This is a genomic window from Zobellia uliginosa (genome assembly GCF_900156625.1).
Classification (GTDB): domain Bacteria; phylum Bacteroidota; class Bacteroidia; order Flavobacteriales; family Flavobacteriaceae; genus Zobellia; species Zobellia uliginosa.
Genome location: NZ_FTOB01000007.1, coordinates 1 through 57,671 on the forward strand (window position 1 = coordinate 1; position 57,671 = coordinate 57,671).

Genomic DNA, 57,671 nt, shown 5'->3' on the forward strand with positions numbered 1-57,671 from the left:
GTTGTCCATGCGGATCCTCTTTGGCTTTCCTTTTTTATTGATAAGGTGGTTCAGTACCCAGACAACGCGATTGCTGGTCAAGGAAAAGTCGACTTCTATATGAAGTGCTTCTCGATTAAAATCATCGATGACGTTGAACGACCTGAAGCGTCTTTTGTTTTCCAGGACATCGGTCACAAAGTCCATACTCCAAGTGTGGTTAAGTCCATCAGGTACCTCTAAGGGCTCTTTCACCCTTGCGGGCAAACGTTTCTTCACCTTTCTTCTCAATGGCAGCCCAAGGGCCTTATAGATACGATGGACCCGTTTATGGTTCCATGGCTTCCCTTCATTGCGCAAACGATCGTAAGCCTTCCAAAAACCTTCCTCCGAATGATCTTCGGCCTTTTGCCGCAAGGCATCCTCTATTTCGGTGTCGTCCTTTGGAAAAGGTTTATAATAATAGACGCTCTTGCTCATATTTAGGACACGGCACGCCCTGCTGATACCGTAATGAACAAGTTCTTTGGCGATAATGCGCTTACGACAAGGCTTCAGAGCTTTTTTTCGATGATCTCCTTCGCCATTTGATGGTCCAAAGCTAAGTTGGCGTACATCTGCTTGAGCTTGCGGTTCTCTTCTTCCAGTTCCTTTATGCGCCTGAGCTCCTTGCCGCTCATTCCGGCGTACTTCGAACGCCACTTGTAGAAAGCGGCCGAGCTCACACCGTGTTCACGGGTTATATCCGCAACGGTCTTGCCATTATCGAACTCCTTTAAAATCTTCGCGATCTGCGTGGGTGAAAATCTACTCTTCCTCATAATACTGTTTAAAATTAAGATTATTATTCTACTTTTAAACAGTTCGGTTTTAAGGGAAGCTTACATAAATACCTTTGTAGACCTCGATTAAATAGCATCCGCTGAAAAATTTACAATTATGTTCAGGTTCATGCTTTAAAATTCTAGAATCTACATCAAGAAGCAATCTGGCAAAGATATATTTGCTATTAACTTTGACATAAAATATATCGCCCTCGACTAATTTTTTTTTTGCCATTTAATTATTGTTTTAACAAGGATTATGCAAATCCTTGAATTTATTATACTTCGTTTCTCCTATAGGATTCGCCTTATTTTTTAGGGGATTACCATTTGCTTTAGATTCTTCTATTAAATGTTTTTCCCAAACATGGGCTTCGTAAGGAGTTAATGGGCCTTTCTTTGGAATCTCAACTTTTTCCACTTTAAACTTTTCTGGGTTGCCCCATTCTTTTTTATAATTTCCTTTCGTACTTCCCTCGGCAATATGCTGGTCAAACCTAGTTCCAATTCCTTGCTGAGTTTGTCCTACATAGACAGTATTTCCGTTAACATCAGTTACTTTGTAAAACTCGATATTATTTTTAGTCGTACTCTGAAAAAGAGATGGTTTGTTTTGATTATGAACCAATACTCCAAATTGGCCTACAAAATAATTGTGATAGTCCTCAATTTCCAAATTATACGTTGGCAAATCAACTTCTTGACTTTTTGTGATAGTATTTATTTTTTCGATTGATCCTGAGGAATTTTGAACCGACATGCCCACGGCAAGTTCTTTAGTAGGAATCCATTTTTTTAAATCCTTCACCCAAAAAAGGTGTTTTGAGGTGGCGTTTATAGAAGATTTACTTTCGGTTTTAATCTCGAAATAACAATCGGTCCAGTTGTTATAGGTTCTAACTACACTTTTTTCTTCGAGTTTACCTTCTTTTAAATTAAATGATAAGACCTTGTCACCTGTTTTTATTTTTTCTATTTCAATATTTCCATTTGGTGTTTTGACCAAAGTTCCTGCTAGAAAACATGGCTTGGTCTTGCCTAATTGATCGTAAGGTACATCATCGGCAATCTTAGCAACATCGTCGCCAGCTTCAATGACATCATCAACTACTTCAACAGCATCATCCACAGCCCTTCCGGCACGCCAGGCCCTAAACCCTTTTTCAATAACCTTTCCTGCTCCCAAAAATAAGAAACCTAGGGCAACTTCTTTAAATAAAGCTTCTTCATCTCCGTCTTGGGAGTAATCGTACAATGCTTTGACGGTTAATAAACAACCGGCGACCTCCAAAGCGGCCACCGTTACAGCTATACCCGTAGCCAATGCTCCTGAAGCTGCTGCTACGGCCCCAATGGCGGCAATGGCCGCACCTCCGGTAACCACGATCAAGGCGACCGCGGCGACGACCAATACCGCCTTGCCCAAGGTTTCCCAAAAACTGGATTCCTCCTCCGCACAGGCGGCCGTGGCATCTTCCAGCGAGTAGAAGATTTCTATTTTGCCGCCAACACCGCAGGGCAATAGCGAGTCTTCCAACAGGGGGTTGAAGAGGCCTACGAAGATGCTATCTTCAAAACCGTCCCGCATGGTCGGGGCGGGTACGCAGGGGTGTTCCGTCGTACAGGACTGCAATTAAAACTATCGCCTTGGTGGCGGTACATGGCCAAAATTAGAGGGGTTAAGTTTTTATCGTGCCATAGCCCGCTTTCACGGCTAATTGTCTTGCGGTGTTCAAATCGGCTAGGGGAATAGTCGTTAAGGGATAACTGTCGCTATCTATATCGATTCAGACCAATTGAATACCGTGTTTGTTTATGTAACGGTTCAACACGGGAAGAAACTCTTCGATATCATCGCCCGTTAAGGGTTCAAGAGAGGTTAGGGTGGTTTTGATTTCGGTTGATTCGCTGTGGTTTTCGGTCAGGCGTTGGCATACCGCAATGAGTTCTTCGGGGTCCTCTTTCCAGTCCAGTTCTACCAATAGATTGCGACGGGCAAGGCCGTCGACCAGTGCCAGCCAGGGAAGTTCGGGGATAGGTCTGTCAATACCACGTTCTTGCAGCGTACCGTCAAATTGGTTCAGGTAGTCCAATGGTTGGTTCTCGGCCAGCTGTATCTCCACCGCCAATGAGGTGTCTTTGGTGATTAATTCCATTAAGTCAAACAAGGCCTTGATTTTTTCCATAGGGTCAGTCTTTCCAATGTACCATGTCGTAAGGGTAGTATTGCTGATTTTTTAGACTGCTATCGTCAAGTGCGAGTATTTTTGCTATGGCACCTGCCTCCCAGCTCCAATAGCCTGTATGTATATTGAATTTACTCTTATGGGTTTCAACTTCTATCAGTTCCTTATACCAAGTTTTTTCTAGGTAGTCTTTAAGCAGTTTCAAAGCCTGTTCTTTATCTTTTTCGGAACAATCAATGATTTTCTTTAAATCCCCGTACGGCTTTTCTAGGATAAAGGATCCTGATAATTTTCGGTCGGGAATACGGTTTTTGATTAAAAAATCCATTAAATAGTCACTCTCCCCATTTAGGTTTAAATAATGTTCGGCAATGTTTACCATTTTTTCAAATTCTTGATCGTTGATTTCAAACATAACCCCCATGCAAAGCAGCACGTTTAGATTGGCATAACTAACAAGAATGTTGTTTTCATTTGCAAAGGTCAAAATAGTAACAAATTCTTCCTCTATTTTTGATAAACTTTCACCAAGAGAGTATTGTGCTTTTAAGATTTCACACTTATAATCTATAATAGTTTTATAAGTGGATCTAAGAATCTCAGTATTTGGTTTTGGAAATGATTGAATACCTTTCTTTTCATCTTCTTTTAATTTTTTTATTTTGACATCTCTTTTATGAATAAACCTTTGATTATTGCTTATTATCTCTTGGTATCCATCTTTTGTATTTAATTTATCTCTTAATTTCATTTTAAAATTATTATGGCCATTTACCTATTACATTACCTGCACTGTCCAATTGTTTTATGGTTACGTTACCTGCCTCGTCGACTCTGCTTAATATTTTTTCAACTTCGCCATTTTCAATAGCATCCATGATTTCATCCGCTTTATCGGCATCTACTTGGTCGAGTATTCTGTTATTCCCAGTTTTTTCTCCTACTAGCCACCCGTCACTCATTTGTTTCCCATCTTTAGTTTTTCCTAAACCGGCAGTGTTGAACTTGGCCTCATCGATTACAAATTTAGGTGGTGGTGTGGCATTTTCATAGATACCATCAATGCCTTTGTTAATGGTTTCGTTTAACCCTGTTGGCGGGTCTGTCCCTCACTTACGCTCTTATTTTACGACTGCCGTCACAGTTACTTCCTATTGAAAACCTGAAAACATGAATTGTAAAACGAAAGTTTTGATTGGCTAGGTTTCTCGCATTACCATCCTCTGCTCATTGTTTAAAAATACAAAAGCTACCTAAATGTTTAGATAGCTCTTAGTATTGTTTCTTACGCTGTACGGCACTCGTAAAATACGAGCGCTAGCGGGGGCGAGAGTGAAGTAACATTTAATCAAGTATTTTGTATGAAAAATAATCCAGCCTCACTTCCAGATTGTAATTTTTTAATATTTCTATCTACATAGAAATAACCTATACCCGTTTGAAAAATATTAAGATTATTTTCAATATCCTCTTCTAATAGTTGCAAATAAAAAGAATATTTACGGGATGGTGTAATTATATCTTGCTCAAAATAAGGAATACTTTGTTGTTTCGAAATATCCATCCCCATACCATTCTCTTCAAAGAATACATGTTCTTTCTCTAAATACTCGTTATCATCAGGCAAAATTTCAAAATACTTTCTATCTAATGTAATCTCAGATAATGATAATTCGATATAGCTATCATTAAGGTCGTAAATTAAAGCTTTGCTATAACCTTCTGATAATTTTGCTAAATCTATTGTTCGATTAACAGTATATTTTGATGATATTGAGTCTTTAACACCTCCTAGAGCATGTCTTTGTATTGATATAAAAACAGATATTCTTTTATTTTGAGCCATACTTCCATTTCTGAAAAAATTTGGGAAAATAGTAAATAAATGTGTTTGAAAGGTATTGTCATCGGGGCTCTTTGGCCATAAATCTTTATTCATATTAGTTATTCCCCCTCCGACATAACCTATCGTATTATTGGATTTTTCTTTCGTAAAAATTAATTTTGACATAATATAAAATTAATAACAGCCCTTAGATTTTGCGAATTTTTCTACTTGCTTTCTCATATTTCTTAATTGTTGTTGTGTAATTACGCCTGTATCAACTAGTACTTCTTGCATTGCTTGATACATCACTCTTATATTACCTTTAGCTCGTTTAAAGTATTGATTTCTGCTCATTCCCAACGATGCCTTTATTCTAGCTTCTGCATCATGTACCGCTTTATGTAAAGGTTTATTCAAAGCCATAGCTGGATTACCTTTAGCTCCCGACCGTGTAGTAATATCTGTTAAAGGACTGTCTTTTAAAAATGCATTACGTAACATTTCGTGAGCATCTAAACCATCTTTTTTATGGGCATCTGACATGTACCCTGCCACTTCTCCAATACCTAATAAACCTAAAGGGGCAATCCAGCAATTGCTGTCTTTGATGTAGGCATAAAAGTTAGGTTCTCCCGACTCTAATCCAATTGGGTCTTGGCTTATATAAGTTCCCAAATCAGGCGAATAATACCTAAACCTATTATAATACAACCCAGTTTCAGCATCCTTATACTGCCCTAGGTATTGAAACGGACAATCTTCCAAAGAACCTGTAACAAGTTTACGTACTTTACCGTAAATATCATATTCAACCGCCCAAGTTCTTGCGCCTTGTGAATGCCACGCGCCAGCTGGCTAGTTCGCGAAAAATGTCTACAGGACATTTTCTTAACGCTCCTCCCTATTTCAACGGGGGTGCCCAGGTAATCCGTAATAATAGAAAATTGTTCGCCGTCAACTATTTTGGCAACGGGTTTTTCCCTGCGCGCCATCTCGCCCCTCACTAAAATAGCCCACAGGGCTATTTCTTAACGTTCGGTCGCATCAAATACCCAGGTAATTAAATTCTCAACGGGTTCTTCTTTATCCTTTGTAAGCATACCCCATTCATCTACCATCCATTCCGGGCGGTCATTTAAAGGGTACTTCCATTCATGAAGCGGTACGTTGCCGTCCCAAACAAAGCGGGCAATCTTGCTTTGCCAAAAAATACAAGAGCTATCTAAATGTTTAGATAGCTCTTAGTTTGTTGTTTCTTACTCCGTACGGCACTCGTTGCAAACGAGCGCTAGTGGGGGGGGGTAGTCCTAATTTTTAGGATAAAATCTATTTTTTACTTCCAAAATTTATCTAATTGAGAGTATTCCCCAAACCAAAACTTAAATGCTTCTTTATTAATTCCATCCTTACCTAACCAAAAATCGACTGGATATTTCCAATCGGAACTATGTGTTTTTGTAGGAGCTATGGCTAAATTTAGGTAATTATTTAAAAGCCCTTTATGTTCTTGTGTTTCTAAAATACTACAATAGCCTAGCGTTTCTAATAAAGCTTGTCTTTGCTCTGCATCTGACTTGAACCCTTTTATCTTACCGATTTTTGATTGAATCGTTTTTTTAACAGTATCTTTTTCATTTGCTTCTAATAGTATAGTAAGAATTTCTGAAAAAATTCTGAAATCGGATTCAGTCGGTTGAGTAACCTCTAATTTATTAGTTTCCAATAGATAATAATAATAAATTAATAAACTATGGCTTATTAAACCGCCTACTTCTAAGAAGCATTCTTCAATTAAATCCGTGTCATATTCGATATTATTAAAATTAGAACATACCTCACAAGGCGTTATTCCATCTAAAGTTTGTCCTTCTCTAAGTTTAAAGGAGTGTTTTGGAAAAGTTTGCATAATAGCAAATACAGGTAGACCACTTCTAAAATTTAATTTATTTGTGCTGAAACTAGATAGAAATAACGAAGTATATTTTTTTTTATCGCTCTCTTTATACTTGAAAAATATCTCATTGATAAGTTCATCATGAGTTAGATATTTTTTTGTTTCTAAATTCTTTATCATTTACAACTTCCTTTAAATTTTAATTCATCTAAAGTTGGTAGCTCGCTGACTTTTTTCCCTTTTAATATTTTATCAGCATCACTTAATCGTTGCCTTCCAATACGAGTTTTTTGTTTGGTATCGGACATACCATTAATTTTATTACCTCTTGCCTTATCGCTTCCCCTACCTAATAAATCATTTTCTGCAACTCCTCTTTGTTCCACTCCTCTTACAGCATCTTTAGGTGTACCTACTTTTGTCTTTCTTTGCATTGTATCTCCTTCTCCAAACCTTGCTCCATCAGTCCCTGTTGTATTAGAATGTCTTCTTGCCACATCCTCCATTGAGGCATTATCAGATGCTCTACCGTGATAATAAGAATTTCCATTTGAATCTACTAAAACATAATTCCAATCTAAACCAAAAGGGTCAATAATTGAATTGGTATCAGAAACGTAGGCGTATAAGTTATATTCTCTACTATTTAGTCCGATTGGATCTTTTGAAATATAAGTACCGGTATCAACAGTGTAATACCTAAACCTATTATAATACAACCCAGTTTCAACATCCTCAAACTGCCCTTGGTAACGGAACGGACAATCATCAACATCACCTTCAACAAGTTTACGAACTTTTCCGTAAATATCATATTCTACCGCCCAAGTTCTTGCACCCTGAGCGTTGTACATTTCTACGGGGGTACCCAAGTAATCCGTGATGATACTAAAGTGTTCACCATCTACAATCTTGGCCGCAGGTTTAAAAGTGCCTTCATCAAATACCCAGGTAATTAAATTCTCAACGGGTTCTTCTTTATCTTTTGTAAGCATGCCCCATTCATCGACCATCCATTCTGGGCGGTTTTTTAAAGGGTACTCCCATTCATGTAATGGTACGTTGCCGTCCCAAACAAAGCGCGTTATGCTGCTTCTGGACTTGGCCCGTGCCGGTATTACATTTTTAGCCGTACGCCTTCCTAGGGCGTCGTATTCAAATTCTACTCTTTCTCCATTGGTTTTGGTTACCGCTTGTAGCATACCATTGTCGAACCAATCGTATACTTCGGTTCCGCTAGGTGTCCGTTTCTCGGTCAGGTTACCTTCATCGTCATATTTAAAAGTTGTACGGCCATCTTGCAATAATTGTCCACCTGCACCATATTTACGGTCGCTTTTGCCTTGGCTTCTATAAAGGTTGCCCACTTCATCGGGCAACTTATAATCCATATCATTGTTCTCGTACTTAGCAGAGGCCAAATTACCGAACTGGTCATGGGTGTAAGAGACTTGTCCTTTGGTCAATTGGTCCACCATTATCTTAAGCCGGTCGTTCACGCTCCAGTTGTAGGTTCTGTGGCGCATTTCACTACGGCCGCGGGTAACTTTTTGGCGTACGGGACGCCCGGCCCCGTCATATTCCATCTCGGCCCTTACGCCGCCCGGAAGTAGGCGTTCTATTTCCATGCCTACACTGTTGTAGGCGAAGTTGGCGGACCAGGTTCCGGCCTTTTTGTGTGAGGCGGAACCATTCGCTTTGCTCTCCTCAACCTTGGAGTCGGAGACTTGGGCGTTCATTGTTTCAATTTGGCCCATTTTGTTTCGCAATAGGTCTATTTTTGCGCCTAGACTACTTGTAATTTGTATTCGGTTGCCTAATTTGTCATAGGTACTTTCAACAAGGTGCCCGTCTTGGTTTTCAGCAACAACTCTTCCGGCATTGTCGCGGATGAGTTGTACGGTACTATTTTGGTTAACGGCTTCAATAAGATTGCCGTTACGGTCGTAACTATAGGTCTCCCATGTACCATCGCTGTGTTCGGCACGGGTAATTCTGCCATTGTTGTCGTATTCATATTCGGTAAACTTGCCTCCTGGGCGGTTGACTCGGTAAACTTTACCGGCACGATCGCGTTGGTACATGCGGGTAAGGCCGTCAAAGCCTATTTCGGTAATGATCTGTCCATTGGGATTGCGTTTGAAACGGTATCGCTCTCCGTGCTCGTTATCTATATAACATAGTTGCTCTTCGGTATCATAATCAAAGAATACTTTTCGCCCGCGTTCTTCGCGCATTTTAAGGCTTCCCATTGGGGTGTATTCGAACTTTACTTTTCCGTTTTTTTGATGTAGTTCTACAACTTCATCGTAGGCGTTGTATTTTAGTTGGATCGCATTGTTGTCGGGTTCTACCACTTGACGTACACGGTCGAGGTCGTCATAGATAAAGTTCTGTTCGTGTCCGGCCGCATTTTTTGTTTGGTGGCATCGTCCCCAAGCGTCGTATTTCCAAGTGGCTACTGCTTTGTTGGGCAGTACCATTTTAGAAAGGTTAAAATCTTTATCGTAGGCGAGGGAAGAAATATTTCCGGCATTATCGCGTACTTCGTTTATCAATCCTTTTTCATTGTATCCGAAGGAAGTTACCCCGCCATCCATGTCAATTACGGCATGTAGGCGATCTTCTTTAAAAGTACGGATTACGGAGCCTCCGACAGGGTATTTGGTCAAGACCAGCCTATCTTTTTCGTCATAAACGAATGTGGTTGTCGAACCGTCTGGCTGATGGAGGCCTACTAAGTTGCCCCTTTCGTCATAGCTATACCCTGTGGCATTGCCTTCTTCGTCGATATCACGATAGGGTTCCATGTACTCGGTATATTCATGGAAGATATGCCCACCCATGGCATCGGTGACTTGGGTACATAGATTCAATTCATTAAAATAATAGATACTTTGTTCCCCGAGGGAATTGGTGATGATGTTGTATCCTTTGTGATATTCCAAAGTTCCTGAAAGAATATTGCCGTCACCTCGGGTCGCGATACATTTGGCCCCTGTTTGGTTTCCGTCGTATTCCCAATAAAAGGACTGTCCGTTTCGGTCGGTCTTTTTCAGCATCAGGTGATTTTCGTATTCCATCAGGGTGGGCTGGTCGAGGGCATCGCTGATTCGAATCAGATCGCCATCATTATTATATCCGTAAGAAACCAGTTTTCTGGTTTCTCCCCGATGTTCCGCCGTAATTTCGGTAACCCTATGTTTTGAGTCTAAGCGTAACGCAATGTTTCTGCCCACACTGTCAACGATATGGGTAAGGGCATTGGCCGAATTGTATTTCATTTGCACGGTAAACCCATCAGGATTGCGAATCTCCGTCGGTTTAAAAAGGGTAGGGGTACGTTTGCTGTAGGTATAGGTTAACTGCTCTTCGTGGTCTTCTACTTCGTAGGTGTATTTATCAATATAGGTAAGTGTTAATTTTTCGGATCGGTCATAATATTGTTCGCCGGGTATGTTCAATATCGGCATGGCGGCAAGTCTGCCGTCGGTGAGCCTTAGCCCCATATTCCCGTCTTGGGTATTGATGTGCATTCCCAGGTCATAATTACAGGAAAATCCATACCCCATGAGTCCTTCGTACTCTGAATCGGAGTACCAGTTCCGTTCCCATCTAATAGGTATGGGGCCGGAAAGAACAAAATCTTCACCTTCATAGACCATTCGGCCCGTAACCAGGTCAATGGGTTCAAAACCAAACTTACAAAGGCTCTTTTTCAAGCCCTTTGTCGCCTTGTTCATAGGCAACATATGGTTCAATTTTTTCAGACCGTTTTTCAGTCCGCGTTTGAATTTCCCCCCAGCTTTCTTCATAAGGCCTCCCATGCCATACGACATGATCAGCCCTGTTATAACGCCTGCCCAATCAGGGGCATAGGGGCCTCCCACAAAAACGGGTTGGCCCATAGGCAAAGGGATCGACATTGAGCTGGGAAGGTAAAAACTGGGAATTGGGCGTAATTTTTTACCAGGTGCCAAGGTCAAGGGGATTCCGATATCGTTACAGGTCATGACCATATACCCTGCGGGAGACATAAAATTATCTTCGGCATGTACCGTTGTGCTTCCGAAGAAGTTAACGGAGTCATGGCCGATCATGGGCGCCATCAAGAAGGGGCCTCCCATAGGAATGTGAAATAAGGTGGCCAAAACTCCAGAAGTTTGACTGTTGCCTTTTGGTACGTTGTTGATATTGACCGTTGATCCCATAAAAGGGATGTAATCCATAACATCCATCACCATACCGATATAGGGATGGGGAAGGGGTACGGGTACACCGAACAGGATTACGATATGAATATCGATTCCTAATACGGGGGTAAAATGTTTATTGGCCAATAACATATCGTCTCTTTTTTAGGATATAGAAATACTATTTTTCATGTTTTGGGCTTGACGCTCCATTTTTTGCTTCCAATCTTTTCCCTCTAAATCCACCATAAAACTATCAATGGTCCTTAGTGTCGTTCCTTGTGTGCTATTGTAATAATCCCAGGCAATTTGACCTATGCCGCTGGATTTCAGTTGCTCTTCGGGAAGCGTTCGGCCGTAATCGAAGGCTCTTTTCAATAGCTCTTTATAACGGGGCGGATTCTTTTTCTTGATCAAGGTATAGGCATTGATGTAAATGGCCAAAGCCTGCTGCCCTAGACCGAACGATATGGCCAGTTCGGCTTGCTCGCAGAAAAGTTCGGTCGCTTTTTCTATTTCATTTTGATGATGGGCACTTGAAGCCATATAAGCGTACAGTTGCAAAATGATAGCATTTGCCGTATCGTCACCGCTAGCTTTGCCCTGCTTTGCAATGGCGAGGCCACGTCGCAATAATTTGTCGACCGTATCATATTCCTTGAACTGGAACAGCATACCGGCGTAAACGCCGTGAGCGGTAGCAAAGGCGGTTTTGTTTCCAGTTTTTTGCGTTACTTCTAGACCCTTTTCGCCCCAAAGATGAAGCCGCTTACGATTGTTCTTGGCAGTACTGTTGCCCATTTCTATCATACACTCCCTAAACTGTACTTCCGGATCGTTGGGGTCGCCTGACATGGCTATCTTTTTCATGGCGCCGTCAAGGTCAAGGTCAATCCAAAGCGACTTGCACGTAGCTTTATGTTTTATTTGAACCGATTCAAAATAGTTTTTAGGATGATGGTCGAAAACCATCAAACGGGTTTTTGGGGGCATTCCGAGCCCAAGCATGGTTTCCATCCAATTTTTGTAATCTTCGGTGGCTTGCACCGTGTATGGAAATAGGGCCATAACCAAATGTTGTTCGGGGTTTGGGAGGGCTTTTTGGAAACTCGCTAAAAATTCGATGAGGAGGCTGTCGAAATCACCCTCTTTATTTTTGAGTTTTTGCTTAAAATAATCAGGGTCCCAGTCGAACTGAAGAAAATTGCCTTCTATTTGTTCCTTCAGGCGTTCATCGTTCTTGAAACTTTCCAGCCAATCCGATATAAGGTTTTTGCTGTGTACCTTGCTATCTACAAAAGGGGTAAGTAACACCACGGGAATATCTGGGATGATACCGTGAGGGGATGATTCTAACTTTAAGAAGCCTTCATACAATCGCGCTTGTTCCGGTTTTATCAACCAACGAACCCAATTGACCTCGTCATGGGGGCTAACGTCTTGCAGCCACTTCTGTTGAATTTGGGTCACTAAAAGTGCGACCGGATTGTGCTCGTTGTTCATCTAGATTAACCACAGTTTAAGTTCAAGAGCCCTCCTTTTATATTGGTCATTGTAGTACCATCGGCATTTAGAATGCCGTTGCTCTTAAGTTTTAATTCTGTTGCCCCCTCTACTTGTGTGCTTGGTGCGGTTACTTCAACTTTGGCCCCACTGTTTACCGTGACCTTGGCGCTGCCATCGCTATAAATTTCCTTTGAAGTAAGGTTTACGTTGTTGGTTCCGTCAAGGTTAACTACCTCCGAAGCGATAAGATTGATTTCTTTGGAATTCAGTGTTAATGCGTTTGGAGCGGAAATGGTAATGCCGCCCTCACCGTCCATAACAATGGAATTACCGCTAGGGTCTTGTATCGCAATGCTCCCATCGCTGTCGTTCATAATAATTTCGTTACCGCTTCGGGTTTTGATCGCTTTGATATTGTTATCGGGATCGGAATAAGCACTTTTGGCCTTAGCGTTAAAACCAGAACTTAACACAAAGGGTTTCTCGGGGTTGTCGGCCTCGAAGCCGACCAAGATTTCTTCGCCTTTTTCAGGAATGAAATAAAAGCCCTTTTCGCTACCGGAGTAGGGGGTGGCCATCTTGATCCAGGGGGTACTGGTGCCCATGGCCCTTTGCCAAGGAAACTGTGCCTTGATACGTCCGAGTCCTTCCGGATCGGCATTGTCGAGCACCCAGCCTCTTTGCGCGCCCGATCGGGGTGCGGCAAAACTGTTGGAGTAGGGCAGGTGTTCGGTGCCTTCGGGTACGCCCTCGAACTCGTTGCGGTAGTGTCCGCTATGGTCGAAGCGGTGTACGACTTTGGTGATGTCATAGGAACCGTAGGGATCCTTTTTGGTCTGGTCGGAAAAATTGAGCCCTTCCAAGGTGAGGGTATCGCCAACGGTAAGGTTTACGAGCTCCGAGGTGCCCGAGGCCAATATCATACTGGCGGCTTTCCCCAAGGTGTTCACCTTTGTGGCGGTATCTACACCGCTTTGCGCACTGTACTCGTGCTGGCCAATACTCCAATCATAAGCACTTTTTTTTGCGAAAACGTTTTCCGATTCCCCCTTTATCCGGTCTTGGTAAGGATGGGATGAATTGGGGAAGAAAGCCGCGGAGTCGGCTTCTAACGGGGTGTCGTTGACCCAATCCCAAGCCTTAAGCCCGAAGGACTGCTCCCTGAGCACGGTGGAAAGGTTAAAGCCCAGTACATCCTGTCCGTAAACGCCCTGCACCTGTTTGTCCCCGGTCCTGCCCACGCAGAAATCGGTACCGTTATGGTAGATCCAGACTCCGTAGCGGCTGCAGAGTCGCTGAAGGAAGGCCAGGTCGCTCTCGTTATATTGTACGGTATAGGGCAGGCTTACGTCGGTGCCCTTGCCGATGGAAAGTTTTACATGTTCGGTGGAGTGCCCGTTCACGGTATCCTTGGCCACCTGTGATAGGGGCGTACCCTCTTCGTAGCTCAGGCATTGGACGGAATTGGCCAGGAGGGCCGCCGGCCCATGGCCCGATAGTACGATGGTACCTGCGGCATCGATGCCTTTTTGAAGGTCAACCGAGGTGACCACGCCCTTGAATTCCATTTGGTTTTCGTTGATGCCAATGGTGATCTTCTTGCCTACATAGGCCAGGGCATTGTCCATCAAGGCGCCCGAGTAGCCTTCGGTGGCATTGGAAGGGAAGGCGATACGGAAGGAGCTGTGCCCTCCAATGGACTGTTCTACGGTAACGCTATAGCCCGATTTGGGCAAGAATTCCTCTCCTCCTACAAGGAGTTTACTGTTTACTATTTTGGACATATGTCAGTATTTTCGGGATTAAAGTAATAATTACCCTAAGTATGCGCAAACAAAAGAAGGTGTTTTCGTCAAGATGTCAGGGAGTTGTAAATTTTTTAATTGGGATAAGCGATGTCAGTTTATCGATTGCTACCAAGGATATCGGGCAAAACGGACATACCTTCAGAGACAGATGCTTCAATTTGCGATTACTTATATTTTGTAATCATTGGTGGGGACCAAAGTGATCGATTTATCGTTCAAAAACCTGAAATCTAAAAGGAACTGAAAATCGGAACGGGTATCATCCATATCATTGAACTCTTGGATATATGCGCGTAATTTTTTTTGCATATACAATTTCATCCTTAAGGTGGTTTGGTCTATGGGGAAATTCATAGAGAATTTATATTCTTGGTCTTGGTATATGATGGGTACGTAAACAGTAGATTTAAATCGGGTGAAATCTTTCTGTTTATGGAAGGTGTTTCTAAACTTGAAATCACTGGTGCCCCCTGTTCCTCTGTAGAAATTAGGGGAGTTGGGGTCCAATTCCGTGTCATAGACATCTACGGGCACACTTTGGGTATAACTGGTACCATCAACGACTATGGTATCCGTATCGATATCGACGTATTTCAGTGTTTGCAAATAGGTCTCGATTTTCTGTGCGTTCCTATTTTGTTTAAACTTAGGGAAGAGTTTGCCGGATATGGTCAACAAAACAAGGATTACAATATAAAATATCAGTTCTTCCATTCTATTTTAGTCAAAGTTCAAAAAGAGCCCTGAATTTTTGAAATTTCCCATAGAACTATCTACCATCCTCCAATCTTTAGCCGTTCTTTCTGTTGTTCCTTGGTAGCTTCGGGAGTAGGGATATTGCTTGGATATAAAGGCCTAGGGAACCCTTCCGCCTTTCGGCGTTCATAATCAATTTGCCTAAATTTATCAAAGGCGTCCCCGGGCGGAAGCGGTCTATTCTTGTCCATATACCAAGTAATCATAGCCAAGTCTTCGTAACAATTGGTTCCGCCGAGGGAAAAAACATCAAAAGACCTTATTTTATTTGGGCGTACCGCCTGTAAAATAAAAGCCCCGGTACCGTCTTCGTTACCTGTTGTATAATTGAATTCTACATCATCGAAGGTCATTGTTATGTTTTTTTGCCAAAAAGACCCCGTAAAGGTTATAAGACCATCCATTCTATTGAGAATATGTTCTTTTTTTGGCATGGTTATAAAATATATAATGAAAAAAATTAATGCCAAAATCAGAATAATGAAAACACTAGTTTCTATGTAATTCCATTCAATCTGTCCAAAACTGAACATTGATAATGCTAGTATAATTATTGAGCTTCCAATAAAAGGTATAGCATTCGCACCCGTTTTCCTTACAATATATTTTTCATTGAGAATTAGGAAATTTGTTCTATGGGAGGATGTCCATTCTTTTTTTATGGCTCTAGGATCGGTGTTTATTGCTTTTGGTAATCCTTTATAGTATTTTTTGCCGTTGTCCTTATAACCTTTATGGGTAACCTTCCTCTTAAAATCTACCATGTTTCCGGGTTTTGAAGTTTATCTAGGGCGCATAGATGATCAGCGGGCATAATGTTCTTCAAAATTTTTTCATCGTCCGCACTACTGATTTTTGATAGAAAATTGGTTTTTCTGTTCGATATGATGAAAGTTTCCATAGAGGTGCTTTAAAAGCTTTCTTTAGGAGGATCTTGGCAATTGTTGTTCAACCACAGTTTTGAAAAGGTTTGTGTCTATGGTTTTATTATTGCGGTACCACGGGTTTCCATTCGCCATGGCGTTCTACATTTTCCGCGGATTGCCATATGCGGTGTACTTGGTTTCCTTTTTCATCGGTTTCGATGATGTCTTTCCAATGTTTGTCCCGTTCTTTTTGCCATTTGTGTTTATACTCACGGGTAGGTATAAAGCTTCTGAAAACAGGAGGGGGGAAGCCTTCTTCCTTTCTGCGTTTATAATCCGCTTTACGGTACTCATCAAAAGCGTTGCCAGGTGGCAATGGTCTGTTTTTGTCCATATACCATATTAAAAAGGAAAGTTCCTCAAAATAACTACCCCCTAAATTTGTCATAAATCCAAATTGTTTTTTAGTAGGTCTTATGATAATCAACCTTCCCGGTCCCGGTGAACCACTGGCCCCGGAAGTATAACCTATTCGTAATTTTTCTACGGCCATGGTAAAAGGCTTGCCGTAGGCAAAAGCTGGAAAAGAGACCAGACCATCTCTACGATTTAAAATCAATTCCTTATCTGGAACTGTGAAATAATAAACAACAGAAGAAAAGAGTATTAAAGTATTAATGATCAAAAAATAGATGCCTGAAACCTTTTCTTCAAACTCAATAAAAAAAGAGCCGAAAAGCATGAATGTACTAAAAATCCCAAAAATCAAGGGGCCAATAAATTTTGGTTCTTCCCTTACTAAAACTTCATGATTTGCTACTCTATATTTTTTTTTTGAGTCTTTACCAACCGACTCTAAAGTCTTTGACATTGGGGGTTCATGAATTTCAAAAGGTAGATACCCGGCCCAAAAAGCATTTTTTTTTCTTTTTTTTATGTAGGAAGTGTGGGTAACTTTTTTATTAAAGTAGTCTTTTACTTTTACCATGTATCATGATTTAAAAGTTCGTTTAAAGGTAAATTTTTAAGATTTTCTTCTTGGTCCGAATTCTCTAGCATTATTTCCGTATTGGTCAACTTTATTCTCGCGCCCATATAGCGTTCCTTATTAGCTCTTGGGTACGGGAATTTGATATTATTTTCTTTATCCACGTATAATTGCGCAGCATAAACTACCTCGGTATCCTCATTAATTAGATGACGATATTTTGTAGGAATATTAAAACTTACCGAGACTCCAGCCGTAATACCATTTTCTATGATGTTGTTTTTATAATGGGTATTGGTGATTTCATGGCATGTTTTACTCTTTAGTCCGTTAGGAAATAGGAAAATACGGTGCTCGTACTGGTCCTTGTCGTTGAATAATTCATAAAAACGAAGAGTTACCTTAAATTCATATATAGTCACTTTATAAGTATTGATTCCACTCCCAGGAGTACCCGAATATACTGGTCTGTTTTTAATACGCTGTATATCCTCACCTGGTCTAAACATAATGGAGTGGCATACTATGGCATCGGATAATGTAGCTAGTGCATCTTTTGGATGCATTATCGTTTTCTTGTCTTCTCGATTATCGACCAATTCTTCTTTATTGTCGAACAAACGGCGGTTGAATGCCATTGGAGTTTCTTGGTCTATAGCTTTACGGGGTAGTCTATGGGCATCGCTTAACAAGAAATTTTTAAAGAAGTATTCTAAGGGAGTGTCCCTTAACCATTCAGATAATAAGACCAATCCTACGCCAATACCCAAAACTATCCAAACAATAGGACCCGATACAGCAGCAAAAGCGAAATAGGCACCATAACCGAACGCAACGCCAGCACCCATCAGGGCCAAGCCAGAATCATTATCCCGTTTATTTAGGAGAACTATTCCTTCATAAAAACATATTCCGGCCGATACGGCACCGCCTATGGTACCTGCAACCCTTATTGTATTTGATAACATTTTTGATTCTACTCCTGAAGCTTTTAATTGTAATTCTTTTAAGGTCAATACAGCTTCCGTTAATTCAGTCGAAACACCTCCTAAATTTATTAAAGATTTAGCATTAGGGGCTTCTATAAAACTTTCTAATGCCCCTTTCATATTCAAAACCTGCAAAAATGCAATAGTGCCATTGAAAGCCCTACTGTTCAATACTACGGCCGCTTTTTTGTTTAAATTATTTTTTTTGATTTCTGGTTTAGATAGTTTGTCCCCAGATTTTTCATAAGGGATTTCAAAAACATGTTTCCCATTTACTTTACCTATATATACGAGACCATTATATTTTTTTAGGATTTTTGTAATCTTTTTCTTTTTACCGGTATACTTGTTCTTGGCAACTTCTTCCCAATCAATACTCGCATGTTTGGTAAATAACTCTGGGTTAAGGTACATTTGGTTGCCTTTCATTTTAACCAATTTCTTACCTAACTTAAATTTCTTATTTATTTTTTTCTTTACAAATGTATGTTTGTCCTTTATAGTTTTGTAGGTTTTACCTTTTACGTTTCTTGTGTTAAAAACTTCATCGGAATGTACCTGTAACTTCGCTTTTAACACTCCTGAAATACCTAAACTATATTTTAAGGGATCATCTTCGATAGGTTTTTCTAAATCTATGGGTTTCGTTAATAACGCATACAAGACATCGTTACCTGCATAATTAGGGGCTTTACTATTAACCGATTCTTCATTGGTCAATGTAATGGTATATTGTTGCTCATCATCCAACAATTTGTACACCCACTCTTGTAGAGCATCTTCACTTTTGTAATCTTTTTTCAGGAGTAAATGTTTGTCCCAATTATAAGGATTGGGATAAAACGACATAATGGTATCAAAGATAGTGGCACATCCTTGCAATGTTCTCTCTGGGTGGTTGTGTAAATAATATTCAAAATGTTCCTTACAGGATTTACAACCTATATAAGTTGCATAATCATTACGGTAACCTTGTACTATTTCCCTAAATTTTTGGCGGTCTTCATAGCCTAAAACAGCTTCTACTTTAGCAAGGTCTAAGCCACCAGTCCAGCCTTTTATATCTTGACCTGGTTTTTTGAAATTTCTTCTTGCAGCTACTCTAGGATTAACTTTTAAATTACTTTCTTTTTTCTTAGACCATCCTATAACACCACCATCATATTTTTTTTTAGAATCTTTATTTGCATAGACTATTTGGTAGGAGGTTAAGGCCAAAGAAAATAAGGATCCATAATCCTCATGTGGTTCTGGAGGCGTATCATTACCACTTTTTAATCGTTGTAGCGCCATTTCTAAAGTTTCTCCGCTCTGTATGGCATCTATTAAGGCCCTGAACTCCAAAGTTTTTGATGCAAGCGAATTCGAAATATAAAAGAGGTTGTTTATCGGGTCTTCTAAAGTGATGATCATATTAGGTTTGATAAATTCCTTATCAGGCCTTTTTTTCAGTTGAACTTCTTTGTCCGAAATTTCTTTGCATACTATTGCATCTAACTTATTGGTTAGGCTAGTGGCTTTTGATTGGTCCTCTTCTTTAAAATAAGCTAGCGTATTTTCAGCAGACATATATTCCCCTGAAAGATTATCTCCCTCCTTAAAACCAGTGCAAACAACTTTTTTCATGTAGATTTTTCGATCACCAACACTGTTTTTTAATCTGTTATAAAAATCTAATGACCATTGAATAGGGGAGTAACCAACCCAAAGCACGGAATTGTATTCTGCCTCATGATAATCTCTTCCTGATATTTTGCCATCGACTTCTCTAAAATCTTTTTTCTCTTTCCATGAAATAGAACTTAAGCTGCCAGATTCACTAATTTTATATTCAATAGGAGTATCAGGATTGGCTTCATCTAAAATATATAAGTAACCAGCTTTAATACCCGTACGGACAGCAAAAAAGTTGTCTAAATGCGGTTCCGTTATTATTACCTCGTCAAGTTCTTGTGTAGCTCCTTTTTCATTGGTATATAATTCTCCATTTTTACCTTCAATTACGGGCTCCGTATCTTGCGGTTGGGCTTTTACCTTTATTAGTTTGTCGTTATCATATTCAAATACTCCAAACCTTAAAAAGTGTAATTTAATAATCGGTTCATCTTCAGGGGTCAATTGAAGTTTTTGGGAACTAAAATCAAACGTCCTACCACCACCTTCTACTTCTAAGGTAAGTACACGTTTTCTACTTTCTTTTTTTGTTTGGGTATTGCTCATGGAGTATCGGTTTTTTCTTTATTCCATTCTTCTGAAGTTTCCAATGGTTTTAACTCTGCGGAGCCATCTGCTTTTACCGTACCACTAAATTTTATGACGTTTTGCTCTCCGTCGATTGCTAATTCATCCTTTTCTTTTACGGATACATTTACTGTTTCTCCAGGATCCATGTTTTCTGTTTGTACAAAAATAGAAGCTTTCTCCCCATAGGCTATACTGTCTACCTTTTCGCTCCCGTTTTCATCCATCCAATAACTATCTACAACTTTAGGAGCTTTGTCATTGCTCAGCATGGCCCCGGGTATGGTCATGGCAATATTCTTGAATTCTTCCATGACACTACCGGCCGTATTGATCTGCATAGGTTGTAGAACGGTTACTTTGCCACCGGTGGCACACATACATTCAGAATCTTCGAACAAGAATTTTTTGGCCTTTCCCAATGTAGCTTTTTCCGTGGTTTTCGTCCATTTCTGCAAGGCGGGGACACAAGGTAAATAACCGCCACTGGTAGGTTTCAGTTTGCACTGGCCAAAGGTCTGTGGCACTTGCACATCCATATCCGTGGCCTTGAACTTCCCTTGGATCTTTACCTTTTGGTTTTCGGTGACCATCAGCTTGGCTGGGGTAAAGCCTTGGTCGCATTGCAATAATGCGCCGTCCAATACGTATATTTTGCTACTCATCTTTTTCTAGATTAAAGTTAATGGTAGTTGATTTTGTATAGATGTCCTTAATGCAGAAAGAATACGTTAAATGCCCTTCGGTTATTAGGCCTATTCTGGGTTTGACCTTGTAAAGGCCATCGTAGTCGAATTCCAAGGAATGCTTGCTGCCTTTCGTGCCAAGAAGGCTTCCGAGAAACACGTTCATTTTCTCCAATGGGAATAATTTGTCTTTGGTGTCCAGTTCCGCCGAAGTGGAAATCGTTATGTTTTGGAATAGAACATCTTCTTCGTCAATGGTCTTTTTCTCTATTACCGGAACATCAAGATTATGAATACCGTTCATAAGTACCTTTTTATGTTCCAAGGACTTTTCTGTATTGAATTCCTGATAGAAAAAATTGGAGAAGAAGAAATTATAGAAAACATCGTTTCTGTATATTTTTTGAATGTTCTCGGTTTGCATCTGCCAATCAAAATCACCGATAACAGTGTGTAGATCTGTAAAGGAATCTTGCAATATGCCCTTAAGCTTACGCCATTTTTTTTGGACTTCCTCTACATTGATGATACCGATGAACTTATAGTTTTTGCTGACCTCAAGAATTAGTTCATCATTGATCTTGGCAACGTTTAGCGCTAATTTTTGGGCCTTGGAAGGTTTGAATATAGGCCTGTTTTTGTCATCCAAAAAGAATCTGCGTTGGATACTACTTTTATATCTTAAGTTACCTTCTTCGGTAGTTCCAAGATATTGAAGTGTAAAAAATAGAACAACACACGAATGTTCGACCTTTTTGCCCTTGGCCACCACATTTTTGATTTCTGCCGTATAGGTACGAACAACGGGTTCGCCGTTAAGCTCAAGTAAATATTCTATATTTTTTTGACCGGTTTGTATCATACGAATACATGAGCAAGTGCATAATTATTGATTTATGCGAACAATTTTTGGTGTTTGAACTTCGGGTACGGCCTGTATTGCGTCTATTTCTGTTTCAGGAAATCTTTCTTTATCCTTTGTTCGGTGGAAATATTGTAAAGGAACCTTTTTTGGCTTTTTGCCACTATCGGAATAAACTTCTCTTGCCCGCATATCACCGAGCCATTCAGGTTGCATTCCTATACTCTTTAGATTATGGAAATATTGAGATGAAAAATGAAAATATTTATTACGTAAGGATAACAAAATTTGACGGTCTAACGCGTTTCCATAAAAATCTAAGGGTTTACCACCTTCAAAAACATACTCTCTTAATCGTATTTCTGCCATTGCAAGAACAGGGTCATCTGAAAATTTAAATTTCTTCTTAAGCTGTGTTAAGTTGTCTTCTTTGAAAACTTTTTTATCAAAAAGTTGTTTTCCCATAAAATGTAGGGGGATATAACTGTATTTGTTACTAATTTTTTCCCTATTTCCATATAGCATTTTGAAGGAGTCGTCATTGATACCGAGCATGGTGGTCAAATCTAAAATTTCTTCTTGGATCGTTAGTTGTTCTTTGGTGTACCACCCTTGTTCTATTAAGTATCTATAATCTTTTTGAAATCTTTTTTGACTGGAAGAAATAGAGGTCGCAAAGTTCAATAATATGTTTTTTTCAGGTTTATTGTGCTCGTAGCAACCACCGACATCAGAATGTACCCCGGGCAAGTATTTTTCAACTCCTTTACCTCTAGCTATAGCACTACTAATATCGGTCAGGCTAAATTTAAAACGATGTTCGTCCGCTGCTACCAAGTGAAAGGTATGCTGTGCATGTTTAACGGCGTCCAAACCTAGGTCTTTAACATCGTTACTTTGAATAAGGCCATGGGAGGCTACGGAGTCAAAAAGTCCGGCAAAACGTATTGTACGTTTTTTTACCCTTAGATTGTTTTTTTCAAGTAGTTCCCCTAAAAACCCACCATCCGCCTCATAGGTTTCCGTGGTATAGGTAATCATGGAAGTGGTTCCGGGACTTGCCACAACTTCTTTGAAGTCCCCTTTCTTCTTATGTATTTCATAAAGAAAATTACGGGCCGCCGCAGCACCACGGCTGAAGCCGAAAACATCAATGGTTAAATGATTGATGTTTTCCTTACGCTTATCTATTATTAATTCGGCACATTTTTCACAGGCTTTTTCGACCTTGTCCCTAATGCCCGTGTTATAAAACTTCCATAAAGCGCTCATGCCTGTGGCCATGCCCGGTATGTCATCTTCTTCGTAATCGGTAGTGCCAATACCTTCTATATAGACTTTTTCAAAGTAATTTTTTCCTTTGTCGGTATCCTCATAAAATTGCTCTAACCTGGCAACATTGCTCAGGTCATTTTCGTAACTACCGGTTCTCTTCTTATAAAGGCCTTTATTTTTAATAATATCCAATCCCGAGGATAAAAGGTCTAATTTAAGATACTTATCGGCTATCTCATTTTTATCTTCAGCCAGTTGTTTTCCGTTTTCCCTTGCTTCATATAGTTTTCTGGCCTCCGTGTTTTTACGGTTATTTCCGGTACCGTCAAAAAATACCCCAATGGTTATATTTATGGCATCATCCTCTATCATTTCCTCATAGTCGGAGTCGCCTACATGTACCGGTGCGGTTTGAACCTCTATGCCATGTAAGACGTTTTTAACTTCTTCCGCACCTACACTTTGTGATGATAATCCTATTTGACTCATTTTAGACTATTTTATTAGCGTTGTAGATATATATTTTTTCGGGCCTTGACAAGCTCTATGGTCCGGGCCTCGTTTTTCAGGTAAACCTTGATTTCGGAGTTGTATTTATCGACTTCCACCATAAACTGGGGATGAGCGCTGTTTTCTTGCTCGAAAATATGTTGGAAGGCCTCAAAGGTTTCCGTTTCGTCCAGTTCTATAATGGCTCCGTAAAGGGTGTCCCCTGCATACCAAGTCGGTTTTATATATTTGGGCACTCCCCAGCTCCTGTCTTCGGTCAATATGGGGTTCGGTTTTTTTATAAAGAACCCCTCACCATTGTAGAAATTAAAGACCAGATTTCTGAGTTTTTGGTTGTTTTTGAATTTAAAACTCGGGTGCCATGTGTAGCGCTTTCTCCATTTGTCCCATTGCCCAAAGGGAATATTGTTTACATCCAAGGCCGCTTTGGCGGTTTCATCCAATGTCGATAGCTGAAAATCTATGAAGTCGTCGGTATCTTTATAATCGGATGAGGGCATATAACTTTTGATGTCGATAGGTGGTATTTTCTCCGCTTGATAGCGTCCTATCTCCAGTTCTAAATCCCCTCCGGATATCCATACCACCACTACGCCCCCGGGAGCTACACCAACTATCAATTTGTTATAGGTTTTTTGCCTATTTAATCGGTCTTTAAAACCTGTCTTGAACAGGGAATCCAGTTTTTTAACCGGCAGGTCGAAGGTACCCGAATAGGACTGTCTTTCCGCCAAGCATAGCCAACTAATGCTAAAGGAGTCGGGTACGGGCTTAAAATCCTCACCGCTAACATGTGTGGTACTGGTCATTCCCCAAGTGCCCAAACTTAGGACACGGTCGTTTGGTATATATACGCCGCCCCCGGGATAGTGAAAACCACCATCGATAATATAGGCGGGATAATAACGTGCGGCCGTTATACCTGAGGTGTATTCATATTTGTTCATAAACAGATTGCTTTGGCAAGCTGCAAGGCATATGCAGCCTAGAATAAAAAAGCCTAAGGCGCTTTTTTTTATAAGATTTTTTTTTGTCATCTAATTGGGCGTTTTGCTACTCCCCATACTCAATAGAATCACCACTTGCAATGGTGATTTTGCCACCGGCATTGGTTTTTATCTCGCCGCTGGCGTCCGTAGTAATTTCTTGGGCCTCTTGTTTGTAGGTGCTGCTGATGACCTTAATGTCTTCGCCGATTTGGTGCTCTTCGGTATTGGCCATTAAGGTGTAGCCTTCGTTAATGCTTTCGGTTTTGTTGGCCCCTACGGTAATGTCTAGGTTGTCCTCAACGTTTATTTGCATGTTCTTGCTGTTCAAGGCCAAGTTTTCCGCAGCGGTAACGGTAATGTCATTATGGGCCGATATCGTAATATCGTTATTCGTTGTATTGATATTAATGATATTCTCGTTCTTATCCTTGATCGTAATACTCTCCCCGCCATCGGTATCGTTCAATTCTATGATGTGGCCGCTTCTTGTCTTGATAGCTTTGATGTTGTTGTCGGCATCGGCAAAGCCGCTATGGGCGCTGCTGTTAAAGCCGGCACTGAGTACAAAGGGTTTTTCGGGGTTGTCGGCCTCGAAACCGACCAAGACCTCTTCCTCCTTTTCGGGGATGAAGTAAAAGCCCTTGTCGCTACCGGAGTAGGGGGTGGCCATCTTGATCCAGGGGGTACTGGTGCCCATCGCCCTTTGCCAGGGGAACTGTACCTTGATACGGCCCAGTCCTTCCGGATCGGCATTGTCGAGTACCCAGCCTCTTTGCGCGCCCGATCGGGGTGCGGCAAAACTGTTGGAGTAGGGCAGGTGTTCGGTACCCTCGGGTACGCCCTCGAACTCGTTGCGGTAGTGTCCGCTATGGTCGAACCTATGTACGACCTTGGTGATATCATAGGAACCGTAGGGGTCCTTTTTGTTCTGGTCGGAAAAATTGAGCCCTTCCAAGGTGAGGGTATCACCGACGCGAAGGCCTAGGAGCTCCGAAGTGCCCGAAGCCAATATCATACTGGCGGCCTTTCCCATGGCGTTGACCTTTGTGGCGGTATCTACACCGCTTTGCGCACTGTACTCGTGTTGGCCAATACTCCAATCATAGGAACTTCTCTTGGCGAAAACGTTTTGCGATTCGCCCTTTATCCGGTCTTGGTAGGGGTGTGACGAACTTGGGGCGAAGGCCGATGCATCGGCTTCCAGGTCGGTGTCGTTGACCCAGTCCCTGGCCTTAAGTCCGAAGGACTGCTCCCTGAGCACGGTGGAAAGGTTAAAGCCCAGTACATCCTGTCCGTAAATGCCATGCACCTGTTTGTCCCCGGTCCTGCCCACGCAGAAATCGGTACCGTTATGGTAGATCCAGGCCCCGTAGCGGCTGCAGAGTCGCTGAAGGAAGGCCAGGTCGCTCTCGTTATATTGTACGGTATAGGGCAGGCTTACGTCGGTGCCCTTGCCGATGGAAAGTTTTACATGTTCGGTGGAGTGCCCGTTCACGGTATCGTTGGCCACCTGTGATAGGGGCGTACCCTCTTCGTAGCTCAGGCATTGGACGGAATTGGCCAGGAGGGCCGCCGGCCCATGGCCCGATAGTACGATGGTACCTGCGGCATCGATACCTTTTTGAAGGTCAACCGAGGTGACCACGCCCTTGAATTCCATTTGGTTTTCGTTGATGCCAATGGTGATCTTCTTGCCTACATAGGCCAGGGCATTGTCCATCAAGGCGCCCGAGTAGCCTTCGGTGGCATTGGAAGGGAAGGCGATACGGAAGGAGCTGTGCCCTCCAATGGACTGTTCTACGGTAACGCTATAGCCCGATTTGGGCAAGAATTCCTCTCCTCCTACAAGGAGTTTACTGTTTACTATTTTGGACATAAGGCAGTGTTTACGGAGGTTAAAGTAATAATAACATTAAGAGGTTACAAAATAACACTTGTTTTTTCGTTAAACTGCAAGTTGCTTTTTCTCACAAAAAAATTAAACTGGGGTATAAAAAACACGGAAGGGCAATACATTGGCCGAACGCGTTTTAATACCTATCAACAATTCTTTTTTCAGATGTTCCCAATCATCTTCACTGTAATTGGTTTCACTGTTTTGGGTAATATGGATATCGGTCGTAGGGGTGTAGCCCACCGAATTGTCACGGGAAACCATGACGCCTTTTTTGATGCTCACCTTTGTAATGCTATCCTTGAAAATGGCATAGCAATGTTGAACGATATCTTGTCGGGTTATGATTCGGCCCCTAGAGAGAATGTGTTCGCGGTAGGCGTAAATTTTTTCACTTGGGGACGGCTCGTCGTGCCCGCCCAAGGTACCCGTGATCAAGACCAATGATTCCGGCTTAAAGGCCGTTCCCGAATATTGGTGCAGCTTGCTGTAGGGGTTGATCTTATTGGCCTTGTCGCCCGAGGTGGTCCAATAATCGGCATAAATAATGGTATCCCTATTTTTGTTGATACTGTTTTTGTTAATGATCAAATAGGGAATTTTATTTTTCTTAAAACCGCGGAGTTCTATTTGTTGTTCTATACGGGAAACAATCTGTTTCAGGTCCTTTAAATTCGAATTGATAAAGTCGTCCCCCATGGCCGAGAAGGCCACGCTGTCTTCTTTCAAAAGGTCTAAGGTGTAGTTCAATAGTTCGGAGGCATCGCGCTCGTCAAAACGGCTGACCCCTCCAAAACGCAAGTAGGCCTGGGGTCTTACGTCGTCTTTTTTGTCCCTGTTGTGTACGTAATACTTATTGCCGGTATCGCCCTCAACATGGCTGACGTCTAAAAAGAAATCATTTTCCGATTCCATGGGGATAATATTGAAATACGACTGTAAACGCCTACTGGTGCTATGGGTCTTTTTATTCAGTATGGGGAAACAGTTGATATGGCAATGGAGGTTTTCCAACATTGGGGTGGAAACCACGGAAGAAAAGGAAATTTTGACCCATAGAAGCGGCTCTCGGAACATGGCGATATCTTTTTCCGATAAAAACTCCTTGAAAATTTCCGGATGAGGCTTTAAGTTGTCGGCAAGGGGCACTTGGCCTTCAATGGTATAAAAATGATCTTCGTAATACTGTCTTACATAATCTTCATAAAACTGGATCTTACTTTGTATGCCTTCATTGATATAGGCACTATAATCGTCCCTAACGGCCTCTTTTTGAGGGAATCCCTTGGTAGCTTCCAGGGCCATGCCGTTTACTGACCATTCGGCAATGCCCAAGTGGTGTACCAATAGTTCTTTGTTCGAAAAATTGAGGAGGTCAAAGTAGCATAAAAGGTCCTTTATTTCTTTAAGGTCTTTACCGGGCTGGATCCCTAGGTATATGGCGGATGATTCCGGGGCACCGGAGAAGTCGCCTTTTGTGAGCCATGGGGCGCTTCTTTGATTACCGTAGGATACGATCTTGTCGGGATAGGCAATATATTTCAGTTCACAATTGTTCAGGGTAAAATCGCCCGAAGGACAGAAGAAAAAATCGGTAAACCCTTCCCTGCCATTGGAATTGTTGAACAAGGGCATTCTTTTTCTGTTGAAGAATTGGGTTTTTCCGTTGATTTCTATTTGCGAATCCAAGGGTTGGGCGTGCATGACGGCATGGGCCGGTTTGGCCGTTACCGATATTTCCGGTGTTAAAAGATCTACCAAGCGCTCGGTAATCTGGGTTCGGCTGGTCTTTATGGTTTCCGATATGCGTTCGAACTCATGCGAACAAGCATCGAAAAGGATGCCGACGATGGGATCGAATGAATATTCAATTTCCATTTCATCAACACCCCAAGTGTCAGCGGCCCTGCGGATTAGACGATCTTTAATTTCCTCTTTGGATAGACTTTTCACACGTATATTTTTTTAATTTACCTATTGATCAATGTTTGTACGACAAGGGAGCCAAGTAATAATCCCCTGTAAATGAAAAGGGCTCATCGGTTTTTATAATGGTTCCCTTAATAGTGATATATAGATATTTTTTGAGTCTTACTTTGTTGGTGTTGGAAGATAGGCTTTCCATGAGCTCAACGTTCAAATCGATATTCGAAAGGCGTTTTTCGTAGGTCTCAATCTGATTCTTCAGCGATTTTTTGATGCGTTCCTTAAGGACATTGGCATTTATCAAAAGATCGAAATCGGTTTCCCATATTTCACTGCCAAAAGCTTCATCAAACGTATACTCCTCGAAATAGGTCGTAATGATCACGCTAATAAACTGGGAGATAGAGTCGCGCATACCGATTTTCTTGAGCTCTTTCTTCTCGAAAAAACGCTTAAAATCGAAAGGTGCCTGATAATAGGGTTTTGCCATTCTAGATTTGTTTATTCTGTTCGCAGTTTGCTTTTGACCTGTTATTCTTTCATTTTACTAACTACTAACTACTAACTACTAACTACTAACTACTCGCTCTACTCGCTCTTCCATATCATTCAACAACGGAAAAAACTACCTCCTTATTTTTCATTTCCACTTTTACGGTCTGTGGCGCCTTGACTTCCCCGGAGATGATCATTTTCGATAGGGGTCTTTTCAGTTTGTTCCGGATGACCGCTTTAAGTGGTCGAACCCCGTAAGTAGGGGAGAAGCCGTCTAATGATAGGTGCTCTTTTGTCTCCTTGTCTATTTCAAGGGTAATCCCCAAGCGTTCGGTAAGTACCAATAACTCCTTCATTAAATGAAGGTCGAAAATGGTAGGGGCGTTCTTTTCCGAGATGGGAGCAAAGGGGACGATCTCTGTAATACGTCCTAAAAATTCCGGTCTAAAATAAGAGGCCATGATTTCGAGTAGCTCGTCCGATTTTGGAACGGAGCCCCCTTCGAAGGCCTTGCTTATAAATTCGGAGCCTATATTTGAGGTGAAAAGAATTACCGCATTTGAAAAATCGCCTACCTTGCCTAAACGGTCGCTGAGTTTGCCTTCGTCCAATATTTGAAGAAATACGTCGAATACCGACTGGTGGGCCTTTTCGATTTCATCGAACAAGACAATGGAATACGGTTTCTGCCTGATCTTATTGACCAAGACCCCGCCTTCTTCATAGCCGACATAGCCTGGAGGTGCACCGTATAACAAGGCTGCAGAGTGCTCTTCCTTAAATTCTGACATGTCAAAACGAATGATGGCACTTTCGTCGTTGAAAAGAAATTCTGCCAATGATTTCGCCAATTCCGTTTTTCCCGTTCCCGTGGGACCGGAAAAGAAGAAAGAGCCGATAGGCTGTCCGGCTTTTGAAAGTCCTGAACGCGATTCTATAATAGCTTCGGTAACGGTTTTAATGGCATTGTCTTGGCCGATGACCCTTTTCTTAAGGGTGTCCTCCATATCCATCAAACGTTCTTTTTCCTTGGTCTGTACCTTGCCTGCGGGTATTCCCGTAATACTCGAAACCATGGCGGCCAGATCTTCTTCGAGTACGGCTTCACGCGGTGTTTTCGAGTGCGCGTCAATGGCGCTTATGATGTTCTTAAGGTAAGTGGATTTCTCGTTATAGGAAGGAAATCCGAATGCGTCTTCGGTATCGAATTTCCCGAGTACGATAGGGCTTAATTTATTCCTTAAGGCCATATAGACCCAGTCGATTTCTTGAATGTTCTCGGCTTTGTCGCGTTCTTCGGCTTTTTCCTCAATGGCTTCCATCCTTGCCTTTAATTCCTCAAGGTCGTTGGGAAGGGACTGCTCCGATACATTGGCCGCAGCCATGGTCCGGTCCAATAGGTCTAGGGCGGAATCGGGCAGGCTTTTTTCCTTTAAATACCTTTTAGACAATCGTATCGCTTCGCGAAGGGTCTCTTCGGTAAGTTGCAACTCGTGATGGTCGGTATAGGTCTGGCCGATGCTTTGTAAGATCCTAAAGGCCATTTCGTTATCGGGCTCTTCCAGGGTGACGGATTCAAACCTTCGGTTGAGCGCATCGTCGTTGCTGATATATTTTCTGTAATTGTCAGAGTTGGTCGCTCCTACAAGAATGACTTCGCCTTTGTTCAGTTCAGATTTGATGACGTTCAAAATTCCTTGGCTCGAAGAGGCATCCTGTAGAAGAAAGTGGAAATCATCTATAAAGACAATAGGTTTTACAAGTGCCTTGGCTTCATCAAAAATGTTTTGCAGGCGGTCTTCGACCTCTCCTTTATATGATGCCCCTGAGAGCAATAGGGCCGTATCGATTTCAAAAAGATGGGCGTCCTTTAGGTTTTCAACGATTTTTCCACCGACAATTTCCCTTGCCAAATTTTGGGCCAAAACACTTTTGCCTACACCCGATTCCCCTTGAATGATCACATTCGGCTTGTTTTTACGGCTGAGGATCTCAATGATTTTCTTTAGTTCCCTATCGCGATTTACGATATGGTCGTACGAGCCTTCGCGGGCCGGATCCAATAGGTCTTTTGCGTACTTGTACAATACGCCGTCAGATTTGGGAGGGGTGCTTCCCGGGGCGGTTTTTGTATTGACCGTCCCCGATTTATCGGTTTTTCTTTGGCTTATAAGCTCGTCGAGCAATTGGTTGCTGCTCACGGGTATCGACTTGAGCTGGTCAAAGGTAAAGCCTACACCGGGCGTAATGGCGGCGATAAAGATACAGATCAGGTCGGGTTCCTCTTTGTTGAGTTTCTGTTGTATGTCTTCGGCTTCGTTGAAAACCACTTGGGCTTCCGGACTGGCCTTTAGGTCGCCCGATCGGCTGGTGCGTTTCGGGTATTCTTCTAAACGAACCTCGGCCCATTCCTCGATAAAATACACATCTACCTTCTTGTCGTGCAAAAAACGTAAGAGCGATAAATCGCGATGAAGTGCGGCTTTGACCAAATGTGCAGGTCCGAAACTATCGTGTTGGTATTCATCGGCAATTTGGGTGGCGATGTGTATGGCCTTTTCCAATTCAGTATTCATAGGTCGGTTAATTTCTGTTCAAACGTTGAGAAAGGCTCAATGCGGTATTCAACTTGTTGATTTCTTTTTCGTACTCCTCAATCTGCTCGTTCAGGTCTTCTATATCCATTCTGGCACTTTCTACCTGTTTTAGGTCCCGCTTGGCATCGACCAGCTTTTTATAGGTGAGAATGAGGTTTTCGTACATGCCCCTGTCGTCTAGGGAGTCTTTGGGGATATCGCTCTTTAGGTCGATAAGATCCGCGTTGATCGATTGCTCCAAAAAGAAATAACCGTCCTTGGCACCGTCTAGGGAATCAATTTGTTTGTCGATATCTTCCAACGCCGTCATGAATTGTTTTTGGTACAAAAATTCATAGCGTATTTTCTGGTTTTCGGCACGGAGGACCTCGTTTTCTTTCCACGGTAATTTATAGCTAAAGAAAAAAGCCGTAAAAAGAATACCTACCGAGATGGCGAACATCAGTAAGAAAAGTAGAAAAGAAGAAATCCGTTCGTTTTTATTAAGTACTTCCATATTTCAATATTTATTCGGCCAAAAATGAAGTGCCCCTAGATTTTCTAGGCTTTTCCTCAACAATGTTTTCGTTAACGAAGATGCCCATGTCCCTACGTTTACCGATATAATCGACTTGGGTGAGTACGGTGAGCAACCTATCGATGGTCTGCATAAAGACATTGATTACCTGAAGGTTTTCGTTAACGTCGTTGTGATTGTACTGTAGGTTGATGACGTCGGTGAACAATTTTTCATAGTCTCCTCCCTTAAGGTCTGTCCATTCCCCAAAATAATTGAAGAGCTGTTCTTTGTTTTCAGGAGACGATATATCTACGGATCCTTTGAATATCCGAGCAAAACTTACAAGGATTTCCAACAATTCCCTAGGGTGCATGTCGTGTTCTTCCCATTTCACCTTGGTGATCTGTTGGGCAAGGTATACGTAGATCTTGTCGACCACTAATTTCATGGCATCGGCAATGGGGTTGTCACTTTGTTTTGACATGATTTTCTGAACGATCAAAATGGCATTGCGCTCGGTCATTTTCAGGAAGTTTTCCGATTCGTTGTAAAAATGAATCAAACTTTCGTGAGCCCCAAGGGTAGTGCAGGGAGGAATGTAGTCGGTGGCCACTGATAATCCCTTGCCTTCTTTTTCGATTTTGGCGATCGGCAATTGGTTGCCGGTCAAACCCGATTTTTCTAGGTCGGACGCACTAACAAAGGAGAAAAAATACCCGTGTGTAAGATAGGGAAGCCTTGGGGGGACTTCAGCGGGGTCTTGATTGCCAAAAGGAATAGGGTTTGCCGTGTCGATATTGATCAAGACGAAACCTTCCTCCAATGTTTTGTCGGCAAGCTCGGCCACTACGATTTCTTCTTTGACATCGGGAGTGTTTTCGGTAATCTCGATACGGTTGCCATTGGGGGTGACGGCCCTTAATCTATTGAATGAAACCTTTAAGCTCTTGTGAATATCAAGGTTTATGGCGTATTCGTTGTTGCCAAAGAGATGCGAGGCAAGAAATCCGTGTCCGTATTTCCCCATGCGTACCACAAAGGCATCTTTTATACTGTTTTCAGCAAAGTTTTGAAGGCTTTGAAAATGCTCTTTTGAGATTTTCATTCCATCTACCCAATTGATCTTGAAATTTTTGATATCTTCTATCATGTCTCTTATTTTAAATACGTTGGCAAACGACTGTATCGCTATCTTTTAGGTTGTTTTCTTCCACGGTGCGTTCCGGGTCTATATGTTTTGATGTTCCATACCATTTAGGTTTACTGTAAAAATACCACCCATGGGGGTCATCGCTATTAGAGGTCACTTCTATTTTGGTCGTGGTCTTCTTGTTGTTATAATCGTTAATGAAGAAATAGAACAAGCGACCAAAGTCCATGTCTTTTGGCGCCTTTGCCTTAAAACTGGTCATATTCGGCGAATTGGCATTCTTGTAGAACATAAAATTCAGAACGATCATGTTGTTGAGCTCGTAATGCTTTGGCGCATCGTACTTATTGCCCATGGGGTAATACCATTTCGTGTATAGTTTTGCGGGAATGGAAATGGAATATTCATATAGGATGAAAAAACTGGTAGGAAATACATAGGCGGCAATGACCAAAAAGTAGTACGGCAAGTACTGAAGGTCGTTAAAGTGTGCGGCTATCATAATAATAGGAACCATTAAGACCAATCCGGAAATTATGGCGAACACCAATTCCTTAAGCTTTTGGTGGGTGTCGAATTTTTCAAAGATGGTTCTGTGAAAGAAGACATTGGCCACCCCCATGATGGTAGCAAAACCGAGCATTGAAAAATACCGTAATAGTAAGGATGACTGCTTCAGGTTATATATGATGGCCACGAAAAGTGCCATAACTACTATATTGGCCGCTAGGAAAACATAGTATTTTTTGCGCCTTGTTTTAAACCCGGGGGTTTTTGAACCCAAGAAATGAAGAACCAGGGCCACTACCACCAAAACGATGGCAAAGGGCATTATAGATTCAAAACTTATGAATTTTCTAAAGTAACTTTTGATCATGGGGTGTTAAATTGTTGCCGATATTCCAAGTCTACCTGAATAGGCGTCCTCGGTCATTATAAATCTTGTTTTACGCTTAGGTAGCCTGAAGTTGATTTCAAAATCACTTTCATGGGGCAAGGTGTGTTCCAAAAAGAAATTGACGACAGCCGTTATTTTCCCGTCAGGTAGATAGTCCTCTATATTTTCAGGGCGGCTAATGTTGTTCATTGTAAAAATATATTTAGGCAGAAAGGTCTTTTGCTTTCCCGAGGTCGCCATATTTACACCAAGTTGCCATGGTTCGTTTGTAACAGGTAGGCCTGCGGTAGCAAAATCTTTCTCGATCAAGATTTCTTCTTCTATGATATTTTCAAGTATCCTTTTTAACAACGGAATATTTCCGGCTATTTTATACATGAACGGCATAGTTTTTAAAATTTTCGCCGCCATCCGTTTCGGGATCCTTTCGTCTATTTTCCATAAATCCATTAAAAAGTCAACCAATTTGGGACTTCCCAAGGCTGTTAGGATTTCGTTTTCGGCAGATTCGATATCGACACGATGAAGAAAGAATTCGGTTTCCAAGGGTTTGAAAAACTTCAAGGCATTCTCCTGTTCGATTTTTCTGCCATGGTAATCCGCCACCATGGTATTTACAAAAGGAGTACTAATATAGGTGGAATGAAAGAAACGTTCGGGCAAAACATTGTAAAAGCTACGTCGACTTAGGTGAACGTTCAGGGTATCATCATTATAACGGTCTTTTTCAATAAGGGTAATATCTTTACTAAAGCGACGCTTAAAAAAGTCGCTGAGCGAAAGATCGACCTGGGTATCTTCCTCAATATAGGAAAGTAAGGTTTCCGCCTTTAGGTCAAAATCCAAATTGAACACCTCTTGGCGTATGTCGTTTTCGGGGAAATCTTTCATTTATTGAATGTTTAATAACCTAGCGGAGGCTACATATTTATCTTGCCAATATGGATTGTTAAGATCGACGATCTCTACACCATGTGGCGAGTTTGAGCCCGTAAATTTACCGTTTTGTAAATAAATACCCACATGTGAGACCACACGATCTTCATTACGGAGCCGAAAAAAGAGCAAATCGCCCTCTTTTAGGTATTTCTGGTTTTTAAAATGGGATTCGGTATCCAGATAAAACTGCTGTATTGAGGTTCTTGGGAGCTCGCTGCCGTAAGCCTTGCGGTAAATAGCTTGTACATAGGCCGAGCAATCTACCCCGTTTTTCGATTCCCCGCCCCAATCGTAAGGGGTGCCTAGCCATTCCTTAATGGCCGCATATAGCTTTTCGTTTTGGATCGATTCTTCGCTTACTTCTAATAATTGAGCGAATTTTTTTTTCTCTTCGGCAGATAAATAGCCCATACCGGTAGGCTTTTTTATTACTTTAGCCGTAGTTTTTTGGGTAGGCTTCTTGTTCTCCGATTGGCGTTTGTATTTTTCCATTTCACGTTTATAATAGGAGTAATCCTCATTTTGTAACGTTTTTCTGGCACAAGAAATCGACAACACAATAACTAAGATAAATACAAGTTTTAATTTCATCAAATGAATAGTACTTTTAGATACATAAACCACAACCGAAAATTAGATATTAATTATGATTCATAAAAGGATTAAAACCCACTTTGACAAAAACGTATTTATCTCTTTTTTAGTATTGGTGATTTTTGGTCTTGGGCTTTTATCGTTTAGATTGAACAGTAAGGTAGACTGTAGCAATGTTGATTTTGAAATGATTGCCGAATCTTATACCACTGCCGATTTGATCGAATTTAAAAGTGTAGACCCATCGGGCGTGGAGTGGGAGTGGGATTTTGGAAAAGATATTCCTAAAAAATACAGGTCTAATGTGGTGCATCAGTTCACCAAGGAGGGCACTTATACGGTATCCTTAAAAATGAACGGTCAATGTGGGGTCACCAAACAAATTGAAATCTCAAAACCGAAGGACCTGATCGTTCCTGAACTGATTCCTAATATAATTCTTCCCGAATACGTAAGGGTCGGCCAAGAAGTTGAATTCTCGAACGATTCGGAATTTGCCGAGTCGTGGCAGTGGAGCTTTGGGGAGTCGATGACCATTGATGGCAATAATCGCAAAGAGAAGTATGTCTATAAGAGTCCCGGGGAAAAAACCGTTCTATTGGTCGTGAATGGCGATAGGCGTCATGAGGCCAAGCAGCGGATTACCGTTTTACCGGAAAAGAAAAGTAGAAAAAGAAGGGCGAGCATAACCCGTGTAGATCCTATTGAGACGGTTCTTCAGGATCAGATAAGGGATAAGCCCAAGGCCGAGGACAAGGCTGCCGCGGATGCGGAAAAAAAGAAAAAAGAGGAAGTGGCCAATAGAATAGAAGTGTCAAACGATGACATGCAGCAAATGTTTATTTCCTATTCCGGTAGAAACCTTGATGATGTTTCCATTCGAAAATACTTCTGTTATAGTAATATACCTGTTTTCAATAAAACGGGGAACCGGTTTACGGTGAGCCAGTTTTTTAAGGAAATAAGGGATGTGAACAAATTAGAGATCAAGAGCATAAAAATGATCAAGGATAAGCAAAAAGGTTGCGTAAAAAGCATGACCATCGATATGCGAACCAAAAAAGGCCTGTTTTGGAAGACCTTTTAAAGATATACTCGGTTTTTTGAAAGCCATCATTACCATTACATTTTTTGTGGGTAGACAAATGTTCTTAAGTGGGTTTATATAAGAAAAAAACTACCCTAAGTGTATGTTTTGATTTTTAATTTTAAAGTATTTTCGTAATGTCGATAAAGGAATTTTACGAACATTTTAACCAAAAAATCAATACGGGGAAGATTTTGTCCTATCACTGATTATTACAGGGGTTCCCCGTGTTTCAATACGCTTTTTCGAGCTTTTTTGATTTGGTATTTCGTCGAAAAAAATTGCAAGTTTTAGTGATAGTCAATAGTTTAGCAGCGTTCTTATGTAACGTTACTTAATTATTAATCAGGTATTATTTACCAAAAAATTATTTATTATGGCTTTTAAAGCAAAATTGAAAGTTGCGGGAAAAGAGTTTACCGTTTTACACTGTTCTTATGATTTGAATCAAGAAGTTGATCCAACAGGAAGACCTTCTTCTGTTACCCGTGGTGGCAGAATCAACATGACTGTTGAGTCAAATGGGGAAACCGGTTTTTTTGAATGGATGACCAACAACTTTGAAAGAAAAGACGGAAGTATTGTCTTTATTAAGCGTGATACTGACGCAACTTTAAAAGAAGTTAAATTCAAGGAAGGTTATTTGATCAAGTACAAAGAAAACTTTGATGCTACCGGTCAGAACCCATTAACTGAATCATTTACTATTTCAGCCAAGGAATTGGCCAGTGGTGGTGGTGAACATATCAATGAATGGGTATAACCATATACGGACTTTTATTTATAAAAGGGGGCAATCTTATGCCTCCTTTTTACGTTTAATCGTGTATATATTGTACGTATAACTATTTTTTATTTAAATTTAGAAAATAAAATTATAATTTATGGCTATAGGTAATCTTGGTATAGGTGGTAATGAGGTAAAAGGCGACGCAAACGAGGCCTTGACCGAAATACCACAGAATAGAACTTTAATTGTAGGTAAGTTGACCCCAAATGCTCCGGTAAAGCCCGAGGCTATTGAAGGACTTAGGACAATTGAAGATGCTTTTGAGCATTTTGAACCTAAACTGAATATCCCGTTCGAGGATAAAGACGGTGGCGTTTTCAATGAAGAACTTGCGTTCACCAACTTAGGTGATTTTGGTAAAAAGGGAATTACAAATAACAGTGTGTTTTTAAAAGAGTTGGAGATTGAAAGTGATCAATACAAAAAGATCATCAAGCAATTGAAGACCAACAAAATTTTAAAAGCGGCATTGGAAGACCCTGAAGCCAAACAATCCTTGGTTGAGACTATTGATGCGCTTATCGAGGAAATCAAAAATGCCAAATAACCTTATTCTATTCCACATATGTCCGATAAACTAAAACAGTCACAACTAAGTGACAAACCTTTCATTGAGCAAATCAAGGAAAAATCAGATAACCTTGCCAAATACGGTGGGTTTGATTTATTAGAATCTGCTATTGATGACGTTCAGAACCTAAACCCCGATCGTAAGGCACGTAGAAAAATGTTCCTTACCGAAAACAATAAAAAACAAGAGCGGGAGTCGCTTTTGAAAATTTTATCGCTTTGGTCGGATACCTTGAAATCAGGGGATGACATCATAGGCTTGGTACAGGCTGCCGATGATAAGGCTCAAGAATCACAAAAAACATACACCAAAAACATTAAAACGGCACTTGAAGAGACTCGGGAATTGGAGACCTCTTACCGTTCTGTTGCCTTGTTTTATAAAAACACCGATTTACCTTCATTGAAGAACGTAACCGTAGTCAATGCCGAATTGGACCAATTGACCGATTTGGACAATACGCGTTTCTTTGATTACATACGTGAAGAATTGGTGTCTAAATATGACCGTTTAGACCTAAGGGAGAACTATTCGCTTATGGTGCTTCCAGGTTATCTAGGTTCAAAATCGGTCGTGGATAAGTGGGCAAAACTGGCCCATGAAAACAAAGTGACCTTGGTTACCGATTTTGCACATTTAGATGAACCGGACGATGTGATGGAAATGTTCGAAAGTGCCAACTTGGCCAGTGGCGATGCTTATTTGTCCAATACGATCATGACCTGTAACTGGTTGGTCGGTAGAGGTAAGTATGATGAGGTAGGTGAAGAAGAAGATGTACATGTGCCCCCCTCTGGAGCCTTGGCCGGAAAAATATACAAAACCTTGATGTCACAGGTTACCGCTGGTAAAAAGCACGGTGGACTAAGTGAAGTTGATGGGGTGCGTTTTGACCTTCGGAAAAGTGAGATTGCCAATTTAGAAAACTTAGGATTGGTACCTATGGTGAATGAATATGGCAAAGTAATGGCCTTTTCTGCCAAAACCTTGTTCAATGGTGACAACCTAGGGCTACAGACCTATTCCGTAGTACGTGTTTTCGATTATGTGACCAAAGTGTTGATGGACTTCCTTAACAGAAGGGCCTTTGAAAACTTCGATGCACGGACCAGAAAGGAAATCCAAAACCAAATCGTTCGCTTTTTGGATGAAATTACCGGTCCCGGTAAATTGATCGAGAATTTTGAGATCCGTCGTTTTGAGCAGGATATTAATCAAAAGGACCGAATTTATTTAGACGTGCGTTTAAAACCTTATTTCCCGGCCAAAAACTTCTTGATAAAGATGGACGGTCAAAAAGGTGATGAAGGTGCCGAATGGGATACCGATTACCAACAAAGTTAATAACCCGTTTTTAAAGTTCTAAAAACACATAAACCCTACAACTATGTCTTTTTTAGCAAAACTCATTATTGATGGGCAGGATTATAACGTCCTGCACTGTACCTATAATTTTGAACAACCTATGGATTCTACGGGCAAACCTGCCGGGAAACCATTGGGTGGTCAAATCATGATTACCTTGGAATCCCAAGGTAAATTCGATCTGTTCCATTGGATGTCCTCTTCAGATCAAACGAAGGACGGAACGATTATATTCTATAAACGAGACGCCATGTCGCAATTGCAGCGGGTAGAGTTTACCAAGGCCTATTGTGTGAGTCTTGAGGAAGAATTTGACGCCATAGACGACGTACCCATGCAGAAACGTATCGTTATTTCGGCCAAGACGATTAAAATCGGTGATATGGTCTTTGAAAACCGTTGGGGGGAGTAGCGTAAATCTCTAGCTCTTTAATGTTGTACCATTTTTTTAAATATTCTATAATGAGAAGAATAGAGCAGCTAAAACAACGGCATGATTTAAAAAAAGCTTTAAGGAGGGCGAAAAATGCTGTTACTAACATTGATGATGCTCCAGAAGACGACTTGAAATTAAAACAAAGAAATACCAAGGCCAAAGCGCAACTAAAATTAAGTCTCAAAAAATATCTTTCAAAAAGCAGTTTGAGAAAGAGCTACGGTTTGACTTATGGGATTCCCTTGGAAAGTAGATATAGACCACCTACTGATTATGTAAATAAACAAACAGGAGAATCGGTTTATGTAAATGACGGAATTAATCAGACAGTAGAAATTGACAACAATCTATGGAAATATGCTGATTATTTATCTAACAATCGTATAAGAAGTCCCTATAGCGATGCAATGAACCAAATATTGATAAAAAATTCCTCGTTGTTGAGTTCCACATCCTTTTCGTTTAACAATTCGGATTTGGCTGTGGCGCAATTATATCAAAAAAGGAATAATTCCAATGGTAAGAAGAGGCACGATTGCTTGACTACTGTTTGTGAAGCAACTAGAAGATTGTATCCTGGGGAAAACTTGAATTTGGCGGCTGCAATGACAATGATTTTACCTGGTAATGCTGATGGGAATAACATGAATAAGACAATGCGCCATTTACTTGATATTGGCAAAGCGGGAGGGCAACAATTAACTTTTGAAAAGACAAATGGGGGGGCATATGGCGATATAGGTTCACAATTATTAGGTAGAACTTCTCTAAACAGTACTTCGGTTTGGGGATTAAGCCTCAGCAATGCGTATCATAGTTTGATGGTTTACGTAGAACGAACAAATGGAGGTGCAAAATTCCATATAGTTGACCAATTTAGCTTTGAAACAGTTACAGATCTGTCTTCTTTTAACAACATTATCGATAACCACTTTCATGGTCCATGGAATAATCATAAAACAATTTTTACCCAATATCAACATTAACAATGAAAAAAGTTCTTCTGGCCTTATTTGTATTGGTAATTTTTTCTCATTGCAAAAGCAAAGAAGAAGAAACGAATTTTGAGAAGGAGAAATCAAAAAATTCGGTAAACGAAAATAATAAAGCTAAAAAATCAGTTCAAGAAGGTGATTGTTTTGAGTTCTTTTTCAATCAATTTATAAAGGATTTTAAAGTTGAAGCATCGGTAAGCAACACGGTAACCAGGTGGGGAACATTGGAGTGTTTTATTGAAAATAATAAGGCTATTTTTGCAAAATTAGAGAAGGAAGCGCTATACACCCTAGCGAACGCAACAGATAATAAGCAGCCTATTCACGTAAAAAAATTAACATATTCGAATAGAGAATTTGCAAACCGGATTTTCGATAGTTATGCCAAAGGCTTTCATAATAAATGCATTGGTCTTAAGGAGCCAAACTTTATTCTAATAGAAAAAAATAGAGTTTATGTTTTTTTTGTGGGTGCAGAGTCTTATCGAAGTACTTTGTTAACCTTTAAGACGAACTTACTTAGTGGTGGTATTCTCGAGAAATGTCAAACTCTTAGACTGAGTGAGTGTAAATAAAATGGGAAAGTGAATTTTGGATAATAGTAATTCTAGCCTTCCCCTAGCTATCGCTCGCTTGCAACGAGTGCCGTCAAGGCATTAAAATGTAACAACTAGCGGTGTACGGCGTTTTTAAAATCCGAGCTAAAAAGAACCAATACAAAGACTTATGATTGGTATTTTACAAAAACAGAAAATGACCGGATTCAAGTAGGAACACCTCTTAAGAATAACCTTGGTTATAATAGATATTTTATCATTGACTATGTGAATGTCCCCATTAATTCTGAAAGCTCCTGTGCTTCTTATACTACTCAGGAAAGGGTTCGGGAATTTGATATTTCAAGCAAAGAAATATCTGATATCATATCGGGGTCTAAACGGTTGTTCTAGGATGTTGACGGTAACCGTAAGTGAGAAAGAAGATGCAAAAATATATGCAGCGTTTGACAATGTTGATGAGAAAAAGATAATAAGCGTTACTATTGGTGTTCCTGTGGCTGTTATTGGAACTGTAAACACCTTACCTTTCATTATTGCAGAAGGACAATTAATAGCAGGGTCTGGTTCATATCTTAAGAGTACGATAATTGGTAGTGGTGCTGGGCTCAGCTTAGAAAGCAGTGTTAGCAGTTCATTAACTTCAATAGCTACCGATGCTACTACTCAATATGTTGGGAATGGGTTTGATTTTAAAAAGGTAGATCCATTAAAGGCTACAATGTCAGGAGTTTTTAAGGTAAACGCTTCTTCCGTATTATTAAAATCTTCCGTAAGTTCTAGGAGTGATTATGGTTACGTTCCACAATTAAATAGTTTTGGTGAAACTGCTATTAATTTTTCATTTGGTATGTTGGGTAGAAATAGTATAAATAAAAATATTAGTTCTTTAGGGCTTTCAGAATTTAATAAAAGTATGGGAGGGTATTTAGAAAACATTCTGAAAATGGGGGCTAATAGTACTAAAACTGCTATTGTTGTTGAAGTTAAAAAAGAAATGGAAAAATGATGGATTGGTTAAATTCCAAAAAACCGGTGAAATTACTGCTGGTATTAGCCATTTGTTTTTTTTCATTTAAATATTTTCGCACAATTTATCATTTCAAATTTTACTCAACTTATACTCTCGGGAAATGTACTTCCATTGAACACCAAAATGCATCCACTTATGCAGACTTTATTTTTTTTGTTGAAGGTCGTCAATATGATGGCTCAACTAAATTGAAAGAGGTAAATAGTATTTGGGTCAACAAATACTTCAAGGTAAGATACTCAAGTAAAAACCCTGAAATAAATGAGATACTTTTAGACGAAATGATTACCGATCCCAAGGCCGTTGAAGCGGCGGGCTTCAAGCTAAAAAGCAAAATAGAATAGTATATGTTCTTTTTGTGTTTATGATTCTACTACATTCAGTTTTAGCGTAAAAAAATAATCTAATATTTGGTACGTTCTAAATTAAAGTGTCCCGTATGAAAAACAATTTGATCACCATAGCATCCTATGCACCGGTCATCATTTATTTAGTCTATTCTTCTTTGACAAGAGAGCCCAACAGTGGCATAAATTGGATTGAAGTTGTAACGGCAGGACTTTTAGGTGGTGTAGGTACTGCAATCGGGAACAGAATGAAGAACAAAAATTAATAAATAAAATTTCGGCGTTTTATTTGAGGGAAATATTGCATGTCACGGTTCAATGTTTCGGACTAAGCAACTAACTATTAGCAGATATGATAAATATAGCGAGTAGTGAAAGATGAGTAGCCAAAAGTGTTGGTTACGTTTTATAATGTGGATAAAAAAGCAGCTATGAGGTTTATATTAATGATCGTCCTTTTGATTTCTGCTATTTCTTGTAAAGAAAAAGCTTTTTCGCAAGAGATGTCTACAGAATTCTGTAAAGGCATTAAGCAGCTAGATTTATCAAATAGTTCCGCTGAAAATATCTTGAAGGATATGACGCAACTTGGTTTAGATTTAAGAAACAACAATCCGGATAAAGTTAAGTCTATAAGAAATCAGATAGCCCAACAAATAGGAACGGACGATGAAATGGAGGTAGCATATGCTTTTGCAGTAAAATTTACCGGTGATCTAATGGAAAACTGTCCCGAATATCTAACGGCAGTTAGAAAAATTTTGCCTCAAAAAATAGACTCAAATGCAACTGTAGGCTATGTGTCAGGTAAGGTCGAATCTTTTCTAAAAGAGTGGCAAAATGAGCCTTTGGACAAGAAGTATGAAATGGCTACAGATTCGATAATTACATATTTAGGTTTCTGCGCTAATTACAGAGAGAATTACCCAAATTTGAGCTATGGGGATTTATCGCCTCAAAATGATGTACATGTATATCTTTTACACAATTCAGATGATTATCTAAAAGCTTTCCTTGTCAATACTCAATTGAAAGGTATGGGATATAAGGCTGTAGAATTCCCGAGGTTACCTGAAATTACTATTAAAGGACTTGAGTAATTATTTTTTAAGAACCTTCCCCGCTAGCACTCGTTTGCAATGAGGACCGTACACAGTAAGAACCGGTATAAACTGAAAAGAGAGCTATCTAAAATATTTTTGGTAGCTTTTATATTTTTAGACAATGCGATGATAACGATAACTAAAGTAACATGGACCGTGCTAGTCAAATACCGTATTCGGGATTTACTCGTTATCCCTAATGGAGGCGGGGCAGATATGAAATTCTGGGCACACTTGGACCATTGGGCAAAATAGGGCATAAAAGCGGTTCAGACGGTTACCGCCGGTACCGAGCAAGGTAATAATGTAGGGAAGGCCATAGAAATATTAAAAGAAGAGTTTATGCAAAGAGAGGCAAGTGTTGAAGCGCTCCAGATAACTCAGTGGAACTCTTATAAAGATGTTCATGGTAAGCTCACTAAATGGGTAGACTCAACTAAAGTGAAGGTTGCTTTAAAAGGTAGTCCTGCCCAAAGACAAAAAGTCCTAGATTCGATCCGTTGAGAAAATGAGAGCAAAAGAGGAGGGATGAACTATTGGTTAAAGCAAAATTAATAATGATTCGTACGGCAAGTTTTCTACTCATTTTTTTTGTTGCGCTCTCGTGTAAAAATAAAGTACACAAAGAGTTTTACCCAAGTGGTAATTTAAAGTTTGAATCCGAGGTAGGGGAAAATGGATTGTTTAACGGAGGGTATATTGAATATTACGATTCGGGAGAAATTAAAGCCAAAGGGAAATATGTAGATGGCAGTATTTCAGATACGGTTTATTTGTTTTACAGAAATGGGAAACTGAAAGCAAAGGGACTTTTTCAAAATAAGATTAAAAAAGGTTGGTGGAACTATTACCGACAAGATGGTGAACCAAAGAGTTTGGAGGAGTACTTGGTCATCCATGACAGTATGTACAAGAATCAATCGATACATTATCTGAATAATGGGGAAATAGACTTAAAAAACAGTTCTTTCTTTAGTTTGGAAGTACCCGATACGATGGTAGTGGGTAAAAATGTAGGAAAAGTTTTGAACTATAATTCCAACTATTCATCGGACGAATATTATCTATCCGATTACCATTTCTTAACGGTAATTGTAGAAAATGAATATGAAAACGGATTGATAAAAAAAGATACTTTTAGCGATGGGACATTTACTCCTAGTTTTGGAGTTTTCGCTAGAAAAAAAGGGAATCAGACAGTAAGAGGTCGTATCATGGAGGAAATCGTGTACGACATCCCTTCCGATAGTTCTGTAGTTGTTAAAGAGCATTTCAAATACTTCGAAAAAGACGTGTTCGTTCAATAACCTACATAATATCTTTGATTGTTTCTTGCCAAGAAAATCAAACAGACTTACAGGGTGCTTGAAATCAAGAGATAATCTAATGGTCATAAAGCCGCCAAATGAAGTGGATACGGCCAATTACGAAAGGGGCGATGTCCATTTAAGTATTTTAGCGGTCATCAATTAATCTAAGATTTCATAACAGAACTACATTGGGCGACATTCAATTTTGCTTCATGAATACGTACCTTAGTTGTATTTTAGAATATCATGGGTAAAAATAAAATAGGTGTCCCAAACTTTTTTCTGGTCCTGGCCTTTGTTTTTTGCATGGCCTTCTTTTGGGGAGGCTTACTGTCTTCGGGGTCATCAAGCTCCGTACGTGTTAATGGACTAGTCATTCTATTTATGATAATTGCCTGGATATTTTCCGGGATTATGTCGTTTTGGCTTTTTAAGAGTTTCAAGATTGTTGTCGTTAAAAATAATACCATTAGTGTTTCTTCGTTTTTTTCGAAAAAGAAAGAGCTTGAGTTCAGTGATTTGGAGTTTGTAGGGTGGCATTCAGAGTATTTCCATTATTCCAAAAGTTTTCATATCGTCGCGACACTCTATGATATTCATGGTGGTTCTATTGAAATAAATGATTTGGAATTGGAAAATTTTGATGCGATAATGCAGTGTGTTCCCCATGAAAATTCAAGTTCTAAAAAACGGGTATATAAAAAGTTGGCAAAGGATGGCTATATCTCTTCAGCTATCGGCCTAGCGCTTAGTGCATTGTTTTTTGTTTTTATGGTCGTAAGTTTTGGAGGTGATATTCAGAGCTATTTTTCCGGAAATTATACTTTAGAGGACTTCTTTTTTAGAGTGCTTTTTCCAATAGTCCATGTGTTGATAATTTGGGTGTTTTTAAAACGTACGCTTAGATATCGAAAGATCCTTAAGAAAGGGAAATCGGTAAAAAAAGCAATAGCAAAGACCAATTCGGGACGAAAGGGGAAAATCGAGAATAGTTTCGAATACTGTGATGACCCTGTAATGGGGTATTTTAGCGGCTCATGGAAGATTGAGGGGCAAAATGAATTGGCCGAGGTTTACTTTTATGCCCCTAAAGATAAGATGCTTCAATCTCAAATCGATAATTTTGATAAACTCTTGGCTAATTATCCAACGCTTAGGCAAGAACTAGGCCAAGCATTGGATAAACGATTAAAATTGGAGAACCACAAACATGTGGATCATTTACTGGAACAACCTCTTCATTTTTCAATCATTTCGGTGCTATACGATCAGAGAAACCATGAAAATATTCAAGCGGATTACGATATTGAATTGATTGCTTCTAAACTCTACACATCATTGGGGATAAAAAGGGCTGTGGATATCGTTGCGGTTATTGCCAACGGACAGATAATGGAAATCATAAAAGAATCCGACACTTAGAAAAACAATAGATTGTGACTACAATGATTGGCGAGCTTTGTTTTAGGATTTAATTGTGCTTGCCAAGCCTATGGTTGAAATCGGTGTTATTTTCTTTTCTAGGGGGTATAGGGGAAGGTGATGAGGAAGGGAAATCGCAGTAGAAGAGACAGTATTGATGTTAGGGGAAGCCGTGACGTGATAAAATGGAAGACTGCCCCTTAAAGGGGGATGAGGTAGGGGGTCAAACTAAAAGTGTGTTGTTTTTAATATGCCTTGAGGTAATTTTAAAGAATTTAAAATCTTTATGCAGGTAGGGAAAACAAAAAGGAAGGGATATGTAGAAACTTATATGGTGACTATGGTCGGTAAGAATAGTGCGACCGGCACAATGGCTTTGTTAAGATAGAAGTTTTTTGGTTTTTATTTGACGGTATAAACCTACAACTGTAGCCTTTCGACGATAATTTATTGGGATATCTCCCTTAATTAGTATTTTTGTATTTTAATGTTTTGTTAAGCCTTCTTTTTTTTGTAGGTAAAAAGCCATAGGAAATATTAAACTTTCTTTACGTATGAAGGTATCCCCGATTCCCTTTAACTTGCTTATTGGTTTTTTTTTCTTGTTTGTCAGCAATACTATCGTCGCCCAATCTCCATTGGCGGTAGCATGTAACGAGAATAGTACTGTGAGTCTATTCTTTCCATCCAAACTGGTGAAAATTGTAGAACCTGGGGTTAATTTTAGGTTTACTTATGATGAAAGCTCGAATATAGGGGCCTTGCAAGGAAGAAAAGGAAAGAACAGCAACCTTACGGTGATAACTGAAAATGGTTTTATCTTCTCGTTTAACTTGAGTTATTCTGAGAATGTAGGAAAGTTCAATTATATAATTTCACCTGAGCAAGCAGTAGGAAAACTAAATCAGGGGCCTACGGTTCAATCTGAAACGAACCGGGAACCACGCGAAGATATACAGGAAGCTAAAGAGTCCCCTTTGTCAAAACCTTCAATCAACGAGGGGGGAGAAATGCTCAAAGAGGCGATAGTAGAGAAAGAAATTCCTAGTAATCCCATTGAAAACCAAATAATTCCAGAAAATAGCCCTAAACTTGAATCGGAAGGGACCGTTTATAACGATGCTTTTGGGGTTGAGCAAGATTTGTACGATGTCGATAGGGAGGAATATTATCGTATTTTTTGTGAAAACAACTATTTACAAAAAACAGTTTTTAAGAGAAGTTTTAGACAGAATAAAAGAATTGTCTTAAAATTGAACAATATTTTGGTTGACAGGGAAGAAATTTACTTTATACTCCAGATTGAGAATAATTCCAAAAGGGAGTATCATATAGATGGTGTAAGTTTTTTTAAAAAAGCGGCTGTTGGTCAATTACAAAAAATCATGAAACCCCGATATACCTTTAACCTACAAGAATCCCTTGATCCGGCAAGTGTCAATGAGATCGTATATGTCTTCAAAAATTTCAAATTAAGTAGCAAGGAGCTTATTTATGTGGCCTTGGCAGAAAAAGACTCCGACAATATGGTGATACTTCCGTTAGATAATAAACAAGTAAATTCCCCTTCCAATTGAATATTAAAAAAATATTTTCGGTCTTACTTTTTTGCATCCCCGTTTTTATGATGGGGCAAAGTTATACAAACACTTTTTCGGTCTCCGGTGGTATGTTCGGAGAGGGTTATGGTGGAGAGTTCACTCTGGATACCAATCTTAGTGAGACTACCTTCACGGAGTTAGCCTTAAATGTATCCATTGCCAATTATCAATCGGGAATAAAATCTATTCCTTACTCGAGCATAACGGCGAGCTATTCGTATTTCATCACCCTTTATAGTAGAAACAGGCGGATGCAGGCCCTTTCTTTAGGGGGGGGTGTCTTGGCAGGCTATGAAATGGTAAATAATGGAGAGGTCGAAGTGTCAAATATTGTGTCGGTCAATGGGGAAAGTAAGTTTATTTACGGAGCCGTATTGACAGGGGATATCGATATTATTGTCAGTGAGCATATATCCTTGATCATCCGTACATCGGAGTATTTTCATGCAAATAGCGATTTCGGGAGTTTTACTAACTACACAGGCCTTGGGTTGAGGTATTATTTCAATAAATAAGTTCAGTGAAAAGACTATACGACAAACTTATATATTCTTTGGCCGTTATAGTCATTCTCATCGCCTGTACGAAGCAGGTGGGCCTAGTGACCGAGGTCGAGTTCGATTTTGTAGGGAACCATACCGATACGGGCCATGTTAACGAAGGGCTGGCTACGGCCCTTAGCGTTGTCCCGGAAGAAGTCGTGGAAGGCTATACCTATAGCTTCACCTATTCGGTGGAATCGGGGGAGGGCGGTTTCGAGGACGGCGAGGGAAAAATCCTGGCACCGGGGGAGAAACACCCTTTTGGCGGACTGACCGGCAACCTTCAATATATCGGCACCACGGTAGGGGAGCATAAAGTGCGTATCCTGGCGGAGGATCCCTATGGCTTCACGGAGGAACTCGAGCTTACCTATACCCTTAGCGAGGTTCCCGCCACATGGACGGCCACGGCGTCGGACACCGAGCTTCTGGTCGGCGGGGTTACGACAATTACGGTCACCTTGGGCAACGGGGGAACGGGGAATGTGGCGTACGAGCGCAGTTACGGTATGGTCGGGGGATCGGGGGGACTTACCCTTGAGGACGGAACGGGATTGGAAATGGACGCCTATGTGGAAATCGTTCCCGGTACCTATCGATACAATTTCATGGCGGAAGCCCTAGGTAGGGTGACCCTTACCTTCGACCTGAGGGACGGTAACGGCCAGGAACTTACCGCGGAGGTGAACCTAGAGGTGGTCGAAGAACTGTCACCGGAGGGCAACGACATCGTGGCCTTCTCATTGCCGGGGCAGGTCGGTACGTCGACGATCGACCCCGATGCCCATACGGTATCTGTAAATGTCCCCGATGGGACGGAATTGGCCACGGCCCCCGAGGTGCTTACGGTATCGGAGGGCGCGACGGTCTCCCCTACGGCCGATGCGGAGCTTGATTTCTCGAATCCCGTTACCTATACGGTCACGGCCGGCAACGGGGAGGGTCAGGAGTGGACGGTGAACGTAGCCGTAGTTGCCTCGGAACCGGAGATAAGCGCCTTTACGATCAATGGGGTGGAAGGCAATATATCGGGTACCACTATTACGGTGGATCTTCCCGCAGGTACGGACGTCACGGCCCTTGCACCGTTGATAACCTTTACGGGAGACTCGGTAAGTCCGGAATCGGAAGCCGAACAGGATTTTACCGACCCGGTCAGCTACACGGTCACAGCGGGCAGTGTAGAAAAGGAATATACGGTAACGGTGGAGGTGGCTTCAGATACGGGTGACCCCGAGATTACGCTGTTCTCGATAAACGGTGTGGAGGGCGTCGTTTCGGGCACCGACATTACGGTCGGCCTCCCCTCGGGCACCGATGTCACGGCCCTTGCACCGTTGATAACGTTTACGGGAGACTCGGTAAGCCCGGAATCCGGTACGGAGCAGGACTTTACGGACCCCGTTACTTACACGGTCACAGAGGGTAGTGTTACAAAAGAGTATGCAGTTACAGTGAATGTCAATACAGTCGTAAACGGGGCGCCGACGGCGAATGACATTACGGTCACCGTCGAAGGGAACTCGAGCAATAATACCATCGATGTGGCCGGGGAGATCGGGGATCCCGAGAACGCCCCTCTCACGGTAGGTATCCAAGGAAACCCTGTAAACGGAACGGCGGGCATTTCGGGTACGGTAATCACTTACACCCCGAACAATGGCTTTTCGGGCAATGATGTGATTACCTATTCTGTAGATGATGGGATCAACGCAGCTGTAAGTGCGACGATTACGGTCAAGGTCAATGCGGTCGTAAACGGGGCGCCGACGGCAAATGACATTACGGTCACCGTCGAAGGGAACTCGAGCAATAATACCATCGATGTGGCCGGGGAGATTGGGGATCCCGAGAACGCCCCTCTCACGGTAGGTATCCAAGGGAACCCTGCGAACGGAACGGCGGGCATTTCGGGTACGGTAATCACTTATACCCCGAACAATGGCTTTTCGGGCAATGATGTGATTACCTATTCCGTTGATGACGGGATCAACGCAGCTGTAAGTGCGACGATAACTATTACTGTATCACCTGTGGTACGATATCATCGATTTGAGCGTTTAGGGACAAGCTTAACGGAGGCTACCACCAATTTTTGTAATGGTACCAGTTTAGGGGGGGCGAAACTCAATATTGAAATAGCAACAAAGCTTATTGTTGGAAATGTTTATCAATTGTCCAACACTGATTATACAGGATACTATAAAGTAGCCATTGCTTTAGATGATCCTAGTAATGATGCGGACGATACCATAAGTGGAACTGATGTTTCGGGGGCGGTCAATGTGAATTGTGCTACGCCAACGGAATTAGACTGGGATCTCAAGACAGGTTTGTTAAGCGGCCCGCCTAATGCTAATGTCACAATAAGTATAAGTGTTACGGGCAATGGAGGAGCTTCTTTATTTTCTTCAGAAGGGAGCATTAATTGGACGGTCTGCGGTCAGGAAGCAAAGGACGAGGAGGGGTGTCATTATCCTGTTTCGCAAAGTACAACGTTGCAATTCCCTTCTTCCGGAAAAATAACAATTACTGGAACTCATAGTGGAGGTTCAGATCCTTCTAGTACGGCGACTGTTACTTTTTCTAGTGAGGGTAAAACGATAACAGATTTTATGTTAGGAAATAACATTCCCAGATAAACCACGCAATATATTTTGTACAAGTACTATTGATTAAAACTTAAGGTTTGATTTTGATGAAAAAACTTTAAGGATTTCTTTGAATTATATACCGTTTCAACAAATAGATTTGAATAAAAGTGTGATAGTCATTATTTTGGTTTGATATTAAAATGTTCCCCAAACATATGAGCAAGAGCTATAGGTATCCAATTTATTTTTTTACAATGTTGGCCATCCTCATCGCCTGTACGAAGCAGGTGGGCCTAGTGACCGAGGTCGAGTTCGATTTTGTAGGGAACCATACCGATACGGGCCATGTTAACGAAGGGCTGGCTACGGCCCTTAGCGTTGTCCCGGAAGAAGTCGTGGAAGGTTATACCTATAGCTTCACCTATTCGGTTGAATCGGGGGAGGGCGGTTTCGAGGACGGCGAGGGAAAAATCCTGGCACCCGGGGAGAAACACCCTTTTGGCGGACTGACCGGCAACCTTCAATATATCGGCACCACGGTAGGGGAGCATAAGGTGCGTATCCTGGCGGAGGACCCCTATGGCTTCACGGAGGAACTCGAACTTACCTATACCCTTAGCGAGGTTCCCGCCACATGGACGGCCACGGCGTCGGACACCGAGCTTTTGGTCGGCGGGGTTACGACGATTACGGTCACCTTGGGCAACGGGGGAACGGGGAATGTGGCGTACGAGCGCAGTTACGGTATGGTCGGGGGATCGGGGGAACTTACCCTTGAGGACGGAACGGGATTGGAAATGGACGCCTATGTGGAAATCGTTCCCGGTACCTATCGATACAATTTCATGGCGGAAGCCCTAGGTAGGGTGACCCTTACCTTCGACCTGAGGGACGGTAACGGCCAGGAACTTACCGCGGAGGTGAACCTAGAGGTGGTCGAAGAACTGTCACCGGAGGGCAACGACATCGTGGCCTTCTCATTACCGGGGCAGGTCGGTACGTCGACGATCGACCCCGATGCCCATACGGTATATGTAAATGTCCCCGATGGGACGGAATTGGCCACGGCCCCCGAGGTGCTTACGGTATCGGAGGGCGCGACGGTCTCCCCTACGGCCGATGCGGAGCTTGATTTCTCGAATCCCGTTACCTATACGGTCACGGCCGGCAACGGGGAGGGTCAGGAGTGGACGGTGAACGTAGCCGTAGTTGCCTCGGAACCGGAGATAAGCGCCTTTACGATCAATGGGGTGGAAGGCAATATATCGGGTACCACTATTACGGTGGATCTTCCCGCAGGTACTGACGTCACGGCCCTTGCACCGTTGATAACGTTTACGGGAGACTCGGTAAGTCCGGAATCGGAAGCCGAACAGGATTTTACCGACCCGGTCAGCTACACGGTCACAGCGGGCAGTGTAGAAAAGGAATATACGGTAACGGTTACTGTAAATACGGCCGTTGTTCCAGTAACGGAAGTGACGGTAACGCCATCTACGGCAACGGTAACAGAAGGTAACACTACAAACCTTACCGCCGACGTATCGCCGGGCAATGCGGATGATACACGGGTAAACTGGACATCCTCAAATACAAGCGTGGCTACGGTTGACGGAATGGGAGTGGTGACCGGGGTCGCGGTGGGTACGGCCACCATTACGGCCACCACCGTTGATGGGGGGTATACCGATACCTCGGTAATTACCGTAAATGCCCTCGACCAACCGCCAACAGTAGTAGATGATGTTTACACCGTATACGAAAATACCACAAACAATATTTTAGAAGTGTTAGACAATGATAGTAGTTCAGATGGCAGTTCTTTGATTATAACAAGTATTCAAGAGCCGGTAAATGGTACGGCATCGATTGGTTCGAGCAACCAGACCATTGTTTATAATGCCACAGTAGGTAATGATAGGTTTGATTATACCGTTTTGGATGGTAATGGTGGTACGAGTTCGGGAACAATAGATATAAATGTAATTCCAAATCAAATTCCAACAGTGAAAATAGACGAGGCTGTACTTATACCTGATGGAGATTTTCCAAAAACATTGAATTTTTATGTAGCGAGTTCTAATGATGATGGAAACATTGTAAATTATGAATGGAATTTCGACGATCTTGGTTCTATAGATAACATTCTTGAAAAGAGTGATGATTCTTTCGTGTCCCATACTTTTAATGATGCAGGTACGTACAATATCGTTTTGACCGTGACAGACAATTTAGGGGCAAAAGGATCGGACGCCGTTGAAATAATTTTAGAGGAACCCCCTGAACCGGACTTTTCTTTTTCGGTAAATCCCTTTCAGGTTCAACCGGAAGAAGGGTACCCTTCAGGAGGAGAAATAACACTGTATTTCAATATAAACCCTAATAGCTCAATGCCAATAGGCTCGACCTATACTATGGTCATGACCACTACAAAGGCTAGATTAACTTTGGGTGTAAATACTTATAGGCAAAATAATGATATTCCAATGTTCACAGGAGGGATTCTAGGAAGTTTTAAGGATGATATGAATACTACGGGCTCACTTACAGTAATTTTTACGGTAACAGAAAATATTACTGGAATATCAAAACAAGATCAGGTGAGATTAACTTTTAGCAATTGATGTAAATCTTCTTAATACGGGAAAAGAATGAAATTAGCTGTATGCTCGAGTATGTGGCCACTTCCAATATTAAAAAAGATTACAGATGGCCCTTTGTATTTAATACGAAGGATGAACAGGGAAGTGTATAAAAGATTTCAATTTTTATTACCTAAAAAGCTCTGTTAGACAAAAGATCTTCGGTGATTGGAAAAATCAATTGATGTAGAGGAGAAGTGATGAAATCGGATTTAATGAAGTGGCCGATATTAGTGTTTTTTTATAGGAATACGCGAAGGACCCATCCGCCATTTCTTTAAGCCCTAAGATGAGAATGACAATAAATTTTAATTGGTTCAATACCGGGGTATTGCACTTTTTATGGCAACTCGGATTTCGTTCCGTTATTGAGTTTTTGTATTAATAAAAAGAGGCCCACCTTCTTAATTTGGGTTAAATTGTCAGGCTATATCGTAGTTTACCTTCTACAAATATTGATGGCTTATTTCATGATGTATGGCTCCAGTATGATCAACTAAGCTTTCAAGTACCTTTTACATGTTTGCCTCTCTAGGGTCGCAATTCGTCCTAAAAAAAACGGCATCTTTTTCCTATAGTCGTTTTATAGCTTGGTTGATTTTTTTTTGCGGTATTCTCATTATAAGGGTTTATAATTCTTTTTTAAGAAAAAAAATACATCTCGTTTTATTGTAAGTGTTAAAATTTCAGAATTTTTAAACACTATAACGTTTTCGCTTTTTTTCGAAAACGTTTTCGGATTTCACACAATTTTTCCAACGTTTTCATTCCTATAAATTTACATCTGCTTTATGCATTAAAGTGAGATTAGAACGAACTCAATTATTAATACAACAAACAAAATCTATGAAAATATTTCAGAAGATATGGTTGCTAGTATTTCTGGTGCCCACGGCAATTTTCGCCCAACAAAAAGTGAGCGGAACGGTAACCGATGCGGCTTCGGGAACCCCAATAATGGGAGCAAATGTAATTGTTAAAGGAAGTACCATCGGAACTACAACCGATTTTGACGGAAACTATCAGATAGAGGTAGAAAATGGGGCGATATTGCAGTTTTCCTACCTCGGGTTCGAATCGGTGGAAATGACGGTAAATGGTAGTTCCTTGAACGTAGTCATGAGCGAAGATGCCCAACAATTGGAAGAAGTGGTCGTAATCGGTTATGGTACGGTAAAGAAAAAAGACGCTACAGGCGCGGTTGATATGGTTTCTTCCGAGGATTTCAACCAGGGGCCGGTGCTTTCCGCCCAACAGTTGATTCAAGGTAAGGTTGCAGGGGTATCCATTACTTCTGGTGGGGGTGCGCCTGGCGAGGGTCAAAATATCGTAATAAGGGGGCAAGGGTCGTTATCACTGACCAGTGATCCTCTTTATGTGGTAGACGGTATTCCTTTGGATAATGAAGGCGTAGGCGGATCTCGAAATCCTTTGAACTTTATCAACCCAAACGATATTGAGAGTATGACCATCTTAAAAGATGCATCGTCTACCGCCATTTACGGGGCACGCGCAGCTAATGGGGTGGTAATGATCACGACCAAAAAGGGAAAAGGAAAAGAGTTTCGGTTCAACTACTCCGGATCGACGACTTACTATGACCCTACCGACTATGTAGATGTCTTGGATGCGGATCGGTATCGTAATTTGGTGAACCAAATCGGCGATCAGGCCGCTATTGACCGTTTAGGAAACAGTAACACCGATTGGCAAGATGAAATCTATACACAAGCAGTAGGATTTAACCATAATTTCAGCACAACCGGAAATATTGGCGGCTTTATTCCCGTGAGGGCCTCTTTAGGTTATACGGACCAGAACGGTATTCTTAAGGGTGATAACTTTTCAAGAACTACAGGAGCCGTCAACTTTAGGCCCAATCTGCTGGATGGCCATTTAAAGATCGAGCTTAACGGTAGGGGAATGTATACTGAAAATTCATTCGCCAATAGGGATGCCATCGGTGCGTCGGTCGATTTTGATCCTACACAGTCTGTTTACGATGTGAATTCACCTTTTGCGAATTATTATACATGGCTCAATGCCGATGGGGTGCAGGACAACCTTGCACCTACCAATCCGGTCGCTTTGGTAAACTTAAAGGAAGATACCGCCGAGGTAAGGCGTTTTATCGGAAATGCCAAAGTGGATTATAGGTTTCACTTTTTTCCTGATTTGATCGCTACCGTAAACGTGGGGCTCGATAAATCGAATAGTCACGGAAGGACCATCGTATCGGAACTTATGCCCTCTTCCCAACTTGATTGGAATGGTTCGTTGTCGAACTATACGAACGAGTCGACCAACAAACTGTTCGATGCCTATGCCACCTATATGAAGGAATTTGGCAAAAGCAACCTGACCGCCGTAGCAGGATATTCATATCAAAGTTTTGAAAATGATAATTTTAAGTACGATAGCGAGGCCGAAGAAGATGGTAACGATTTTGAGTTTATAGATAAGTGGAAAAGTGTTCTGCTATCTTACTTCGGAAGGGTCAACTATAATTTTGATGACAAGTATTTGTTGACCGCTACCTTGAGGGCCGATGCTTCTTCAAAATTAAATCCAGATGACCGTTGGGGCTATTTTCCTTCCTTCGCTTTTGCTTGGAATATGAACAATGAGAGTTTTCTAAAAGATTCAAATACAATCGATAATTTAAAACTTCGATTAGGGTATGGTGAAATCGGAAACGTCAACGGTTTAAGTGATTATAACTTTTTGACCCGTTACAACGGGAGCCAATCGACTGCCAATTATCAGTTGGGTACCGGTTTTTATCAAACATATCGCCCTGAGGCTTTCAACGGAGACTTGAAATGGGAAGTTGGAAAAACTTTCAATGCAGGCGTCGATTTTGGCCTATTGAATAGTAGAATTTCAGGAGCTTTGAACGTCTACTATAAAAATACAGAAGACCTTATCAGTAAGGTGACCGTAGACCCGTTCACTAATTTTTCCAACACTATCGATAAAAATATTGGGGATATGGTGAACAAGGGTGTTGAGGTGGAACTGAATCTCGTGCCCGTCGCGACCGAAGACCTTCATTGGAGCATAGGTTATAATATTTCCTTTAACGATAATGAAATCACCAATTTGCCCGATCAGGTAGAGGTCGGTGATATCAATGGCGGTACCGGAAACAAAATACAGTTGCACAAAGAAGGGTATGCCCCTTATAGCTATTGGGTATATAAACAGGTGTACGACCAACAAGGACGTCCTATAGAAGGGGCCTATGTCGATCGAAACGGAGATAACAAAATCAACAACGAAGACCGGTATTTGTACCAAGATCCCTATGCTGATATTATCATGGGCTTAAATACCAACCTTAATTACAAGAATTGGGATTTGGCCATAGTGACCCGGGCGAACTTGGGCAATTATGCCTATAACAATATGGCCTCGAGCAAAAGTTATGAGGTTAGGGCAACGGAGAACAATATCTTGACCAATCTACATTCCGATTACTTTAACACCGGGTTTAAATCCATTACGGAGAGTAACCTAGCAAGTGACTATTACATTCAAGATGCTTCCTTTTTTAAAGTAGACAATATAACGCTAGGATATACGCTGCCCGAATTCGCGGGAAATACTTCGCTAAGGGTATATGGTTCTGTACAGAATTTACTGACCCTTACCGACTACGATGGACTGGATCCTGAAATTAAGGGGGGGATTGACAATAATTTCTACCCAAGACCGCAATCTTTTGTATTTGGAGTAAATCTTGACTTTTAAAACGTATACCATGAAAAAAACATATAAGAAAATATTAGCCTTGTTCGTTGTGGGGATATTTTTAGGATCTTGCCAAGATGACCTAGACCAAACCCCTATCGATCCCGATAGTTTTACGGAACAAAACGTATTTGCAAGTCCGGATGAGGCC

General features: G+C 41.2%; 48 protein-coding genes and 2 pseudogenes (1 of these 50 running past the window's edge). 20 read left to right on the forward strand and 30 right to left on the reverse strand.

Features of this window, described 5'->3' with window-relative positions; all coding sequences use genetic code 11:
- Together BW980_RS22205 and BW980_RS18660 are read right to left on the reverse strand one after the other, a co-directional pair.
- A pseudogene (locus tag BW980_RS22205) lies at positions 1 to 800 on the reverse strand (IS3 family transposase); the annotation flags it as partial.
- 250 nt (positions 801 to 1,050) lie between these two features.
- Positions 1,051 to 2,058 (reverse strand): polymorphic toxin-type HINT domain-containing protein, encoded by a 1,008-nt coding sequence (locus BW980_RS18660; protein WP_175609917.1) that lies wholly within the window; start codon positions 2,056 to 2,058, stop codon positions 1,051 to 1,053.
- A 4-nt stretch (positions 2,059 to 2,062) separates the two neighbouring features.
- Between BW980_RS18660 and BW980_RS22640 the strand changes: the two genes are divergently transcribed.
- The gene (locus tag BW980_RS22640; protein WP_175609918.1) at positions 2,063 to 2,290 is read left to right on the forward strand and encodes a hypothetical protein; all 228 of its coding nucleotides are present in this window, start codon (positions 2,063 to 2,065) and stop codon (positions 2,288 to 2,290) included.
- Positions 2,291 to 2,482: 192 nt separating this feature from the next.
- Here the strand turns inward: BW980_RS22640 and BW980_RS18665 are convergent.
- The 28 genes and pseudogenes from BW980_RS18665 to BW980_RS18795 all read right to left on the reverse strand — a co-directional run bounded on the left by BW980_RS18665 (position 2,483) and on the right by BW980_RS18795 (position 35,369).
- A pseudogene (locus BW980_RS18665) lies at positions 2,483 to 2,989 on the reverse strand (DUF6630 family protein).
- 4 nt (positions 2,990 to 2,993) lie between these two features.
- Positions 2,994 to 3,740, reverse strand: coding sequence for a PoNe immunity protein domain-containing protein (locus BW980_RS18670; RefSeq protein WP_076456682.1), 747 nt, complete (start codon positions 3,738 to 3,740; stop codon positions 2,994 to 2,996).
- Positions 3,741 to 3,750: 10 nt separating this feature from the next.
- A complete protein-coding gene (locus BW980_RS22645) occupies positions 3,751 to 3,951 on the reverse strand; it encodes a hypothetical protein (protein WP_175609919.1) in 201 nt (66 codons plus the stop codon).
- Between the two features lie 386 nt (positions 3,952 to 4,337).
- The gene (locus tag BW980_RS18680) at positions 4,338 to 5,000 is read right to left on the reverse strand and encodes a hypothetical protein (RefSeq protein WP_076456683.1); all 663 of its coding nucleotides are present in this window, start codon (positions 4,998 to 5,000) and stop codon (positions 4,338 to 4,340) included.
- 9 nt (positions 5,001 to 5,009) lie between these two features.
- A complete protein-coding gene (locus tag BW980_RS22985) occupies positions 5,010 to 5,582 on the reverse strand; it encodes an RHS repeat-associated core domain-containing protein (protein ID WP_076456684.1) in 573 nt (190 codons plus the stop codon).
- Positions 5,555 to 5,809 (reverse strand): hypothetical protein, encoded by a 255-nt coding sequence (locus BW980_RS22650; protein ID WP_076456685.1) that lies wholly within the window; start codon positions 5,807 to 5,809, stop codon positions 5,555 to 5,557. Before BW980_RS22650 ends, BW980_RS22985 begins: the two co-directional genes overlap by 28 nt.
- A gap of 341 nt (positions 5,810 to 6,150) precedes the next feature.
- The gene (locus tag BW980_RS18695) at positions 6,151 to 6,891 is read right to left on the reverse strand and encodes a hypothetical protein (RefSeq protein ID WP_076456686.1); all 741 of its coding nucleotides are present in this window, start codon (positions 6,889 to 6,891) and stop codon (positions 6,151 to 6,153) included.
- Complete coding sequence (locus BW980_RS18700) at positions 6,888 to 11,057, reverse strand: RHS repeat-associated core domain-containing protein (RefSeq protein WP_076456687.1); 4,170 nt, start codon at positions 11,055 to 11,057, stop codon at positions 6,888 to 6,890. Before BW980_RS18700 ends, BW980_RS18695 begins: the two co-directional genes overlap by 4 nt.
- Positions 11,058 to 11,069: 12 nt before the next feature.
- Positions 11,070 to 12,407, reverse strand: coding sequence for a hypothetical protein (locus tag BW980_RS18705; protein WP_076456688.1), 1,338 nt, complete (start codon positions 12,405 to 12,407; stop codon positions 11,070 to 11,072).
- 5 nt (positions 12,408 to 12,412) lie between these two features.
- The gene (locus tag BW980_RS18710; RefSeq protein WP_076456689.1) at positions 12,413 to 14,194 is read right to left on the reverse strand and encodes a type VI secretion system Vgr family protein; all 1,782 of its coding nucleotides are present in this window, start codon (positions 14,192 to 14,194) and stop codon (positions 12,413 to 12,415) included.
- A gap of 192 nt (positions 14,195 to 14,386) precedes the next feature.
- The gene (locus BW980_RS18715) at positions 14,387 to 14,932 is read right to left on the reverse strand and encodes a hypothetical protein (protein ID WP_076456690.1); all 546 of its coding nucleotides are present in this window, start codon (positions 14,930 to 14,932) and stop codon (positions 14,387 to 14,389) included.
- A 59-nt stretch (positions 14,933 to 14,991) separates the two neighbouring features.
- Positions 14,992 to 15,408 (reverse strand): hypothetical protein, encoded by a 417-nt coding sequence (locus tag BW980_RS22380; RefSeq protein WP_139327734.1) that lies wholly within the window; start codon positions 15,406 to 15,408, stop codon positions 14,992 to 14,994.
- A 323-nt stretch (positions 15,409 to 15,731) separates the two neighbouring features.
- Positions 15,732 to 15,875: a hypothetical protein gene (locus tag BW980_RS22655; protein WP_175609920.1), complete on the reverse strand. Its 144-nt coding sequence runs from the start codon at positions 15,873 to 15,875 to the stop codon at positions 15,732 to 15,734.
- An 86-nt stretch (positions 15,876 to 15,961) separates the two neighbouring features.
- The gene (locus BW980_RS18725; protein WP_245800109.1) at positions 15,962 to 16,711 is read right to left on the reverse strand and encodes a hypothetical protein; all 750 of its coding nucleotides are present in this window, start codon (positions 16,709 to 16,711) and stop codon (positions 15,962 to 15,964) included.
- A gap of 110 nt (positions 16,712 to 16,821) precedes the next feature.
- Entirely contained in the window at positions 16,822 to 20,037 is a 3,216-nt protein-coding gene (locus tag BW980_RS18730; RefSeq protein ID WP_076456693.1) for a toxin VasX, read from the reverse strand.
- The gene (locus tag BW980_RS18735) at positions 20,034 to 20,723 is read right to left on the reverse strand and encodes a DUF4280 domain-containing protein (RefSeq protein WP_076456694.1); all 690 of its coding nucleotides are present in this window, start codon (positions 20,721 to 20,723) and stop codon (positions 20,034 to 20,036) included. Before BW980_RS18735 ends, BW980_RS18730 begins: the two co-directional genes overlap by 4 nt.
- The gene (locus BW980_RS18740) at positions 20,716 to 21,606 is read right to left on the reverse strand and encodes a hypothetical protein (RefSeq protein ID WP_076456695.1); all 891 of its coding nucleotides are present in this window, start codon (positions 21,604 to 21,606) and stop codon (positions 20,716 to 20,718) included. Before BW980_RS18740 ends, BW980_RS18735 begins: the two co-directional genes overlap by 8 nt.
- Before the next feature lie 24 nt (positions 21,607 to 21,630).
- Entirely contained in the window at positions 21,631 to 23,370 is a 1,740-nt protein-coding gene (locus tag BW980_RS18745; RefSeq protein WP_076456696.1) for a T6SS phospholipase effector Tle1-like catalytic domain-containing protein, read from the reverse strand.
- 14 nt (positions 23,371 to 23,384) lie between these two features.
- Positions 23,385 to 24,338: a DUF2931 family protein gene (locus BW980_RS18750; RefSeq protein WP_245800111.1), complete on the reverse strand. Its 954-nt coding sequence runs from the start codon at positions 24,336 to 24,338 to the stop codon at positions 23,385 to 23,387.
- 106 nt (positions 24,339 to 24,444) lie between these two features.
- The gene (locus tag BW980_RS18755) at positions 24,445 to 26,256 is read right to left on the reverse strand and encodes a type VI secretion system Vgr family protein (RefSeq protein WP_076456698.1); all 1,812 of its coding nucleotides are present in this window, start codon (positions 26,254 to 26,256) and stop codon (positions 24,445 to 24,447) included.
- Positions 26,257 to 26,358: 102 nt separating this feature from the next.
- Positions 26,359 to 28,227, reverse strand: coding sequence for a type VI secretion system baseplate subunit TssF (locus BW980_RS18760; protein WP_076456699.1), 1,869 nt, complete (start codon positions 28,225 to 28,227; stop codon positions 26,359 to 26,361).
- A 28-nt stretch (positions 28,228 to 28,255) separates the two neighbouring features.
- Positions 28,256 to 28,690 (reverse strand): GPW/gp25 family protein, encoded by a 435-nt coding sequence (locus BW980_RS18765; RefSeq protein WP_013991792.1) that lies wholly within the window; start codon positions 28,688 to 28,690, stop codon positions 28,256 to 28,258.
- Between the two features lie 115 nt (positions 28,691 to 28,805).
- Positions 28,806 to 31,271: an ATP-dependent Clp protease ATP-binding subunit gene (locus BW980_RS18770; protein ID WP_076456700.1), complete on the reverse strand. Its 2,466-nt coding sequence runs from the start codon at positions 31,269 to 31,271 to the stop codon at positions 28,806 to 28,808.
- Positions 31,272 to 31,278: 7 nt separating this feature from the next.
- Entirely contained in the window at positions 31,279 to 31,788 is a 510-nt protein-coding gene (locus BW980_RS18775) for a type VI secretion system transmembrane protein TssO (protein ID WP_076456701.1), read from the reverse strand.
- A 10-nt stretch (positions 31,789 to 31,798) separates the two neighbouring features.
- Complete coding sequence (locus BW980_RS18780; RefSeq protein WP_076456702.1) at positions 31,799 to 32,941, reverse strand: hypothetical protein; 1,143 nt, start codon at positions 32,939 to 32,941, stop codon at positions 31,799 to 31,801.
- A 10-nt stretch (positions 32,942 to 32,951) separates the two neighbouring features.
- Positions 32,952 to 33,818, reverse strand: a complete 867-nt coding sequence (locus BW980_RS18785; protein WP_076456703.1) for a TssN family type VI secretion system protein — start codon at positions 33,816 to 33,818, stop codon at positions 32,952 to 32,954.
- A 6-nt stretch (positions 33,819 to 33,824) separates the two neighbouring features.
- Positions 33,825 to 34,730, reverse strand: a complete 906-nt coding sequence (locus BW980_RS18790) for a hypothetical protein (RefSeq protein WP_076456704.1) — start codon at positions 34,728 to 34,730, stop codon at positions 33,825 to 33,827.
- Positions 34,731 to 35,369, reverse strand: coding sequence for a C40 family peptidase (locus BW980_RS18795; protein WP_076456705.1), 639 nt, complete (start codon positions 35,367 to 35,369; stop codon positions 34,731 to 34,733).
- A gap of 55 nt (positions 35,370 to 35,424) precedes the next feature.
- Between BW980_RS18795 and BW980_RS18800 the strand changes: the two genes are divergently transcribed.
- The 19 genes from BW980_RS18800 to BW980_RS18890 all read left to right on the forward strand — a co-directional run.
- Positions 35,425 to 36,459 (forward strand): PKD domain-containing protein, encoded by a 1,035-nt coding sequence (locus BW980_RS18800; RefSeq protein ID WP_076456706.1) that lies wholly within the window; start codon positions 35,425 to 35,427, stop codon positions 36,457 to 36,459.
- 376 nt (positions 36,460 to 36,835) lie between these two features.
- Complete coding sequence (tssD, locus tag BW980_RS18805; protein WP_076456707.1) at positions 36,836 to 37,222, forward strand: type VI secretion system tube protein TssD; 387 nt, start codon at positions 36,836 to 36,838, stop codon at positions 37,220 to 37,222.
- 121 nt (positions 37,223 to 37,343) lie between these two features.
- Positions 37,344 to 37,796, forward strand: coding sequence for a hypothetical protein (locus BW980_RS18810; protein WP_076456708.1), 453 nt, complete (start codon positions 37,344 to 37,346; stop codon positions 37,794 to 37,796).
- Between the two features lie 18 nt (positions 37,797 to 37,814).
- A complete protein-coding gene (locus BW980_RS18815) occupies positions 37,815 to 39,164 on the forward strand; it encodes a DUF5458 family protein (protein WP_013991782.1) in 1,350 nt (449 codons plus the stop codon).
- Positions 39,165 to 39,207: 43 nt separating this feature from the next.
- Complete coding sequence (tssD, locus tag BW980_RS18820) at positions 39,208 to 39,597, forward strand: type VI secretion system tube protein TssD (protein WP_076456709.1); 390 nt, start codon at positions 39,208 to 39,210, stop codon at positions 39,595 to 39,597.
- Between the two features lie 50 nt (positions 39,598 to 39,647).
- Positions 39,648 to 40,607, forward strand: a complete 960-nt coding sequence (locus BW980_RS18825; protein ID WP_076456710.1) for a hypothetical protein — start codon at positions 39,648 to 39,650, stop codon at positions 40,605 to 40,607.
- Positions 40,608 to 40,609: 2 nt separating this feature from the next.
- A complete protein-coding gene (locus tag BW980_RS18830; protein ID WP_076456711.1) occupies positions 40,610 to 41,191 on the forward strand; it encodes a hypothetical protein in 582 nt (193 codons plus the stop codon).
- A 376-nt stretch (positions 41,192 to 41,567) separates the two neighbouring features.
- Complete coding sequence (locus BW980_RS18835) at positions 41,568 to 42,182, forward strand: hypothetical protein (protein WP_139327735.1); 615 nt, start codon at positions 41,568 to 41,570, stop codon at positions 42,180 to 42,182.
- A complete protein-coding gene (locus BW980_RS18840) occupies positions 42,179 to 42,550 on the forward strand; it encodes a hypothetical protein (RefSeq protein WP_076456713.1) in 372 nt (123 codons plus the stop codon). Before BW980_RS18835 ends, BW980_RS18840 begins: the two co-directional genes overlap by 4 nt.
- Before the next feature lie 95 nt (positions 42,551 to 42,645).
- Entirely contained in the window at positions 42,646 to 42,819 is a 174-nt protein-coding gene (locus BW980_RS22660; protein ID WP_175609921.1) for a hypothetical protein, read from the forward strand.
- 165 nt (positions 42,820 to 42,984) lie between these two features.
- Positions 42,985 to 43,653, forward strand: a complete 669-nt coding sequence (locus tag BW980_RS18845) for a hypothetical protein (RefSeq protein ID WP_139327736.1) — start codon at positions 42,985 to 42,987, stop codon at positions 43,651 to 43,653.
- Positions 43,654 to 44,213: 560 nt separating this feature from the next.
- The gene (locus tag BW980_RS18855) at positions 44,214 to 44,963 is read left to right on the forward strand and encodes a toxin-antitoxin system YwqK family antitoxin (protein WP_076456716.1); all 750 of its coding nucleotides are present in this window, start codon (positions 44,214 to 44,216) and stop codon (positions 44,961 to 44,963) included.
- Positions 44,964 to 45,380: 417 nt separating this feature from the next.
- Positions 45,381 to 46,388, forward strand: coding sequence for a hypothetical protein (locus BW980_RS18860; protein ID WP_139327737.1), 1,008 nt, complete (start codon positions 45,381 to 45,383; stop codon positions 46,386 to 46,388).
- 554 nt (positions 46,389 to 46,942) lie between these two features.
- Positions 46,943 to 47,965: a DUF4138 domain-containing protein gene (locus BW980_RS18865; protein WP_076456718.1), complete on the forward strand. Its 1,023-nt coding sequence runs from the start codon at positions 46,943 to 46,945 to the stop codon at positions 47,963 to 47,965.
- A 47-nt stretch (positions 47,966 to 48,012) separates the two neighbouring features.
- Positions 48,013 to 48,504 (forward strand): conjugal transfer protein TraO, encoded by a 492-nt coding sequence (locus tag BW980_RS18870; protein WP_083690535.1) that lies wholly within the window; start codon positions 48,013 to 48,015, stop codon positions 48,502 to 48,504.
- Between the two features lie 5 nt (positions 48,505 to 48,509).
- The gene (locus tag BW980_RS18875; RefSeq protein WP_076456720.1) at positions 48,510 to 51,173 is read left to right on the forward strand and encodes an Ig-like domain-containing protein; all 2,664 of its coding nucleotides are present in this window, start codon (positions 48,510 to 48,512) and stop codon (positions 51,171 to 51,173) included.
- 167 nt (positions 51,174 to 51,340) lie between these two features.
- The gene (locus BW980_RS22665) at positions 51,341 to 53,749 is read left to right on the forward strand and encodes an Ig-like domain-containing protein (RefSeq protein WP_076456806.1); all 2,409 of its coding nucleotides are present in this window, start codon (positions 51,341 to 51,343) and stop codon (positions 53,747 to 53,749) included.
- Between the two features lie 864 nt (positions 53,750 to 54,613).
- A complete protein-coding gene (locus tag BW980_RS18885; protein ID WP_076456721.1) occupies positions 54,614 to 57,520 on the forward strand; it encodes a SusC/RagA family TonB-linked outer membrane protein in 2,907 nt (968 codons plus the stop codon).
- 10 nt (positions 57,521 to 57,530) lie between these two features.
- Positions 57,531 to 57,671: the 5' end (the start) of a RagB/SusD family nutrient uptake outer membrane protein gene (locus tag BW980_RS18890; protein ID WP_076456722.1), read on the forward strand. The gene runs 1,485 nt beyond the window's last position; the window shows 141 of its 1,626 coding nt (coding positions 1–141); it begins with the start codon at positions 57,531 to 57,533; its stop codon lies off the right edge, out of view.

Excerpts from the sequence above, each read along its gene's own strand:
- BW980_RS18670 (WP_076456682.1), bottom strand. The coding sequence starts at position 3,740 with ATGAAATTAAGAGATAAATTAAATACAAAAGATGGATACCAAGAGATA.
- BW980_RS22645 (WP_175609919.1), bottom strand. The coding sequence starts at position 3,951 with ATGAGTGACGGGTGGCTAGTAGGAGAAAAAACTGGGAATAACAGAATA.
- BW980_RS18680 (WP_076456683.1), bottom strand. The coding sequence starts at position 5,000 with ATGTCAAAATTAATTTTTACGAAAGAAAAATCCAATAATACGATAGGT.
- BW980_RS22650 (WP_076456685.1), bottom strand. The coding sequence starts at position 5,809 with ATGGCGCGCAGGGAAAAACCCGTTGCCAAAATAGTTGACGGCGAACAA.
- BW980_RS18695 (WP_076456686.1), bottom strand. The coding sequence starts at position 6,891 with ATGATAAAGAATTTAGAAACAAAAAAATATCTAACTCATGATGAACTT.
- BW980_RS18700 (WP_076456687.1), bottom strand. The coding sequence starts at position 11,057 with ATGTTATTGGCCAATAAACATTTTACCCCCGTATTAGGAATCGATATT.
- BW980_RS18705 (WP_076456688.1), bottom strand. The coding sequence starts at position 12,407 with ATGAACAACGAGCACAATCCGGTCGCACTTTTAGTGACCCAAATTCAA.
- BW980_RS18710 (WP_076456689.1), bottom strand. The coding sequence starts at position 14,194 with ATGTCCAAAATAGTAAACAGTAAACTCCTTGTAGGAGGAGAGGAATTC.
- BW980_RS18715 (WP_076456690.1), bottom strand. The coding sequence starts at position 14,932 with ATGGAAGAACTGATATTTTATATTGTAATCCTTGTTTTGTTGACCATA.
- BW980_RS22380 (WP_139327734.1), bottom strand. The coding sequence starts at position 15,408 with ATGCCAAAAAAAGAACATATTCTCAATAGAATGGATGGTCTTATAACC.
- BW980_RS22655 (WP_175609920.1), bottom strand. The coding sequence starts at position 15,875 with ATGGAAACTTTCATCATATCGAACAGAAAAACCAATTTTCTATCAAAA.
- BW980_RS18725 (WP_245800109.1), bottom strand. The coding sequence starts at position 16,711 with ATGTCAAAGACTTTAGAGTCGGTTGGTAAAGACTCAAAAAAAAAATAT.
- BW980_RS18730 (WP_076456693.1), bottom strand. The coding sequence starts at position 20,037 with ATGAGCAATACCCAAACAAAAAAAGAAAGTAGAAAACGTGTACTTACC.
- BW980_RS18735 (WP_076456694.1), bottom strand. The coding sequence starts at position 20,723 with ATGAGTAGCAAAATATACGTATTGGACGGCGCATTATTGCAATGCGAC.
- BW980_RS18740 (WP_076456695.1), bottom strand. The coding sequence starts at position 21,606 with ATGATACAAACCGGTCAAAAAAATATAGAATATTTACTTGAGCTTAAC.
- BW980_RS18745 (WP_076456696.1), bottom strand. The coding sequence starts at position 23,370 with ATGAGTCAAATAGGATTATCATCACAAAGTGTAGGTGCGGAAGAAGTT.
- BW980_RS18750 (WP_245800111.1), bottom strand. The coding sequence starts at position 24,338 with ATGAACAAATATGAATACACCTCAGGTATAACGGCCGCACGTTATTAT.
- BW980_RS18755 (WP_076456698.1), bottom strand. The coding sequence starts at position 26,256 with ATGTCCAAAATAGTAAACAGTAAACTCCTTGTAGGAGGAGAGGAATTC.
- BW980_RS18765 (WP_013991792.1), bottom strand. The coding sequence starts at position 28,690 with ATGGCAAAACCCTATTATCAGGCACCTTTCGATTTTAAGCGTTTTTTC.
- BW980_RS18770 (WP_076456700.1), bottom strand. The coding sequence starts at position 31,271 with ATGAATACTGAATTGGAAAAGGCCATACACATCGCCACCCAAATTGCC.
- BW980_RS18775 (WP_076456701.1), bottom strand. The coding sequence starts at position 31,788 with ATGGAAGTACTTAATAAAAACGAACGGATTTCTTCTTTTCTACTTTTC.
- BW980_RS18780 (WP_076456702.1), bottom strand. The coding sequence starts at position 32,941 with ATGATAGAAGATATCAAAAATTTCAAGATCAATTGGGTAGATGGAATG.
- BW980_RS18785 (WP_076456703.1), bottom strand. The coding sequence starts at position 33,818 with ATGATCAAAAGTTACTTTAGAAAATTCATAAGTTTTGAATCTATAATG.
- BW980_RS18790 (WP_076456704.1), bottom strand. The coding sequence starts at position 34,730 with ATGAAAGATTTCCCCGAAAACGACATACGCCAAGAGGTGTTCAATTTG.
- BW980_RS18795 (WP_076456705.1), bottom strand. The coding sequence starts at position 35,369 with ATGAAATTAAAACTTGTATTTATCTTAGTTATTGTGTTGTCGATTTCT.
- BW980_RS18800 (WP_076456706.1), top strand. The coding sequence starts at position 35,425 with ATGATTCATAAAAGGATTAAAACCCACTTTGACAAAAACGTATTTATC.
- tssD (WP_076456707.1), top strand. The coding sequence starts at position 36,836 with ATGGCTTTTAAAGCAAAATTGAAAGTTGCGGGAAAAGAGTTTACCGTT.
- BW980_RS18810 (WP_076456708.1), top strand. The coding sequence starts at position 37,344 with ATGGCTATAGGTAATCTTGGTATAGGTGGTAATGAGGTAAAAGGCGAC.
- BW980_RS18815 (WP_013991782.1), top strand. The coding sequence starts at position 37,815 with ATGTCCGATAAACTAAAACAGTCACAACTAAGTGACAAACCTTTCATT.
- tssD (WP_076456709.1), top strand. The coding sequence starts at position 39,208 with ATGTCTTTTTTAGCAAAACTCATTATTGATGGGCAGGATTATAACGTC.
- BW980_RS18825 (WP_076456710.1), top strand. The coding sequence starts at position 39,648 with ATGAGAAGAATAGAGCAGCTAAAACAACGGCATGATTTAAAAAAAGCT.
- BW980_RS18830 (WP_076456711.1), top strand. The coding sequence starts at position 40,610 with ATGAAAAAAGTTCTTCTGGCCTTATTTGTATTGGTAATTTTTTCTCAT.
- BW980_RS18835 (WP_139327735.1), top strand. The coding sequence starts at position 41,568 with ATGTTGACGGTAACCGTAAGTGAGAAAGAAGATGCAAAAATATATGCA.
- BW980_RS18840 (WP_076456713.1), top strand. The coding sequence starts at position 42,179 with ATGATGGATTGGTTAAATTCCAAAAAACCGGTGAAATTACTGCTGGTA.
- BW980_RS22660 (WP_175609921.1), top strand. The coding sequence starts at position 42,646 with ATGAAAAACAATTTGATCACCATAGCATCCTATGCACCGGTCATCATT.
- BW980_RS18845 (WP_139327736.1), top strand. The coding sequence starts at position 42,985 with ATGAGGTTTATATTAATGATCGTCCTTTTGATTTCTGCTATTTCTTGT.
- BW980_RS18855 (WP_076456716.1), top strand. The coding sequence starts at position 44,214 with ATGATTCGTACGGCAAGTTTTCTACTCATTTTTTTTGTTGCGCTCTCG.
- BW980_RS18860 (WP_139327737.1), top strand. The coding sequence starts at position 45,381 with ATGTCGTTTTGGCTTTTTAAGAGTTTCAAGATTGTTGTCGTTAAAAAT.
- BW980_RS18865 (WP_076456718.1), top strand. The coding sequence starts at position 46,943 with ATGAAGGTATCCCCGATTCCCTTTAACTTGCTTATTGGTTTTTTTTTC.
- BW980_RS18870 (WP_083690535.1), top strand. The coding sequence starts at position 48,013 with ATGATGGGGCAAAGTTATACAAACACTTTTTCGGTCTCCGGTGGTATG.
- BW980_RS22665 (WP_076456806.1), top strand. The coding sequence starts at position 51,341 with ATGAGCAAGAGCTATAGGTATCCAATTTATTTTTTTACAATGTTGGCC.
- BW980_RS18885 (WP_076456721.1), top strand. The coding sequence starts at position 54,614 with ATGAAAATATTTCAGAAGATATGGTTGCTAGTATTTCTGGTGCCCACG.